Origin of the sequence: Nocardioides hankookensis (genome assembly GCF_042658885.1) — a bacterium.
Classification (GTDB): Bacteria; Actinomycetota; Actinomycetes; order Propionibacteriales; family Nocardioidaceae; genus Nocardioides; species Nocardioides hankookensis.
The window spans coordinates 565367-619864 of sequence record NZ_JBHSRJ010000001.1 but is presented as its reverse complement, the minus strand read 5'-3'; the positions used below and the strand labels follow the sequence as shown (position 1 = coordinate 619864).

The window sequence follows — 54498 nt, the reverse complement described above, 5'->3', positions numbered from 1 at the left end:
TGCTCGACGGGCTGCCGAAGCTCGGCATCACCGAGCTCGCGCCGGCCGACGGCGCGTTCTACGTGTACGCCGACGTCGGCCACCTCACGGACGACACGATGGCGTTCTGCCACCACCTGCTGACGACGGCCGGCGTCGCCCTCGCCCCCGGGATCGACTTCGACACGGTCGACGGCGGACGCTTCGTCCGGCTCAGCTTCGCCGGTCCCGGCAGCGAGATCGAGGAGGCGCTCGAGCGGTTGTCCACAGCCCTCGACCGCTGAGGTTTCTCCACAGGCGGAGAGCGGCGAGCCTTCCCCCACGAACGAAGGGGGACGACATGCTCACCGACACCACCGGCATCCGACACCTGGCTGGCCGGATGCGCGAGCGCGCGCAGGAGATCCGGGCCGAGGCGGCGCGGGTACGACGACGGGCCGACGAGGTGCCCTGGCAGGGCCGGTCCGCGGAGGCGATGCGCCGTCAGGTCGCGGTCCGGCTGGCGACGCTCGCCGCGACGGCCGATCTGCACGACGACGCAGCAGACGCGCTGCTCCGGCACGCGCGGGCGGTCGACGCGACCGCCGCCGTCGTCGGTGGGGCGGTCACGGCGGCCGCCCACGAGATCGGGAGCCTGCTGTGAGCGGCGCCGACATCACCGGGGTCACCGGCGGAGCCGGAGGGATCGAGGCGATGTACGCCGCCGTACGCGCGCTGGCCGACACGTTCGACCGCACCGGTGACGAGCTGCGCGGCTGGGCGGGAGACGGGCTCCGGGCGCTGGCCGACCCCGACCTCGCGTCGTCGGCGCCACTCTCCCCGCCGACCTTCGCGCTCGCCGAGGCCGCACTGCTGGCCGCCGTGACCGGGCCGACCGGCCTCCTCCCCGGGGTGCTGTCCTGGGAGACCGACGCGCGGCTGGTGCGGGCGGCCGTGGTCGGCCTCCAGGCGAGCGACGAGGCGACCCACCTCGCGGTCGAGGCCGTGGACTGGCGGCTCGGTCTCGTCGCCGGCGCGTCGTTGCGGTGCGCCGGTCCGGTCCTGGCCGGGGTGGTCGCCGCCCTGCCGCCCGACGCGCGGGCCCGGCTCGGCGGCGCCGCCCAGAGCTGGGTCGTCGGGCACCCGACCGTGGTCCAGCACGCGGTCAACGGCGGCGGTGGCGTGCTCACCGGGCTCGGCGGCGTGCCGGTCCCCGACAACCGCGCGGCCACCGCCCTGCTCGCGTCGGCGTACGACGACGGCGACCCGGTCACCACCCGACGACCCGATCTCGGCGTCGCCGCGGGACGGCACCAGCCCGACTCGGTCGAGGGCCTGGTAGGCCACCTCGCCGAGGTGGCGGCGCTGTCGCCGGACGTCGACTCCCCCGACAACGGCACCCTCGAGGTGCAGTCGCTCGATGCCGGCACCGACCACGCGCGCCACATCGTCTACCTGCCCGGCACCGACGACCTCGGCACGCTGCCCTGGACGCAGGACGACGACATCCGCGACCTGGGCTCCGACCTGCGTTCGGCGGCCGGCGAGCCCACGTCGTACCAGCGCGGCATCCTCGACGCGATGCACCAGGCCGGGATCGGACCGCACGAGCCGGTGCTGCTGGTCGGGCACTCCCTCGGCGGGATGGAAGCGGCCGCGCTGGCCAGCCGCGACACCGGCTTCGCGATCACCGACGTGGTGACGGCCGGGTCGCCGACGGCGCAGGTCGACGGCTTCCCCCACGGCGTGCACGTGCTCTCGCTCGAGCACCGCGGCGACGTCGTGCCCCTGCTCGACGGTGCCGACAACCCGGGCAGCGTCCAGCAGACGACGGTCACCTTCAGCACCGGCCACGACACGACGGTGGTCGGCGCGCACGGCTACGGGGACTACCGGGCCGGCGCCGCCGCCGTCGACGCGTCCGGCGACCCGTCGCTCGTCGCCGAGCGGGCAGGCCTGCGCGACCGCGGCTTCCTGGGCGGGTCCGCGGAGGTGAGCAGCCAGCGGTTCCAGGTGGTACGACGCTAGAGGATGTCGTGCACGAACTCGCCGAGCTGGACGAGGTTCCGGCACTCCACCATCGGCACCACGTCGCCGTACTTCGTCGCGGCGGAGTCGCCGGTGTCCCAGTGCCGGCGGTGCTCGGGGTTGAGCCACCAGGCGTGGCGCGCGGAGCCCGCCAGCCGCTTCAGGACGTCGAGGTTGAGGTCGCTGTAGTTGGAGCGGGCGTCACCGAGGATCAGCAGGGACGACTTCGGGCCGAGCGCGTCGGCGTGGTTCTCCTCGAACTTCGCGAGCGCGCGGCCGTAGTTGGTGCGCCCCCACAAGGCAGCGTGGGCGGTGCTGGCCGCGAGGTCGGTCAGCACGTCGGCGGGGTCGGCGCCTGGGACGAAGTGCTCGGTGACCTCGTGGACGTGGTCGATGAAGGTGAAGGCGCGGACCTTCTCGAACTGGTCGCGCAGCGCGTAGACCAGCAGCAGCGTGAACTGCGCGAAGTTGGCGACCGACCCGCTGACGTCGCAGAGCACGACGAGCTCGGTGCGGTGCGGCCGCTTCGGCCTGAGGTGCGTGGTCAGAGGCACGCCGCCGGTCGACATCGAGGCGCGGACCGTGCGCCGGAAGTCCAGCGGGCCGCGACGCTTGGCGTGGTGCTCCTGGGTGAGCCGGGTCGCCAGCCGGCGCGCGAGCGGGTAGATCTCGCGGCGCATCTGCTCCAGGTCCGAGCGTCGGGCCGCGGTGAAGTCGAGCCGGTCGATCGACGGCTTGATCGCCACGTTGGCGACGTGCTCCGGGCCCTTCTCCTCCGCGATCCGGCGCCGCGCGTCGGCCTCGACCATCGCGGTGAAGCCACCCATCCGCCGGCCGGCCTCGCGCCGGGCCTCGTCGTCGAGCCGGCCCTCACCCATCAGCGCCTGCACGATCCGGTCCACGAGCTCGGAGGGCGCGACCCGCTGCATCGCCGTGTACGCCGACCACGACGAGAGCCCCGGACCGCGCCCCGGCATCGCGCCGAAGCGCGCGATCATCTCGGCCGCGAGCTCCAGCATCGCCTGCTCGTCGCCCTCGGCGAGGGCGTCCGCGAGCTCGTCGCGGAAGGCCGCCAGCGCCGCTGCGTTGTCGCGCACCGCTCCGTCGGAGTCGTCGGCCTCGTCGCGCTGACCCGCGACCCCGTCGCCCACCATCCGCGGGAAGTAGACGTCGAAGAGCGCGTCGAAGGTCGGTCGTTGGGTCTGCTTCTTGACCAGCGTCGCGGCGTACCCCGCCTTGATCGTGGACCGGTCGTCCCAGGGCAGCGCGGAGAGCGCGGCGATCGCGTCCAGGTCCTCGGCGAGCGACACCGACAGCCCGGCGGCGCGCAGCGCCTCCAGGAAGGAGATGTGGCGTTCGACGAGACCCGACGTCATGAGCGGAGTCGCAGCTCCTTCACGGCCTTCGTCTGGTCGGACGCGTGCTTGAGCACGACGCCGAGGGTGTCGGCGATCGCCTTGTCGTCGAGCTCGCCGATCTCCAGCGCCACCAGCGTCCGCGCCCAGTCGACCGACTCGGCGATCGACGGCGCCTTCTTGAGCTCGAGCTCGCGCAGCCGGGTGATCGTCTCGACCAGGCGGACGGCGACCCGCTCCTCCAGGTCCGGCACCTGCGACGTGACGATCTCGCGCTCGCGCTCGGCGTCCGGGTAGTCGAGGTGCAGGTAGAGGCAGCGCCGCTTCACGGCCTCCGACAGCTCGCGGGTCGCGTTGGAGGTGAGCACCACGAAGGGGCGGCGTACGGCGGCCACGGTGCCGAGCTCGGGGATCGTGACCTGGAAGTCGGAGAGCACCTCGAGCAGCAGCCCCTCGACCTCGACGTCGGTCTTGTCGACCTCGTCGATGAGCAGCACCGTCGGCTCCTCGCGGCGGATCGCGGTCAGCAGCGGCCGGGTCAGCAGGAACTCGTCCGTGAAGATGTCATCGTGCGTCTCCGACCACGCCTGGTCGGAGCCCTGCGACGACTGGATGCGCAGCAGCTGCTTCTTGTAGTTCCACTCGTAGAGGGCGCGCGCCTCGTCGAGCCCCTCGTAGCACTGGAGCCGCACCAGCTCGGCGCCCGTCACGGTCGCCACCGCCTTGGCCAGCTCGGTCTTGCCGACACCGGCCGGCCCCTCCACGAGCAGCGGCTTCTCCAACGCACCGGCGAGGTACGCCGTGGTCGCGGTCGTCGGGTCGGCGAGGTAGCCCGCCTCCGCCAACCGGGTGGCGGCGTCGGCGGGCGAGGAGAACCAGGGGTTCGGCTGCGGCATGTTCCCCATCTTCGCGTACCCCCGGGCGGACATCGTCGTTTGACCGGATGGGAGGACCGCGCCCGCCCTGGGGGGACGGACGCGGGAGGCACCGACGAGGAGGTTCCGATGCCCCACCGGCTCCCACCGCCGTCCCGCACCATGCGGGCGGTCCTCCTCGCACTCCGAGCGGGCGCGCTGTCCCTCGCCGTGCTGGCCGGCCTCTGGGCCCCGCCGTACGACGGGGGCGGCGGCCCGTTCGCGGTCACCGCCGACCCGCCGTCAGGGGTGCAGCGGATGCTCGACCGCCACGACTGCTCGACGACCGGGTTCGCCGACGAGGTCCCGGCCTCGGCGCTGGTCCGCTCCCCTGACGGCCACCTGCGGCTGGTCGCCTACGACCGCGGGCTCTTCACCCTCGCGCGGGCGGGCAGCGTCGTGGCCGTCTGCCTGGACGAGCCGCCCCGGAGGGGCAAGCGCTAGAACGCTCCGTGGCGACCCTCGCCGGAGGCGAACCGCGCGGCGCCGTCCAGCGCGCCGGCCTCGAGCGAGGCCAGGCCGTGCCGGTACTCCGCGGCCAGCGCGTCCTCCTCGGACAGACCCTCCTGCTCGAGCACCGAGAGCCGGTCGTTGCGCAGGCAGGCCTGGGGCAGCGCGGCGAGGCTTCGGGCCAGCGCCTCCGCCTCGGCGCGGGCGTGCCCGGCCGGGACCACGCGGTTGACCAGGCCCATCCGCTCGGCCTCCCACGCGTCCACCGGGCGCCCGGAGAGGACCAGGTCCATCGCCCGGCTCGCGCCGATCAACCGCGGCAGGCGGACGGTGCCGCCGTCGATCAGCGGCACGCCCCAGCGCCGGCAGAAGACGCCGAGGATCGCGTCGCCGCCCGCCACCCGCAGGTCGCACCAGAGGGCGAGCTCGAGGCCGCCGGCCACGGCGTACCCGTCGATCGCGGCGATCACCGGCTTCGAGAGCCGCATCCGGGTCGGGCCCATCGGGCCGTCACCGTCCTCCTGCACCTGGTTGCCGCGCTCGGTCCCGATCGCCTTGAGGTCGGCGCCCGCGCAGAAGGTGCCCCCCTCGCCGTACAGGACGGCAACGCTCTGGGACTCGTCGGCGTCGAAGGCGCGGAAGGCCTCGGCCAAGGCCGCGGCGGTCGGCCCGTCCACGGCGTTGCGGGCCTCGGGACGGTCCACGACGACCGTCGTCACCGGACCGTCGACCTCGACCCGGACGGCCATCAGTCGGCCTCGAGCTCGGGGGCGCCCGCGCGGTGTCGCTGCGCGAGCTCCTGGTAGTACGGCGGGTTCTGCTCGACCCAGAACTCCGACGACGTGCCCTCGATCGGCTTCGTCGGTCGGGCCGGGATGCCAGCAGCGACCATGCCGCCCGGGATCTCGGTGCCGGGGGTGACGACCGAGCCGGCGGCGACCAGCGTGCGGGGCCCGATCCTCGCACCGTCGAGCAACGTCGAGCCGTTGCCGATCAGCGCCTGCTCGCCGACCTCGGCGCAGTGCACGACGCAGCCGTGACCGACGGTCGAGTTGCGCCCGACCACGAGGCTGGTGCCGGGAGCGGCGTGCAGGACCGAGTTGTCCTGGATGTTGGCGCCCTCGCCGACCACGATCGTGCAGATGTCGGCACGCAGCACCGCGCCGTACCAGATGCTCGCGCCCTTCTCGACGGTCACGTCGCCGATCAGGGTCGCGGTCGGGGCGACGAAGGCGTCTGGGTGGACGGTGGGGCGCTTGCCCTCGAACTCGAACAGCGGCATGGCGTCATTGTCGACCACCCGGAGAATGCTGAACGCCCCGGACCGGGATCCGGGGCGTTCGATGGCGGTGGCGGTGGGATTTGAACCCACGGTGGGTTTGACCCCACACAACATTTCGAGTGTTGCACCTTCGGCCGCTCGGACACGCCACCGCCGGAGAGATTACCGGAGGGTCTCCGCAGCACCGAATTCGCCCCGTCGCTCAGGGCCGCCACCCCGGGTCCCGACCCGTGGCGCCGGCGAGCCGGTCGAGGACGGGCGCGGAGCCGGGGACCGGCACGGGCGGGCCGAAGGGGCCGGCGCCGGCCTCGGGTGGCGGCGCGAAGCTCGTGGCGAAGCCCAGGCAGGCCAGCACGGCGGCCTCGTCGGGATCGTAGGGCTGGCCGGTCGCGCGGGCCAGGTCCCAGCCGTGCACGACGACCTCGTCGAGGGCGACCAGCGCCGCGATCTCGGCGGGCATCTCGATCGGGCCGGCCATCGTCAGCCCGTCGTACGCCGCGGGCTCGACCCAGGCCTCGGCCAGCCGGGCCAACGCCGCGGGGATCTCGTCCCGCCACCCGGGCGACAGCAGCGAGCCGTCGAAGGACGCCTGACTGCCTCCGGGGACGGGCTCCTTGGTCGCCGCGCAGGTGAACGCCAGCGCGAGCCCGCCGAGGTGCTCGAGGAGGTCGGCCACGGACAGACCGGGGCAGGGCGTCTGGTCGGCGAGCTGGTCGTCGCGGATGCCGTCGAGCACCGCGGAGACAGCCTTGGTCGCGGGAGCGAAGTCGAGGGTCGTCATGCGGGGGCAGACCGGCGTGCGCCGGCGAACTCATCGCCACGTTGACACGACAACAGCCGGCCGTAGGCTGGGCCCGTGGAGCCGCTGACCGATGCCGACGCCGAGCTCTGGGACGCCTGGCTGGCGGCCTCCGAGGCGTTGTCGCAGGTGAGCGCCGACGTCGCCGCCGCGACCGGGCTCTCGGAACCCGACGTCACCGTGTTGACACGTCTACAGGATGCGAACGGCGCGCGCCTGCGCCAGAGCGACCTGGCGGCGGCGACCGGGTGGCACCGCAGCAGGTTGTCGCATCACCTGAGACGGATGGCGGAGCGTGGACTCGTCAACCGGACCGAGGTGCCGGGCGGCGTCGAGGTCCGGCTGACGACGATGGGCCGCGCCGCGGCCGCCCGCGCCCGGCCGGTGCACGCGGACGCCGTACGACGTCACCTCGTGCAGGCCCTGCCGGCGCGCGACCGTCAGCGGCTGCTGTCGATCCTGACCCGGCTCACAGCCCCGGGATCGTGAGGACCGACGGGTGGGCCGCCGAGTTGTGGATGGTCAGCCCGGTCAGCGTGCTCGGCAGGTCGGGCACCGTCGGGAGCAGGTGCGGGACGTCGAAGGACTGGATCGCGATCCGGAGCCGGTGGCCCTTCGCGATCTTCGCGGCGGTCGGGAAGACCTCCACGTCGACCGGCGCGACCTGGCCGCTGGCGAGCGGCTTCTTCGACGCCTTCGTGAACGGGTGGAACGGCTGGAGCACCTCGCCGTCGAGGAACCGCGTGCGCGAGCGGTCCAGCGCGCGCTGGGAGACGACCTGCCACCCGCCGGTCAGCCGGCTGACGGTGCCGTCCGGCGCCACGTCGGACACCGAGACCGAGAGCATTCCGTCGCCACTGACGCTGGAGGTGAAGAGCCGCGCGTTGATCGGTCCGCGCAGGCGCAGCGCCTTCGTCAGCGGGTCGGTCTGGAAGACCACGCCCGTCTTGTCGTTGGGCGCGTTGTCGGTGAAGCACGGCAGGTCGGCGAGCGCCGCCTCCGGCAGGCCCGCGGTCCACTGGTTCGTCGAGCGGGTGCAGAGACCGGAGACCGGCACCGGCGGGACGTACGCCTTGCCGGCCACGACGGGACCCTGGGTCAGCTTGCCGATGCCGCCGCCCGCGGCGGCCGAGCCGGTCAGCCGGAAGCTCTCGGCGTGCTGCTTGCCCATCCAGTGCTGGGCCTTCGTCCAGTGCCCGCTGCCCTGCTCGTAGTAGGTGATCGGCGGGATGTCGGTGTCGAGGGTCTTGTCCTTGACGCCCCGCACGTAGCGGTCGAACCACCGCAGCTGGAGCTCGTTCAGCGTGCCATAGCCGGCCTTGTCGATGTCGGCGGCGGACGAGCCCTCGAGGTGGTCCCACGGGCCGATGATCATCTTGGTCGGGACGCCCCGGCCCTGGAGGTTCTCGAACAGCAGCGGCGTACCGCGCTGGAAGATGTCGAACTCGCCGCCGACCAGGAAGGTCGGCACGTTGACGCGGTTGATGACGCGGCCGGGTGAGCGGTCGCGGTAGAACTTCCCGTCGTACGCCGAGTCGCCGCCGGCCACGGCGTCCAGGAGCAGCGGCAGCGTGAAGGTGCCGACCGCGGAGAGGTGGTCGGCGAGGGCCGTCAGGCCGGACTGCGGGTCGGTCGCCGTGACGGCCGGCGGGATGACGCCGGTGCCGGTGACGAGACCGAGCCACAACGGGATGAACCCGACGTCGACCTGGCCGCCGGACGCGACCACGTCGCGGTAGACGTCGGCGGCAGGCACCTGCGGGAAGATCGCCTTGAGACCGGCCGGACGGGCGCCCGCGGCGAAGATCTGGCTCATGCCGAGGTACGACGGCCCGTTCATGCCGATCCGGCCGTTGCTCCACGGGCGCTTGCGCGAGTGAGCCCACTCGACGACCTCGCCGGCGTCCTTGTCCTCACGTCGGCTGAACGCGCCCCACACGCCCTCCGAGCTGCCGGTGCCGCGGGCGTCGACGGTCAGGTGGGCGTAGCCGCGCTGCACCAGGTAGTCCGGCGCCGAGCCGGTGAGGCCACCGCTGAAGCTCCCCGACGACTTGTTGTAGGCCGTGATCGTGACGATGACCGGGAACCGCTTGTCGACCGCGGTGCCGTCGGCCTTCGCCGGGAGCACGAGGTCGCCGCGGAGCACGGTGCCGTCGGACATCGGGATCGCGAGGTCGCTCTGGGTCACGGTGCCGGGGTAGACCGCCGGCCGCGCCTTCCAGTCGGCGGCGCGAGCGGCCGGGGCCGCCGCGGTCGCCGGCGCGATCGGCGACGCCAGCACGGCGCCGACGAGGAGGGGGGCGAGCAGGGCGGCCAGGATCCGGTTCACACAGGCAGAACGAGAACCTGTAACACCGGGTTACGGTCCGACGACCAGCACGTGCAGCGTCCTCGGCCCGTGGACGCCCTCCACGCGGTCGAGCTCGATGTCGCTGGTCGCCGACGGCCCGCTGATCCAGGTGTGCGCGCGGGCGGGGTCGAGCAGCGGCAGCGCGTCGGGCACGTCAGGCACGACCTGGTCGGCGCGCACGATGCAGACGTGCAGGTCGGGGACCAGCGAGATCGCGCGACGACCCTGGCCGTCACCGTGGTCAAGGATGATCGTGCCGGTCTCCGCGATGCCGACCCGGGCCTCGGTGACGACGACGTCGAAGCCGTCGAGCTCGTGGGCGGTGAACCCCGTGTCCTGCTCCCCGTGCGGCACGTCGACGGACAGCCCGGTCGGGACCACGACCCGCGCGCCGTCGGGCAGCGCCGCCGCCACCCGGTCGGCCAGCTCGGCCCGGGTGCACCGCTCGACGACCGCCTTGTAGTCCTCGACCCGCTCGACGAAGTGACCGACGACGTCGGTCAGCGGGGCGATCCGGGGCGCGGGCGGCACGGCGTACCCGGGCTCGACGCCGCTCAGCGCGGCGCGCACCCGGCCGAGGATGTCGTCGCGGGCGCTCACCGACGGCCCCCGTCGGTGCGCTGCCACCAGGTCCGGAAGGACTCGGCGGGGGCGGGCGGCAGGTCGCGGGCCGAGGTCCACTTCGACGCTCCGAACCGGCGGGCGATGCGGAGCCCGAGGCGGGTGAAGCGCTCACCGAACGCCAGCTTGCGGGAGTCGGACAGGGCGACCGCCGAGGCCTTGAAGGCGACCGCCTCGAGCTTGGGCGCGCCGCCGCGGTGGGCGTCGACGACCTGGGCGCGCAGGTCGACGAGCACCGACGGGATGTCGATGCGGACCGGGCAGGCCTCGAAGCAGGCGCCGCAGAGCGAGGAGGCGTACGGCAGCGAGTCCGTCTGCTCGTCATGGCCGGCGCCCTTGAGGAGCGGGTTGAGGATCGCGCCGATCGGACCCGGGTAGACCGACCCGTAGGCGTGCCCGCCGGTGCGCTCGTAGACCGGGCAGACGTTGAGGCAGGCCGAGCAGCGGATGCAGCGCAGCGCCTGGCGGCCGACCTCGTCGGCGAGCGCGTTGGTGCGACCGTTGTCGAGGAGCACGACGTGCACCTCCTGCGGCCCGTCGCCGGGCGTGATGCCCGACCAGGTCGAGGTGTAGGGGTTCATCCGCTCGCCCGTCGAGGAGCGAGGAAGCAGGCGCAGCAAGGGATCCAGGCCCTCCCACGTCGGCACGACCTTCTCGATGCCGACCACCGAGATCAGCACCTCGGGCAGGGTCAGGCACATCCGGCCGTTGCCCTCGGACTCCACGACGACCAGCGTCCCGGTCTCGGCGACGGCGAAGTTGGCACCGGAGACGCCGACCTTCGCACGCAGGAACTTCTCGCGCAGGTGGGCCCGCGCGGCCGCGGCGAGCACGGCCGGCTCGTCGGTCAGGTCTGCGGGTGCGGGCCGGCCCGCACCCGCCATCTTGGCCAGGAAGATCTCGCGGATCTCCGAGCGGTTGCGGTGGATCGCCGGCACCAGGATGTGCGACGGCAGGTCCTCCCCCAGCTGGACGATCAGCTCGGCGAGGTCGGTCTCCCAGGCGGCGATGCCCTCGGCCTCGAGCGCCTCGTTGAGGTTGATCTCCTGGGTGACCATCGACTTGACCTTGACGACCTCGTCGACGGCGTGCGCCTGGGCGATGGAGGCGACGATCGCGTTCGCCTCGGCGGCGTCGTTGGCCCAGTGCACGGTTGCGCCGTTGGCGGTCAGCGACTCCTCGAGCCGCTCGAGGTGGGTGGCCAGGTCGACCAGCGCCGACTCCTTGACCCCGGCTCCGGCCAGTCGCAGCTCCTCCCACGAGGAGTTGGCGTTCACCTCGTCCACGAGCCGGAGGCGCTTGGCGCGGATCGTGCCGGTGGCATGAGCCAGGTTGTGGCGCAGCTGGGCGTTGCCGAGAGCCTCGTGCGCCGCCTTGGGGAAGGCCGGCATGCCGACGAACGTGCTCCCACTCATTCGGTCGCCGCCAGGATCTCGGCCAGGTGCACGGTGCGTACGCCGGACTTCTCCCGCGTCATCAGGCCGCCGATGTGGGTCAGGCAGGAGTTGTCACCGGCGACGAGCACCTCGGCGCCGGTGTCGCGCACGTGGCGGACCTTGTCGGTGCCCATGGCGACCGAGGTGTCGGCGTTCTTCACCGCGAAGGTGCCACCGAAGCCGCAGCACTGGTCGGCGGCCGGCAGCTCCAGCAGGGTCAGTCCGCGGACCTGCTCGAGCAGTCGCATCGGCCGGTCCCCCACACCGAGCATCCGCAGGGAGTGGCAGGTGGGGTGGTAGGTCACGGTGTGCGGGTAGTAGGCGCCCACGTCGGTCACGCCGAGCACGTCGACCAGGAACTCGGACAGCTCGTAGACCTTGGGCGACGTCTCGGCCACGGCGTCCGCGAGGGCGGCGTCACCCGACCGCCTCGCGACGATCGAGTGCTGGTGCCTGGCGCAGCCGGCGCACGACCCGGACGGCGTGACGACCGCGTCGTACCCGGTGAAGGTGTCGACGAAGTTGCGGACGACGGGCACCGCCTCATCGAGGTAGCCGGTGTTGACCATCGGCTGCGCGCAGCAGGTCTGGCCGGCCGGGAACTCCACGTCGACGCCGAGGCGGCGCAGCAACGTCACCACCGCCTTGCCCGTGTCGGGGTAGAGCGTGTCGTTGATGCACGTGACCATCAACGCGACCCGCATGCTGCCCATCCTCACCCCAGACGGGATGCGGCCGCATCCCAGTCGAGCCCGACGCGGGGCTCGTAGCGGCGTACGTCGTGGGTGCGGCGGATCAGCGCGCGCATCGCGGCGAGGTCCGGCAGGTCCGCACCCAGCGCCCTCGCCTGCACCAGGCCGTTGCCCAGCGCGGCCGCCTCGGCCGGCCCGGCCAGCACCGGGACGCCGAGGGCGTCAGCGGTGAGCTGACAGAGCAGCGCGTTCTGGGAGCCGCCGCCGACGAGGTGCACGACGTCGACGTCGCGACCGGCCAGCGTCGCCGCGAGCCGGATGTTGCGGCGGTAGGCCAGGGCCAGGCTGTCCAGGAGCGTCCGGGTGATCGCGACCGGCGTGCGCGGGATCGGCTCGCCGGCCTCGCGGGCCAGCTCCTGGATCCGGGTCGGCATGTCTCCTGGGGTCAGGAGGCGCGGGTGGTTGATGTCGACGACGGTGCGCAGCGCCGGCGCGGTCTCGGCCCCGGCGAGCAGGGCGGGCAGCGTGACGTCGCTCAGCCGCTTGTCGGCCCAGGTGCGCACCGACTCGGAGAGCACCCACAGGCCCATCACGTTCTTGAGGAAGCGGATGGTGCCGTCGACGCCGGACTCGTTGGTGAAGTCGGCCTCGCGCGCCTCCGCCGACAGCACCGGGCCGTCGAGCTCCAGGCCGACCAGCGACCAGGTGCCGGAGGAGATGTAGGCGAAGCTGCCCTCCTCGGCGGGCACGCCGACGACCGCCGAAGCCGTGTCGTGGGAGCCGACCGAGATGACGGGTACGCCGGCAGCGCCGACGTACTCCGCCACCTCGTCCACCACCGGACCCACCACAGTGCCCGGCTCGCGCAGCGGGGGCAGGATCGACCAGGGCAGGCCGATCCGCTTGGCCAGGTCGAGTGACCACTCCCGCGTCCGCACGTCGTAGAGACCGGTCGTCGAGGCGTTGGTGCGCTCGGCACCCACCTCGCCGGTCAGCCAGTAGGTCAGCAGGTCGGGCAGGAGCAGCAGCCGCTCCGCCGACTCCAGCGTCGGCGTCCCCAGCTCGGACGCGAGCTGGTAGACGGTGTTGAACGACAGCTGCTGGAGCCCGGTGACGTCGTACAGCTCGGCGTCGGAGACGGTCTTCCGCACCTCGGTGGGTACGCCGTCGGTGCGGCTGTCCCGGTGGCTGCGCGGGTTGCCGAGCAGCTGTCCGTCGCGGTCGAGCAGGCCGTAGTCGACGGCCCACGAGTCGATGCCGATCCCATGCAGCGCGCCGGTGCGGGCCACCTCACGGACGCCGACGAGCACCTCGCGGTGGATGCCGAGCACGTCCCAGTAGAGCGATCCGCGCACCGGCACCGCGCCGTTGCCGAAGCGGTGCAGCTCCTCGAGGTGGAGGGTGCGGGCGCCGACGCGGCAGGCCATCACGCGGCCACTGGTGGCACCCAGGTCGACGGCTGCGACGCGGACCGGTTCACTCACGACGGGCCGACCTCGGTGTCGGTGGTTTCGAGGCTCGTCGCCAGCGCTCCTCGCACCTCAACCACCGGGACGGTGGTCGAGGCGTGAAGGCCGCCAGGCCTGAGCCTCGAAACCACCATCTGCGCAGACATCGTCATCGAAGGAACGCCGCCGCCACGCCCGCGTCGACGGGGATGTGCAGGCCGGTGGTGTGGCTGAGCTCGGCCGTGCAGAGGACGAAGACTGCGTTGGCGATGTTGGACGGCAGCACCTCGCGCTTGAGGATGGTGCGCTGCGCGTAGAACTTGCCGAGGTCCTGCTCCTCCACGCCGTAGACCGCGGCGCGGTTGGCGCCCCACCCGCTGGCGAAGATGCCGGAGCCCTGGACGACGCCGTCGGGGTTCACGCCGTTGACCTTGATGCCGTGCTCGCCGAGCTCGGCGGCGAGCAGCCGCACCTGGTGGGCCTGGTCGGCCTTCGCGGCGCCGTACGCGACGTTGTTGGGGCCGGCGAAGATCGAGTTCTTCGAGGAGATGTAGACGATGTCGCCGCCCATCCCCTGGTCGATCATCACCTTCGCGGTGGCCTGCGAGACCAGGAACGAGCCCTTGGCCATCACGTCGTGCTGGAGGTCCCAGTCCTTCTCGGTGGTGTCGAGGAGCGAGCGCGAGAGCGAGAGGCCGGCGTTGTTGACGACCAGGTCGACACCGCCGAAGGCGAGCACGGCCGCGTCGACCATGGCCTGCACGGCGCCGGCGTCCGAGACGTCGACCTGGACGCCGACGGCGACGTCCGTCGAGCCCAGCTCGGCAGCGGCCGCCTGGGCCTTCTCCAGCGAGAGGTCCGCGATGACGACGCAGGCGCCCTCGGCGGCCAGCTTCTCCGCGGTCGCCTTGCCGATGCCGGAGGCGGCGCCGGTCACGAGGGCGACGCGGGTGGCGAGCGGCTTCGGCATCGGCATCCGCCGGAGCTTGGCCTCCTCGAGAGCCCAGTACTCGATGCGGAACTTCTCCGACTCGTCGATCGGGGCGTACGTCGAGAGGCCCTCGGCGCCGCGCATCACGTTGATCGCGTTGATGTAGAACTCGCCGGCCACGCGGGCGGTCTGCTTGTTGGCGCCGTACGAGAACATGCCGACGCCGGGCACCAGGACGATCAGCGGGTCGGCGCCGCGCATCGCCGGGCTGTCCTTGGTCTTGTTGCGGTCGTAGTAGCCGGCGTAGTCGGCCCGGTAGGCCTCGTGCAGCTCGGCGACGCGCGCCTTGACCTTCTCGATCGGGGCGTCGGCCGGCAGGTCGAGCACCATCGGCTTGACCTTGGTGCGCAGGAAGTGGTCCGGGCACGACGTACCGAGCTCGGCGAGACGCGGGTGGTTGCGGCTGGCGAGGAAGTCGAGGACGACCTTGTCGTCGGTGAAGTGGCCGACCATCGGCCGGTCAGCCGAGGCGACCCCGCGCAGCGTGGGTGCGAGCTCGGCGGCGCGGGCGCGCCGCTTGGCCGGGCTGAGCGGCTCGTACTTCTTCACCCGGGCACCGAACGGCAGCTTCTTCGAGTTCGCCTTGATGTACTTCTCGGCGGTCCGGATGATCCAGAGCGAGTTCTTCTCGCACTTCTCGCTGGTGTCGCCCCATGCCGTGATGCCGTGGCCACCGAGGATGCAGCCGATCGCCTTCGGGTTCTGGGCCTTGATCTCGGCGATGTCGAGGCCGAGCTGGAAGCCGGGCCGGCGCCACGGGACCCACACGACCTTGTCGCCGTAGATCTCCTTGGTCAGCGACTCACCGTCGGCGGCGGTCGCGATCGCGATGCCGCTGTCGGGGTGCAGGTGGTCGACGTGCGCGGCGTCGACCAGGCCGTGCATCGCGGTGTCGATGGAGGGAGCGGCCCCGCCCTTGCCGTGGAGGCAGTAGTCGAACGCCGCGACCATCTCGTCCTCGCGGTCGATACCGGGGTAGACGTCGACCAGGGCGCGCATCCGGTCGAGCCGGAGGACCGCCAGACCACCCTCGGTCAGGGTGCCGAGGTCGCCGCCGGAGCCCTTGACCCACAGCAGCTCGACCGGGTCACCGGTGACCGGGTCGGTCTCCGTGCCCTTGGCCGAGGTGTTGCCGCCGGCGTAGTTGGTGTTCTTGGGGTCCGCTCCCAGTCGGTTGGACCGGGTGACCAGCTCCTGCGCGGTACTCATGTGCTCAGTTCCATCCTGCCTGCGTGCCGCCGACGCGGTCCGCTTCGATCTGCTGCTGGTAGCCGCTCTCGAGGTAGGCCCGCATCGGGTTGGCGGGCAGCCCCCGGCCCTCGCGCCAGGCGGCGAGGTCGGCGCGGACGTCGGTGTAGAAGGCGTCCATGAAGATCTCGTTGGCCAGCAGGACGTCGCCGTCCTCCTGCGCCTTCGTGAGTGCGTCGCGGTCCACGAGCAGCGCACGCGCCGTCATCTCCTGGACGTTGAGGACCGACCGGATCTGGCCCGGGATCTTGTCCTCGATGTTGTGGCACTGGTCGAGCATGTAGGCCACGTCGCTGTCGGGGCCGAACGCTCCGCCCCGGATGCACTCGAAGAGGATCCGGAAGAGCTGGTAGGGATCGGCCGCCCCGACGATCAGGTCGTCGTCGGCGTAGAAGCGGCTGTTGAAGTCGAAGGAGCCGAGCTTCCCGAGGCGGATCAGCTGCGCGACGATGAACTCGATGTTGGTGCCCGGCGCGTGGTGGCCGGTGTCGAGGCAGACGAAGGCACGCTCGCCGAGCGCGCTCACGTGGGCGTACGACGTACCCCAGTCCGGGACGTCGGTGTGGTAGAACGCCGGCTCGAAGAACTTGTACTCGAGCACCAGGCGCTGCTCCTGGCCGATCCGCTCGTAGATCGTCGCGAGGCTCTCGGCGAGCCGGTCCTGGCGGCCGCGGAGGTCACCCTGGCCCGGGTAGTTGGTGCCCTCGGCCAGCCAGATCTTCAGGTCGCGGGAGCCGGTGGCGTCCATGACGTCGATGCACGCGAGGTGGTGGTCGATCGCCTTCTGGCGCACGGCCTTGTCGGTGTGCGTCAGGGCGCCGAGCTTGTAGTCGTCGTCCTGGAAGGTGTTGGAGTTGATCGTGCCGAGCGCGACGCCGAGGTCCTCGGCGTACGAGCGCAGGGCGGCGAAGTCGTCGACCAGGTCCCACGGGATGTGCAGGGAGACGGTCGGCGCCAGGCCGGTGAACCGGTGCACCGTCGCCGCGTCGGCGATCTTCTCCTGCACGGTGCGCGGGGTGCCGGCGGTCCCGAACACCTTGAACCGCGTGCCGGAGTTGCCGTAGGCCCACGAGGGCACCTCGATCGCCTGGCTCGCGAGGAGCGGCGCGATCTCGCTGAAGGTCGTCATCTCACATCACTTCTTGTACGTCGGGAGGGAGCTGGTCCTCGAGGTGGAAGACCTCCTCGAGCTGCAGGAAGCCCTCGTCGGGGGCGAGGCCTTCGAGCTCCTCGAAGAACTCCGCCATCTCGGCCTGCCAGCGGGCGTTGACCTCGGTGCCGGCCATGCCGGCCTGCGCATCGGCCACCGAGACCGGGGTCTCGAAGTAGCCGATCAGCAGGCCGTCCGGCCGGAGGAAGAGCGAGTAGTTGTGCCACCCCGTGTCGTACAGCGCCCGGACCATCTCCGGCCAGACGGCGGCGTGCCGGGTCTTGTACTCCTCGATCCGGTCACGCTTGACCTGGAGCTGGAAGCAGACGCGCGGCATCGCCACACCTTTCAGGAAGGGGCTTGGTGGATCTGGGGCTTCGGTGGCCGAGCTTGTCGAGACCCCCGCACCCGACAGGTGCGTTGGCTGCGGGGGTCTCGATACGCCGGTCGCGAGCTCGCAAGCTCACTCGCGCGACTACTCGACCTTGCGGCTGGTCATCTCCCTGGGCGGAGCCCCGGGAGATGGCCGCTAAAAGTCAAAGTCGTCGATGTTGTCGGCGTTGAACGTGTACGGGTCGCCCAGCAGCACGGTCGCGTCCTTGTCGACGGTGAACTCGCCGAGCTTGCCGGCCTCGAAGGTGTCGCCCTCGTCGCCCTTGATGTCGCCGTCGACGAGCGCCTTGGCGGCGTACGCCGCGAGGTAGCCGAGGTCCTCGGGGTTCCACAGGGCGAACGCGGTGACGGTGCCGTCCTTGACGTACTCACGCATCTGGTTCGGGGTGCCGAGGCCGGTCAGCGCGACCTTGCCCTTGTACTCCGAGGTCGACAGGTAGCGGGCCGCGGCGGCGATGCCGACGGTGGTCGGCGAGATGATGCCCTTGAGGTCCGGGTGGGACTGGAGCAGCGCCGCGGTCTTGTCGAAGGACGTCTGGTCGTCGTCGTCGCCGTAGACGGTGTCGACGAGCTTGATGTTCGGGTGGTTGTCCGTGATGTCCTTGGTCATCAGGTCGATCCACGCGTTCTGGTTCGTCGCGTTGGCGGCGGCGGAGAGGATCGCGACCTCGCCGGCGTCACCGATCTGCTCGGCGATCAGGTCGACCTGCGCCTTGGCGATGCCCTCGGCGGTGGCCTGGTTGATGAAGAGGTCGCGGCAGTCGGGGTTGGTGTCCGAGTCGAACGTGACGATCTTCGTGCCGGCGTCGCTGGCCTCGTTGAGCGCGTCGCAGATGGCCTCGGGGTCGTTGGCCGACACGACGAGGGCGTTGACGCCCTGCTGCGCGGCGGTGTTGATGAACTGGACCTGCGCGTCGGGCGACGCGGTGTCGGGGCCGACCTCGTCGAAGGTGCCACCGAACTCGTCGACGGCCGCCTTGCCACCCTTGCTGCTGGTGTCGAAGTAGGGGTTGCCGAGGTTCTTCGGCAGGAACGTCACGGTGGTGTCGCCACCGCCGCCGCCGCCGCTCGCGCCGTCACTGCCGCCGTCGCTGTCGCTGCCGCAGGCGGTCAGCGCCAGGCTGGCGACGAGCGTCACCGCTGCCAGGGCGGAAAGCCGCCGGTTCCGGACCTTCATGGTGCTCACCTTTCGTTGGTGCTTTCAGTGGCAGCGGCCGCCTGTCGGCGCTGACCGTCTTCCGAGCTCGATCCCGAGATGGGGGTGCTGCTCCGGCGACGGCGGGACAGGAAGCCCTGCGCCCAGCCGAGCAGCGTCGTGGAGATCACCGAGAGCACCAGCAGCACCCCGATGACGATGTTGATCTTGTTGACCGTCTCGCCCTGGAGGCGCATGGCGCTGGAGATGACGCCGATGAGGACGACACCGGCGACGACGCCGTGCAGGGCGCCGCGGCCACCGAAGATCGAGACCCCGCCGAGCAGCACGGCCGCGATCACCTGGAGCTCCAGCCCGTTCGCGTTGTCGCCGCGGGCGCTGCCGAAGCGGAGCGTGAAGTAGAGGCCCGCGAACGCCGAGACCGCACCGGCCATGACGAAGAGCAGGAACTTGGTGCGCTCGACGTCGACGCCGCTGAAGTGGGCGGCCTCGTCGTTGAGCCCGATCTCGAAGACGCCGCGACCGAAGGTCGAGAAGTGCAGCATCCAGACGAAGAGGACGAGCAGGACCACGAACGGGATCAGGATCGTCGGGTACGACGAGCCGTCACCGAAGATCCGGTCCTTGGCGAGGTCGGTCCACTTCTCCGGGAACTCGGTGATCGCCTTGGTGCCGAGCAGGCCCTGCGCGATGCCGCGGTAGAGCGCGAGCGTGCCGATCGTGACGGCCAGGGACGGGAGCCCGACGTACGCGACCAGAAATCCGTTGAAGGCGCCGCAGAGCGCACCCACCACGATCGCCACCAGGGCGGCCGTCGGGATCGACCAGCCGGCGTCCGCGAGAACCCCGATCAGCGCGCTCGACAGGCCCATCACGCTCGCCACCGACAGGTCGATCTCGCCCGTGATGATCACCAGCGTCATCGGCAGCGCGATCAGCAGGATCGGCGCGATGTCGAGGAAGAGGTAGTAGAGCGTCAGCGGGCCGTCGAACGCTGGCACGTTGGCGTTGGAGTAGAAGTAGACGATCGCGAGCAGCGCGATCACCGCGAACTCGCGGGTCAGCAGCACCCGGCGCCACAGCGGCCTCGAGTACGCCGGGTAGGTGCGGGTCGCCCGCGCGTCCGGCCGGTCCACGGTTGCGGTGCTCATCGTGAGGACCTCGTCTCTTCACGTGCGGCCACGAGTCGTCGTTCTTGTCGGGCGGAGAGCACCCGGTCGAGGACGATCGCGCCGAGGATCAGGGCGCCGACCACGGCGCGCTGCCAGAAGTCGGAGATGCCGACCACGGGGAGCGCCCGGTTGATCGTCACCAGGAGGAAGGCGCCGATCGCGGCACCCCAGACGGTGCCGGAGCCGCCGAAGATCGCGACGCCGCCGATCACCGCGGCACCGACGGCCTGGAGCTCCATGCCGAGGCCGGCGTTGGAGCTGACCGTCCCGTAGCGGGCGGTGTAGACGACACCGGCGAGGCCAGCGAGGGCACCGCTGAGCACGAACGCCCCGATGATGCGCCGGTTGACCGGGAGGCCGTAGAGCACCGCGGCGTCCGGGTCGGAGCCGATCGCGTAGAGCTCGCGACCGCCGCGGGCGGTGTAGAGGTAGTAGCCGACCGCAGCGAGCACCACGAGCCCGACGATCGTGAGCACCGGGATGGTGAGGATCGTCTTGGTGCCGAGGGCGAGGAAGTCCTTGGGCATGTCGCCGGCATTGATCCGGTCGCTGCCGGCCCAGGTGAGGAAGATGCCGCGGTAGATGTAGAGCGTGCCGAGCGTGATCACCAGCGCCGGCACCTTGAAGATCGCCACCAGCAGGCCGTTGACCAGGCCGAGCACGGCGCCGAAGAGCATCCCGAGGACGACCACGGCGATGATCGGGAGGCCGGGGTGGTCGCTGAACAGCTTGCCGGTGAAGTACGCCGTCAGGCCGAGCGTCGAGCCGACCGAGAGGTCGACGTTGCGGGTGATGATCACGACCGTCTGACCCACCGCGAGGATCAGCAGCAGGCACGGCGTGAGGAGGAGGTCGCGCCAGCCGTCGCTGCTGAAGAGGAAGTTCGGGCTCTTGATCGTGGTCAGCGCGACGACGAGGACGAAGACGACCGCGACCGCGATCTCCCGGGAGCGGAGCAGCTCCCCGACGATCCGCTTGGTCGGCGAGACCGCACTGGGCTCGACCAGCAGCGTGTCGGTGGTGCTCATGCCGTGGCCTCCTCTTCGATGGCGTGGGCGGTGGTCGCGGTCGCGGCGTGCATGACCGCCTCGGGCGTGGCGTCCTCGCGGGAGAGCTCGGCGGTGATCCGGCCCTCGCAGACGACGAGGACGCGGTCGGCCATGCCGAGCACCTCGGGCAGCTCGGAGGAGATCATCAGGATCGCGAGGCCCTGGCCGGCCAGGTCGGAGAGCAGCCGGTGCACCTCGGCCTTGGTGCCGACGTCGATGCCGCGGGTGGGCTCGTCGATGATCAGCAGCTTCGGCTCGGTGGCCAGCCACTTGGCGAGCACGACCTTCTGCTGGTTGCCGCCGCTCATGGTGGAGGCGGTCATGTCGAGGGCGCTGGTCTTGACCTCGAGGCGTGCGGCCCACGGGCCGGCGGCGCGGTTCTCGTCGCGGTTGGTGAGGACTCCCGCGTGGGTCAGCCCGCGGCGGATGACCGCGGCGACGTTGCGGGCGACGGAGGCGTCGGTGACGAGGCCCTGCTTGCGGCGGTCCTCGGGCACGAACGCGATGCCGGCACGGATGGCGGCCCGGGGCGACCGGGCCGGGACCGGCTTGCCGGCGAGGCGCACCGCGCCCGCGTCGTACCTGTCGACGCCGAAGACGGCCCGAGCGATCTCGCTGCGGCCGGCACCGACGAGGCCGGCCAGGCCGACGATCTCGCCGGCCCGGACCGAGAAGGAGACGTCGTGGAAGGTGCCGAGGGAGGAGAGCCCCTCGACCTCGAGGACGACGTCGCCGATCTCGGCGGGCGTCTTGGGGAAGAGCTCGGCGACCTCGCGGCCGACCATCCGGGAGACGATCTCGTCGACGGAGGTGGCGGCGATCGCGTCGGTGGAGACGTAGTCGCCGTCGCGCATCACGGTGACCGTGTCGCAGAGCTCGAAGACCTCGTCGAAGCGGTGCGAGATGAAGACCAGGGCGCGACCCTGGTCGCGCAGCCCACGAGCAACGGCGAAGAGGCGCTCGACCTCGACGCCGGAGAGCGCGGCGGTCGGCTCGTCCATGATCAGCACGCTGGCGTCGAGCGAGATGGCTTTGGCGATCTCGATGATCTGCTGGTCGGCGATCGAGAGGCCGCGGGCCGGGCGGCGCGGGTCGATGTGCACGCCCAGGCCCTGGAACAGCCGCTCGGCCTCGGCGTACATGGCTGCCCGGTCGATGCGGCGACCGCGGCCGACGGGCTGGCGGCCCATGAAGATGTTCTCGGTGACCGAGAGGTCGGGGAAGAGCGTCGGCTCCTGGTAGATGACCGCGACGCCGGCCGCCTTGGAGTCGGCGGTGGAGCCGAAGTCGACGTCCTCGCCGTGCAGCCGGAACACGCCGGAGTCGCGGCGGTGCACGCCGGCGACGATCTTGACCAACGTCGACTTGCCGGCGCCGTTCTCGCCGACGAGGGCGTGGATCGAGCCGGGGGTGACGGCGATGCTGCCGGAGCGGAGGGCGACCACCGACCCGAACGACTTGGCCACGTCGCGCAGCTCGAGGGCGGGACCCTCGGGTGCGGTGCCGGGCATGGGGGCTCCTTCGCGACGTCGGTTGCAGGATTGAAAGGTTTCAAAACCCGATGCCGGAGACCGTAGGTGACTGCCATCACAGGCGTCAAGGGATTCCGGGAAATCTCCGCGTAACGGAGTGGACACGAAACCCTGTTCGCGGTGGCGGGCGAGCCCTAGGGTGTGCGTTGATCGTTTCAGCACAGCCGCCTCGACCGGAGGGAGGAGCCCCGTGCCGCACCGCGAGCCGGGCGCGCGCAGCGCCTCCGTGAAGGACGTCGCGGCCGCCGCCGGCGTCTCCCTCGGCACGGTCTCCAACGTGCTCAACCGGCCCGACCGGGTCAGCCCGGAGACGCGCGAGAAGGTGCAGCGCGCGATGGCCGACCTCGGCTTCGTGCGCAACGAGTCGGCACGCCAGCTCCGGGCCGGCAGCAGCCGCACCCTGGCCTACGTGATGCTCGACGCCGCGAACCCGTTCTTCACCGATGTCTCGGCGGGCATCGACACCGCGGCCGAGGCCGCGGGCCTGTCGCTGGTGCTCTGCAACAGCCGCAACTCCGCCGAGCGCGAGCAGTCCCACCTCGCGCTGCTCGAGCAGCAGCGGGTGCAGGGCGTGCTGGTCACCCCCGTCGACCCCGAGTCACCGGCGCTCGACGAGGTCGCCCGGCGCGGCACGCCCGTGGTGGTCGTCGACCGGACCCGCTCCGACCAGTCCTTCTGCTCGGTCGCCGTCGACGACGTCCTCGGCGGGCGGCTCGCCGTCGAGCACCTGGTCGACCGCGGCCACACGCGGGCGGCGTACGTCGGCGGCCCGGCCCACCTCGGCCAGGTCCGCGACCGGCTCCAGGGCGCCCGCGACGCCTGGGCCGCCGCCGGTCGGCCGGCCGACGCCCTGACCTGGATCGAGACCAGCGCGCTGACCGTCGCCGAGGGCCGCGAGGCCGGCGCCCGCCTGGCCGGCATCCCCGCCCGCCGACGCCCGGCGGCTGCCTTCTGCGCCAACGACCTGGTCGCCCTCGGCCTGCTCCAGCACGCGATCTCGTCGGGCGTCCGCGTCCCCGAGGAGCTGAGCATCGTCGGCTACGACGACATCGAGTTCGCGGCCGCCGCCGCCGTACCCCTCACCTCGGTGCGCCAGCCCCGCCAGCTGCTCGGCCAGACCGCCGCCGAGCTCGTGCTCGACGAGGCCTCCAACCCCGAGCACACCCACCGGCAGGTGCTCTTCACCCCGGAGCTGGTGGCCCGGGCCTCGACGCAGGGCTGAGGGTGGCTCGTCCTACCTGACCGGAGCGCTGTGAATGCGGTCGATCCGGAGCCCTTGCGTCAGGTACGACGCCGAGCCGGCCCCTACGACAGCTCAGCCAGCGTGTCCTCGACCCAGTCCGCGACGTACGCGTTGATGTGCGGCATGTGGTCGAGTCCGACGTGCTCGGCGGCGCCCTCGTCGACGGTGAAGATCCGCAGCTCGCGCTTCGGGCTGTTGACGGCCTGGTCGTAGGACTGGTGGGCGTAGTCGACCGAGATCTGGCGGTCGTTCTCGCCGTGCGCGATCAGGAAGGGGACGGTGATCTGGTCGACGACGCCGTTGAGGTTGACGCCCTCGGCGTACTCGATGAACTTCTCGACGTCGTCGAAGCCCCACACCCACAGGACGTGCTCCCAGTAGTGCGGGACCGGGTTCTCACCCTCGCGCTTGAGCCGCTTCTTCTGCACCTCGCCCCAGTTGTGGTTGGCGCCCCAGACGGCGATGAGCTTGATCCGCTTCTCGTACGCCGCGGCGCGCGGCACGTAGTAGCCGCCGAGCGACCAGCCGACGAGGCCGATCCGGTCGCTGTCGACGTCGGAGCGGGTCTCGAGCCAGTCGAGCTGCGCCGTCGCCCAGTCCTCGGACTCGATGCGGGACTTGAGGTCCTGGAAGCGCAGCGCCTCACCCGACCCGGGGTTGTCGATCATCAGCACCGAGACACCGCGGGCGCGCATCTCCTGCGCCCACCCCGACGTGTACATGTGCTCCTTGGTGGAGTCGAGGCCGTTCCACATGATCACGCACGGGACGGGCTCGCCGTCCTTGCTGGCGTTGGAGAAGTACGCCGGGAGCGTGGTGCCCTCGAAGGGGATCTCGACCCGGGTGGTCGCGGGGTCGGCGATCTCGAAGACCTTGGCGAAGGCGTCCAGCGCCTGCTGGTAGAACTCGCGGCGGCCGGGGTCGGTGTTCGACAGCATCCGCTCGGCCTGGCAGATGTAGAGCCCGGAGCGGTACCACTGCTGGCCCGCCGTACGCAGGTGCCCGGCGGCCTCGGAGGACCGGGCCTGGTCGGCGACCTGGTCGGCCACCGCCTTCCACGACTGCATGAAGATGCGGCTGCCCGAGTTCACGTCGGCCGCCTCGCGCGCGGGCCGGCAGGCGCGGTCGACCTCGTCGATCGCACCGCCGTTGTTCAGCGTCGCGCAGACGCCGAGGTTCCAGACGTACTTGGGGCCGGTGAAGTACTCGAACATGGTCGCCACTGTGCCGGGCGTCACTCGGCACCGGAACCCGCGAGCGGTGATGCGAGGTATCGGCGACGGCAGGTTCCGGGATCGCCGCGCGCGCCGTTCGATGGTCGGTATGACCGACCTCACCTTCCCGTCCGACTTCCTGTGGGGCGCCGCCGGCGCGGGCCACCAGATCGAGGGCGACAACACGACCAGCGACACCTGGTACGCCGAGCTGGTGACGCCCAGCGTCTTCCAGGAGCCGTCCGGCAGGGCCTGCGACAGCTGGAACCGGTGGCGCGAGGACATCGGCCTCGTGGTCGGAATGGGCCTGACGTCCTACCGCTTCTCGGTCGAGTGGGCACGCGTCGAGCCGGCCGAGGGGACCTGGGACGAGGCGGCGCTGGACCGCTACGAGGCGATGGTCGACGAGTGCGTCGCCCAGGGCCTGGCGCCGGTCGTCACGTTCAACCACTTCACCGCGCCGCACTGGTTCGCGTGCCGCGGCAGCTGGCTCGACCCCGAGGCGCCGGCGCTCTTCGCGCGCTACTGCGACAAGCTGATGGAGCGCTTCGGCGACCGGATCGCGTACGCCGTGACGCTCAACGAGCCCAACCTGCCGCACGTCCTCTCGTGGCTGAACCTCCCCGACTTCGTGCGCCAGGTCGAGCGCGCGACGCTCGAGGCCGCGAGCGAGAAGGCCGGCGTGCCGGCGTACCGGCTCGCCAACGTGGTGCTGCCGGAGGAGCTGGACGCGATGGAGGACGGCCTCGAGGCCGGCCACCTCGCGGCCAAGGCCGCGATCAAGGCGCGCCGACCCGACCTCCCGGTCGGGCTGTCGCTCGCGATCATGGACGACGTGGTCGACGGCGACGACCCGACCGTGCGTGACCGCAAGCGCGCGGAGTGCTACCAGCGCTGGCTCGACCTGGTGCGCGACGACGACTTCCTCGGGGTGCAGAACTACGAGCGGATGTCGTACGACGCGGACGGCGCGGTCGCCCCCGCCCCCGGGGTGCCGGTCAACGAGATGGGCACCGCGATCGAGCCGCTGTCGCTGGCCGGCGCCGTCCGCTACGCGCACGCCGGCACCGGCGTGCCGATCCTCGTCACCGAGCACGGCCTCAGCACGCCCGACGACACCCTGCGCGCCGCCTTCATCGAGCCGTCCCTCGCGGGCCTGCGCGCGGTGATGGACGAGGGCGTCCCGGTGCTCGGCTACATCCACTGGACGCTGCTCGACAACTTCGAGTGGGTCTTCGGCTACGCCCACCAGATCGGCCTGCACGAGGTGGACCGCGAGACGTTCGAGCGGACGCCCAAGCCGAGCGCGGGCGTGTACGCCGGGCTGGTGAAGTCGATCCGCGCGTGACACCGCGGATCCGGCCCCGTTGCCGGGTCGTCGTCGACAACGACTGGGCGGGCGATCCGGACGGCCTGGTCGCCCTCGCGCACCACCTGCTGTCGCCGGCCAACCGGGTCGACGCGATCACGAGCACCGGGCTGCACCCGATGTTCGCCTCGCCGCGGGCGACCCCGGCGGACGGCGCCGCCGTCGCCCGCGAGCTCGTCGACCTGCTCGGCCTGACCGTGCCGGTCCACGCCGGTGGAGCAGAGGCGATCGTCTCCGCTGCGCGCGCCGACGACGACCTGCCTCTGTACGTGGTCTGCGGCGGCCCGCTCACCAACGTCGCCGCAGCGATCGAGCTGGCCCCGGAGGTCGTCGGGCGGTTCCGGCTCGTGTGGGTCGGCGGCTCGGTCGCCGACGGCGTCGAGGAGTACAACCGCAACACCGACCCGGAGGCCGCGGCGGGCGTGTTCGCCCAAGCGGGCCTGGCGATCGACCAGTTCCCGGTCGAGACCTACCGGCAGTGCGCGGTCTCGGTGGCCGAGCTCGAGAGGTGGCTCGGCGGCTGCGGCGAGGTGGGCGCCTTCCTGTGGCGGCAGTTCGTCGAGCTGCCGCTGCCCGACTTCATCGAGGTCGGTGAGGTCTGGCCGCTCGGCGACAGCCCGCCCGTCCTGGTCACGGCGCTCGACGACGCGTCGAGCACCTGGACGTCACCGACGCCGGACCGCCGCGTGTTCACCACCGTCGACGCACGCCTGATCGTCGGCGACCTGCTGGCCAAGCTGCAGCGCTTCTCAGCGTGACGCTGGCAAGGTGAGCCCATGGACGATGCAAGTCTCAACGACCGGATGGCCGGGTTGACGCTCGAGCGGAAGGTCCGGCTGCTGACCGGCGCCTCGATGTTCACCCTGCGGGGCGACGACGAGATCGGGCTGGAGCCGATGGCGTTCTCCGACGGCCCGACCGGCGTGCGCGGGCTGCACTTCACCGACGGGCCGCTCACCGCGCTCTTCCCGAACGCGACCCTGCTGGCGTCGTCGTGGCGCACCGAGACCGCCGAGGAGGTGGGGCGGCTGCTCGCAGAGGAGGCCGAGCGGCAGCAGATCCACGTCGTCCTCGGCCCCACCGTCAACCTGCACCGCACCCCGCTCGGCGGACGGCTCTTCGAGGCGTACTCCGAGGATCCGCTGCTCACCGGCCGCCTCGCCGCGGCGTACGTCACCGGGATGCAGTCGCGCGGCATCGGCGCCTGCCCGAAGCACCTCGTCGCCAACGAGGCGGAGACCGAGCGGCACACCGTCGACAGCGTCGTGGACGAGCGGACCCTGCGCGAGCTCTACCTGCTGCCCTTCGAGATCGCCGTCGAGGACAGCGACCCGTGGACGCTGATGGCGGCCTACAACGACGTCAACGGCACCGCCGCGACCGAGCAGTCCACGGTCAACAACGCGATCCTCAAGGGCGAGTGGGGATGGCCCGGCCTGCTGATGTCGGACTGGTTCGCGACCAAGTCCGCGGGCCCGGCCGCCAACGGCGGGCTCGACCTGGTGATGCCGGGCCCGATGGGGCCGTGGGGTCCGGCGCTGGTCGCCGCCGTCGAGGCGGGCGAGGTCGACGAGTCCGTCATCGACGACCACCTGCGCCGGCTGCTGCTGCTCGCCGAGCGGGTCGGCGCCCTCGACGCTCCGCGAGGCTGGCGCACCGACCTCCCCGAGCCGGCCGACGACGTACGCCGTGAGCAGCTGACGCGGCTCGCCGCCCAGGGGATGACCGTCCTGGCCAACGACGGCGTGCTGCCGCTGGCCAGGGAAGCCTCGGTCGCGCTGATCGGCCGCCTGGCGCTGGAGACCACCTGCATGGGCGGCGGCTCGGCGTCGGTCCGGGCGCCGCACCAGGTGAGCATCGCCGACGGGCTGGCCGCGACCGGCGCAGGCGTCCGGGTCGTCGACGGCGTCGCCGTCCGGAACCGGGCTCGTGCGGGCGACTTCAGCATGCGGGTCCAGCTGTACGGCGCCTCCGGGGCCCTCATCTCCGACACGGTGTCGGGCGAGGCGAAGGTGGCGGTCGGCATGCCCGAGCAGGAGCTGCCCGAGCCGGCGACCCGGTTGGTGCTCTCGGCGACCGTGCCCGCCGGCGCGATGCGGGTCGGCGTGCTCGGCGTGGGGTCGGCGACCGTCACGATCGGCGGGGCGTCGTACGACGTGGAGCTCGCGTCGGAGTCCGACGACATCGGCGGCGACTTCCTGCGACCGCCCGGCTGGCAGACCGACGTGGTGCTCGACGAGCCGTCCGAGCTGGTCGCCGACGTGACGGTCGGCGCGCTCTCCCGCTTCGGCCTGGCCGCCGAGCCGACCCCACCGACCGACGACGACGCGATCGCGGCTGCGGTCGCCGCAGCGGCCGCCGCCGAGGTCGCGGTCGTCGTCGTCGGCCTGACCGAGGAGCAGGAGACCGAGGCGTTCGACAAGGCCACCCTCGCGCTGCCCGGCCGCCAGGACGAGCTGGTGTCGGCCGTCGCCGCCGCCGCGCGTCGGACGGTCGTGGTCGTCAACGCCGCCACGCCGGTGTTGATGCCGTGGCGCGACGAGGTGGACGCGATCCTGTGGGCCGGGCTGCCCGGGCAGGAGGGCGGCCACGCGGTCGCCGCCGCCCTGCTCGGCGACATCGAGCCCGCCGGGCGCCTGGTCACCTCCTTCCCGGCCGCCGACGGCGAGTCCCCGGCCTGGGACGTGGTGCCGACCGACGGCCGGCTGCCCTACGACGAGGGCGTCTTCGTCGGCTACCGGGGCTACGCGGCGCGGAAGGCTGCTCCGCCGGCGTACTGGTTCGGCGAGGGCCTGGGCTACGGCGAGTGGTCGTACGGCGAGGTCACGCTGGACGGCTCGGTCGTCAGCGTCGAGGTCACCAACACCTCCGCCCGCGACTCGCGCGAGGTCGTGCAGGTCTACCTCCAGCCTGCCGAGGACGACCAGCCGGTCCGGCTGGTCGGGTGGACCACCGTCGACGTCTTCTCCGGCTCCACGCAGGCGGTCGACGTCGCGATCGACGCACGCGCGATGCGCACCTGGGACGACGGCGTGTGGCGCCCGCTGACCTCCGGACGGCTGCTGGTCGCGCGCGGGCTGGGTGACATCCGCGGCGAGGTGGCGCTCTAGCCGACCCAGGCGCGCCGAACGACGCCGTCCTCGTGCTCGAGGTTGATCCGGTCCTCGCGGAAGTCCATGGTCAGCATGCCGCCCGGCTCGTAGGCACGCACCTGCCAGCCGTCTGCCTCGGCCAGGCTGGTGGCCTCGTCCAGCGGCCGGTCGGTCAGGTCCTCGACGGCGGTCATCCCTCCACCTTGCCACGCCACCGCACGACGTAGGTGTGGCCGTCGAGGGCGATCGGGTGGATCGTCGCGGCGTCGCGGGGCTCCGGCGCCGGCTGCGCGGCCGCCTGGGTCTGCGACGTGGTGGTCGCGTCGGTCATGGCCATGTTCGTCACCTTCCTGATCGGTGCGCCCAGCCTCGACCGCGCGGCCAGCAGCGAGGTGTCATCGACCTCTGAGCGCGCTGTGACCGGCGTACGGTGCCCGCATGGACCGCACCAGCGCACAGGAGTGGCTCGACCGGTACGTCGGGGCGTGGCTCAGCTACGACCCCGACGAGATCGGCGCCCTGTTCTCGGAGGACGTCGCCTACCGCTACCACGCGTACGACGAGCCGCTCGTCGGTCGCGATGCCGTCGTCGCGTCCTGGGTCGCCGACGGAGGCGAGGACGGCTCGTCGACGAGGGATGCACCCGGCACCTACGAGGCGTCCTACACGCCGGTCGCCGTCGACGGGGACGTCGTGGTCGCCCAGGGTGCGACGACGTACCGGAAGACGCCCGACGGGCCGGTCCACCAGGTCTACGACAACTGCTTCGTGATGCGGTTCGACGACGCGGGCAGGTGCCGCGAGTTCACGGAGTTCTACGTGCTGCGGCCCAGCTGAGGCGCTACCGGCGTGGGAGCATGGAGCCGTGGACCGCGATGCCAGCAAGAAGTACTGCTCCTTCTGCGGTGAGCAGGGCCGGCAGGGCGAGCCGCTGGTCGGCGGGCTCGGTGCCTTCATGTGCGGCGACTGCCTCGACCACCACAAGGCCATGGTCGACCGGGTGCGCAGCACCGGGACCGTCGGTCCGCCCCCGTGGGACTCGATGTCCGACGCCGACGTCCTCGGCAAGATGGTCCTGATCACCCAGACCGCGGCGCAGGTCGACGACTTCCTGCTCGACTGGGTGCGGCTGGCCCGGTCCCGCAAGCTGTCGTGGGCCGAGATCGGCAAGGCGCTCGGCATCTCCCGGCAGGCGGCGTGGGAGCGGTTCGCGCGGAGCGAGGCTGGTGCCGCCGTCGGGTCCGACCACCAGGCCGGCACCGCCTCGTAGGAGGCTGCTGAACAAGACGGGCGAACGCGAGCGGCGTCCGGTGCGTGCGGTGGCAAGGCTGCCGAGGGAAAGGCGTAGCGGGCTACGTCGACCGAGGCGGACAACGCCAACGGTCCACCGGTCGTCGCGTAGCCGCGCGGATTGATCAGCAGGCTCCTGGCGCGACGGATCGGGGCCGGCCGCGACGCACCCCCGTGACGTCGCCCGACCGGCCACCGGCCCCCCGTCAGGCAACCTTGTCAAACGTCAGGGTGTCCTGACAAGGACCGGGCGTGGGCGTGTCTCCGTCGATCAGGCGACGCTGCCGGTCAGGGTCCCGATGCCCTCGACCTCCATGGTGACGACGTCGCCGGGCTCCAGCGGCGGCGGCACCTGGGCGCCGGCGCGGCCCCAGAGCTCGGCGAGGCAGCCACCGCCGCCCGTCGTGCCCGAGGCCAGCAGGTCGCCGGGCAGCACCACGGAGTCGCGCGAGGCGTAGGCGATCATCTCGGCGAAGGTCCAGTGCATGTGCGACAGCCGGTCCTGGCCGACCGGCGTGCCGTTGACCGAGACCCGGCAGTCGAGGTCGAGGCTGCCGTCACTGCTGAGGGCGAGCTCGTCGGCGGTCACGATCCATGGGCCGATCGAGGTGGCGAAGTCCTTGCCCTTGGCCGGCCCGAGGCCGACCTGCATCTCGCGGGACTGGAGGTCGCGCGCCGACCAGTCGTTGACGATCGTGTAGCCGAAGACCGCGTCCGCCGCCTCGGCCTCGGTCAGGTCCGAACCCCCACGCCCGAGCACGACACCCACCTCGAGCTCGAAGTCCAGCGCGCGACACGTCACGGGTCGCGGGATGGCGGCGCCCGGACCGTAGAGCGCGTGCGGGTTGGTGAAGTAGAACGTCGGGGCGTCGTACCAGGCCTCCGGCACACCGCTGGCGTTGTCGACGCTGCGGCGCACGCCCTCGACGTGGCTCTCGAAGGTCACGAAGTCGCGCACGCTCGGCGGCTTGAAGGGCAGCAGCAGGTCGACCTCGCCGTACGCGAATCCCTTGCCCTGCTTGGCCTCTGCGCCGATCTCGAGCGCCCGCTCGAGTCCCAGCGGGATCAGCTCATCGAGCGGCATCGGCAGTGCGTACGCCGTGTCGCCGTCGACCACCGCGGCCCCCTGGCGGAGCGTTGCGAGCCTCATCGGGTGGCGTCCGCGATGCCCTTGTGGGACACGTGCGCCGTGAGACCGCCGTCGATCACGAGCTCGGCGCCGTTGTAGTACGCCGCGTCGTCGGACATCAGGAAGACGATCGTCGGCGCGATGTCGGCGACCTGCCCGACGCGGCCGAGCGGGATCTCGGCGAGCGCCGCGTCCTGGAATGCCGGCGAGGCGTCGGCCATCAGCGGGGTGTCGACGAGCCCGGGCATCACGGCGTTGACCCGGATGCCGCGCTCCCCCAGCTCCAGCGAGGCCGAGCGGGTGAGTCCGCGCAGGGCCCACTTGCTGGCGGTGTACGCCGCGGCCGCGTGACCGGACATCGCCGCCACCGAGCAGATGTTGACGATGCTGGCGCCCGCCCCCATGAGCGGCACCAGCGCCTGGATGCCCAGCATCGGCCCGGTCACGTTGATCGCGAACGTCTGGTCCCAGGTCTCGAGGGTGACGTGCGGCAGCCGCTCGCGGGCGGCCACGCCGGCGTTGTTGACCAGGCCGTGCACCGCGCCGTACGTCGACTCGAGGTCGGCGGCGAGCGCGGCCCAGCCTGCCGGGTCGGTGACGTCGAGGGTGCGACCGCCCTCGAACGGCACGACGTCGGTGGCGATCACCGTCGCACCGGCGGCGCGCAGGGCGACCACCTCGGCCTCCCCCTGCCCGCGGGCCGCGCCGGTGACGACGACGACCTTGTCAGTGAGGTCGGGCATCACACCGGCGGGGCGACGAAGAGGCCCTTGTCGGGGTCGTTGAAGGAGTCACGGGCGATGAACTCGCTCATCGGGTCCGCCGTCCCCCACAGGTCCTGGGTCATCGGGTCGGCGATGTCGTAGACCGAGGGGTGCCACTCGTCGGTGGTCAGCCGCTCGAGCTCGGTCGTGTACTCCATCGTGTTGCCCGACGGGTCGAGGAAGTAGGTGAAGGTGTTGTTGCCCGCGTGGTGGCGTCCCGGGCCCCAGATCTTCTTGATCCCGGCGCGCATCACGCGGCCGGTGCCGTACATGTACTCGTCGAGGCCGCGCATCTCGAAGGACACGTGGTGCACCGACGTGTGCGGGCCCCGCGCGATCGCCAGGCTGTGGTGCCAGTCGTTGCACCGCATGAAGTGCATCATCTCGCCCATGTGCTCGCCCCACAGCGTGTCCGAGAGCTTGAAGCCGAGCACGTTGGCGTACCAGTCGCGGGTGCGGTTGGGGTCGTTGGAGTTCATCACCGCGTGGGACAGGCGGACCGGGATGGCCTCCTTCTCCTCGATCTCGCGGTGCTGGCGGGTGGCGACGTCGCTGGACAGCTCGATGGTCCGGCCGTCCACGTCGAAGAAGCGGAAGCCGTAGCCGCCGCCGGCGGTCTGCAGCTCGCCGGGCTCGTTGACCAGCTGGACGCCGGCCGACGCGAGCTTCTGCGCGAACGCGTCCACGGCCGCGGCGTCGGTCATGCCGAAGGCGAGCATGTCGAGCCGCTTGTCGTCGGACTGGCGCAGCCGCACGATGTACTGCTCCGGCGAGCCCTCGGCGGCGAAGTACGACAGGTTGCCGTCCTTGCCCTCCTCGGTCAGGCCCCAGGTGTCCTTGTAGAAGCTGCGCTGGACCTCGAAGTCCGGCACCGCGAGGTCGACGTGGCGCAGGTGGGTGATGCCGTGCTCGTTGAGGTGACTCATTGCTGGTGATCTCCTTTGCTGTGGTGGTTTCGAGGCTTTCCCAGAACTGACAGAGGGCTCGCACCTCAACCACCGGGTTAGCCGAGGACGGACGCGCCGCCGTCGATGACGATGTTGGTGCCGCTGATCCACGAGGACTCGTCGGAGGCGAGGAACACCGCCGCGTTGACGACGTCCTCGGGCTGCCCGTGCCGGCCGAGCGGGATCCGGTCCAGCACGACGCGACGCATCCGCTCCGGCGGGTCGGCCAGCAGCGGCGCGGTGTTGGGGGTCTCGGTCATGCCGGGACTGATCACGTTGGCGCGGATGCCGTGCGGACCGCCCTCGACGACCAGCTGGAGGGTCAGGGAGATGACCCCGCCCTTGGCGGTCGAGTGCGCGTTCTGCGGCATGAACTCCACGCCCCGCAGCGCCGCGATCGAGCCGACGTTGATGATCGAGCCGCCGCCGTACGCCTTCAGGTGCGGCCACGCGGCGCGCACCGTGTAGTAGACGAGGTCGAGCTCGTTGCGCATCGTGAAGTCCCAGTCCTCGATGCTCAGCTCGTCGAGCGGCGCGAAGCGCTGGGTGGACGCGTTGTTGTAGAGGACGTCGATGCCGTCGTACGTCGCGACCGCGGCGTCGACCCAGTCTCGGGCGACTGCCGCGTCCCCGAGGTCGACGCCGCCGAACACGGTGATGTCGCCGCCCTCCGACCGCACCAGCTCCTCGGTGCGCGCGGCGCCGTCCTCGTCCAGGTCGCAGCCCACGACGCGGGCGCCCTCGGCCGCGAAGCGCCGCGCGGCCGCGACGCCCATGCCGCCACCGACGCCGGTGATCAGCGCGATCTTGCCGTCCAGGCGTGGTTTCGAGGCTCGCTCCGCTCGCACCTCAACCACCGATCCCGGTGGTTGAGGTGCGAGGCGCGCTAGCGCCGAGCCTGGAGACCATCTCGGCGGAGGTCCGGTCGAGCAGCTCGATGAGGTTGCCCTCGGGGTCGGCGACGTAGGCCATCTGCACGCCCGGCTCGGGCGAGGGTCGTGGCGACATCCGGTCGGTGGCACCGGCGGCGACCAGCGCGTCGTACGCCGCGTCCACGTCGGGGACGTCGAAGGCGATGTGGCCGTAGCCGCGCGTGAGGGCGGCCTCGACCGGGTTCGACGCCTGGAGTCCCGCCTGGTTGCCGGCCCGGCACAGCAGCTCGATCCGGTGCCCGTCCGCCGAGCGCAGCATCGCACCCCTGAAGTCGACGTGCTCGAGGGCGAACTCGAACTCGATCGCCAGGTCGAGGTTCTTGCAGTACCAGGCGCTCATCGCGTCGAGGTCGGCGACGTTGAGGCCGACGTGGTCCAGCTTCACGCGACCACCATCGTCCGGACGTTGGTGAACTCGCGGACCCCCTCGGCCGACAGCTCACGGCCGTAGCCGCTGCGGCCGATGCCGCCGAAGGGCAGGCGCGGGTCGGAGGCGACCATCGCGTTGACGAAGAGGGCACCGGACCGGACCCGGCGGCCGACCTCCAGCGCGTGCGACGGCTCGCCCCACACCGAGGCGCCCAGGCCGAACGTCGTCGCGTTGGCGAGCTCGACGGCGTGGTCGTCGTCGCGGGCGCGGGCGATCGCGGCGACCGGTCCGAAGGTCTCCTCGTCGAAGGCCGTCATGCCCGGCTCGACGTCGGCGAGCACGGTCGGCTCCACGTGCCAGCCGGGCCCGTCGATGGCGTGCCCGCCGGTCACGAGCCGCGCGCCCTGGGCGACCGACTCCTCGACCTGGCGCAGCAGGCCCGCGCGCAGGTCCTCGCGCGCCATCGGCGAGACCTCCAGGAGCGCCACGTGGGCGACGAAGTGCTCGAGGAACTCGTCGGCGACGTCCTCGTGCACCACGAAGCGCTTGGCGCACACGCAGCTCTGGCCGGTGTTGGTGAACCGCGCCTTGACCGCGGTCGCGGCGGCGAGCGGCACGTCGGCGTCGGCCAGCACCACGAAGGGGTCGGAGCCGCCGAGCTCGAGCACCGACTTCTTGATGGCAGCGCCTGCGATGGACGCGATCGACGAGCCGGCGCGCTCGCTGCCGGTCAGCGTCACGGCGGCGATCCGCGGGTCCTCGACGACGCGCTTCGAGACCGCGGGCACGTCCTCGGCCGCGACGACCAGCGAGCGGAAGAGGCCGGCAGGAGCACCTGCGTCGGCGAAGAGCTCCTCGATCGCCAGGGCACAGCCCGTGACGTCGGGGCTGTGCTTGAGCAGCGCCGCGTTGCCGGCGGCCAGGGCGGCGCAGGCGAAGCGGAGCACCTGCCAGAAGGGGAAGTTCCAGGGCATCACGGCGAAGACGACGCCGATCGGCTCGTAGGACAGCCACGACCGCGACGCCGACGACTCGATCTCGTGGTCGGCCAGCCAACCGGGGGCCAGGTCGGCGACGACCTCGCAGTTCCACGCGCACTTGTCGACCTCGCCGAGCGCCTCCGCGAGCGGCTTGCCCATCTCGGCCGTGATCAGCGCGGCGTACTCCTCGCGCCGTTCGGTCAGCAGCTTGCCGACGCCGCGGAGCAGGCCCAGCCGGTCGTCGAGCGAGGTCGCGGCCCAGACCTGCGAGGCGGCGTACGTCGCGGCCAGCGCCGCCTCGACACCGGCCTCGTCGTGGGCGTCGTACGACGCGAGCTCCTCGCCGGTCGCGGGGTTGCGGGTCACCACGACGGTCATGCGGACGCCTCCAGACGCGAGCGGCGGCGGGCCGGAGCCACGGGGGCCACGTTGTCCTCGGGCTCGGCGACCGCGTTGCGGATCGTGCCGAGACGCTCGATGGTCATCTCGACGACGTCGCCGACCTGGAGCGGCGGCGGGGTCAGCGAACCGGTGCGGCCCCACGACTCGGCGAGCGACCCGGTGGAACAGGTGCCCGAGGCGAGCACCTCGCCGGCCTTGACCCACGACGCGCGGGACGCGTGCGAGACCAGCTGCTCGAAGGACCAGCCCATGTGGCCGGACCGGTCGGCGCCGACCTGCTCGCCGTTGACCTTCACCGTCATCTCGAGGTCGAGGAAGCCGTCCTCGTCGCGGGCGTCGTCGAGCTCGTCGGCGGTGACGACCCAGGGGCCGATCGTGGTGGCGAAGTCCTTGCCCTTCGACGGGCCGAGCTTGAGCGACATCTCCTTGCCCTGGACGTCGCGCGCGGACCAGTCGTTCATCACGCAGTAGCCGCCGATGGCGGCCTTGGCCTGCTCCGGCGTCACGTCTCGTACGTCGCGGCAGACGATCGCGGCGACCTCGAGCTCGAAGTCGAGGCGCTCGGTGTCCGGCGGCATCGGGACGTCGTCGTACGCGCCGGTGACCGCGTGCGGCGCCATGAAGAGGAAGACCGGGGCGTCGTACCAGGCGTCCGGCGGGCCGGGGTTGCCGTGCCCGCGCTCCATGCCGTCGACGTGCGCCTCGAAGGTGAGGAAGTCGCGCATCGCGACCGGGTAGACCGGCGGCAGCAGCACGACCTCGTCGAGGGTCAGGCCGTCGCCGCCGGCGGCGACGTCGGCCTGGGAGTCCCGCCACTCGGGCGACTCGGCGAGCAGCTCGACGAGGTCGAAGCCGACGTCGAACGGGTGCACGCGGACGTGCTCACCCTGCCCGAGCACCAGCCCGACCCGCCGGACGCGCGGCTCGTCGTCGTGCCGACGGAAGGTGGCGAGACGCATGAGTGGTCAGCCGATCGTCTCGTAGAAGGCGCGCTCGCGGGTGGCGAGCACCGGGATGGCCTGCTCGAGCGCGAACTCCTTGAAGTGGTCCGAGGCCCAGTGTGCGTCCGCGGCCGCCTGGTCGTCGTAGACCTCGAAGAGGCGGAAGACGAGCGGCTCGGCCGGGTCCTGGAAGGCCTGGTAGATGCGGTTGCCGGGCTCCTCGCGGGAGAGCGGTCCGAGCTTCTCGATCGCGTCGAGCACGACACCCTCCTGGCCGGGCTCGGCGGTCCAGGTGGCGCTGACGACGTACGGCATGGGGTCTCCTCGGTACAGGGGTGAACGGGTCAGGCGTGTGACTGACGTCATCACGCTAGGCGCGGGTCCGACGGTCGGGGAAAGAGCCGACGTCGATGCCTGGCATCACCGCGATCGGGGTTCCGGGTGATGGCGGTCACGGGTTTCCTGTGACCGAACCCACAGGCGGTCCACCGCCCCTGAAACCCAGGAGTTGACGATGCAGCACCCCTTCTCCAAGCGCAGCCGAGCGGCCCTCGCCGTGCTGGCCGCCGGCAGCCTGCTGACGCTCGCCGCCTGCAGCAGCGATGGCACCCAGCCCGCCGCCGGCTCCGACGACGGGTCGGGCTCGGGCGACACCAAGACCCTCGTCTTCTCGCCGCTGGCGCTGAAGATCCCCGCGATGCAGCAGCTGTCCGACGGCATCAAGGCCTTTGCCGGCGAGCAGGGCTACGACGTCGTCGTGCAGGACCCCAACCTCGACCCGCAGAAGCAGGTCACCGACCTGCAGACCGCCATCGAGACCGGCAAGGCCGATGCGGTCTGGGCGATCATGGTCGCGCCCGAGGCTGCCGCCTCGCTGATCCCGGTCGCCCAGGACAAGGGCGTGCCGATGGTCGTCAACGGCACCCCCGAGGCCTACGGGCTCGACGGGATGCAGCCCGGCATCACCTTCTCCACGATCGACTACGCGGCCGAGGGTGAGGCCGCCGGCACGGAGCTCGGCAACTGCATCAACGAGAAGTACGACGGCAAGGCCAAGGTCCTCTTCGAGGAGGCCGCCCCCGGCACCGCCGGCAAGGAGGAGTACGAGGGCGCGGTCAAGAAGTTCCTCGCGCAGACCGCTCCGGACGCCGAGATCGTCCAGTCCATCGTGGTCAGCGACCGGCAGGCCGCCCAGACCGACGTGGGCAACGTGCTCCAGGGCAACCCCGACATCACCGCGGTCTTCGCCCAGAACGACGAGGGAGCGCTCGGCACCATCGGCGCCTACAAGGCCGCCGGCAAGGACATCCCCTGCATCACCGAGACCGGCGGCAACGACGAGACCCTCGCCGCCGTGAAGAGTGGCGACATCTACGCCGTGGTCGCGCTGCAGTTCGCGGACGACATGGCTCAGAACGTCGCGACGTTGACCGAGATGCTGAAGGACCCGAGCGCCGAGGGCCAGCAGCTGACCACCCCCCAGAAGGTCGTCAAGGCCGGAAGTTGAGCACCGTGACCCACTCCGTCTCGAACTCCGAGGCAACCGCGACCGGGGCCGGCACCACTGCCGGCCCCGGCTCGGCCCCTGCCTCCCCGTCCCCGGTCCAGGACATGCCGCGCACCGTGTCGCTCCTGGTCTTCTTCCGCGACCGCGGCATCTTCGTGCTGTGGGGGCTGCTGATCGTGGCCTTCGCGTTCTGGTGCTCGCCGTACTTCTTCAAGGTCGACAACGCGATCCTGGTGGCCAACGCCGCCGCGCTCACCGCGCTCTTCGCGGCGGGCGTCGGCATCGGCATCATGACCGGCGTCCTCGACCTCTCGCTGCCGGGTACGGCGGCGGTGGCCAGCTGTGTCTGCGGCTGGGTCCTGACCCACGGCCACGCGACCTGGCTCGGCCTCGCGGCCGGCCTCGGCACCGGTGTCCTGGTCGGCCTGGTCAACGGGCTGATCTCGATCCGCGGCTTCAACCCGATCATCGTCACCATCGGCACCCTCTCGGTGCTCTCGGGACTGGCCGCGGTCATCGCCGGCGGCTACACGTTCCCCGGCCTGACCCAGCTCGAGTTCATGGGCACGCACCGCTACCTCAAGGTCGGGGACTCGTTCTCCGGCATCCCGGCGCCGGTCTTCATCGTCGCCGCCGTCTTCATCATCGGCACGGTCTTCCTGACCCGCACCCGCGACGGCATCCGGCTGATGGCCGTCGGCGCCAACGCCGAGGCCGTACGACGTGCCGGCATCCACGCCGACCGCTACCGCGTCCTGGGCTTCGTGATCTCCGGCGTGCTCGGCGCCCTCGGTGGACTGGTCGCGACGGCCAACGTCACCGAGGCCAACCCCAACGCCAGCCCCGCGATCATCTTCACCGCGCTGACGGCCGTCGCCCTCGCGGGTGTCGCCCTCACCGGTGGCCGCGGCAGCCTGCCGCGCGTCCTGGTCGGCGCGCTGATCCTCGCCACGATCAGCAACGGCCTGACGATCCGCGGCATCCAGCCCTACTGGGCCACGGTCTGCACCGGCGCCCTGCTGCTCGGCTCGCTGGCCTTCGAGCGGGTGCTCCAGACCGCCGTGTCCGAGCGGCTGATGGCCGCGAACCTCTCCGTCCACCAGAAGAAGGTCTGACCATGCCTGCTCCTGCCCTCGAGCACCCCGCGCTCGAACTCAGCGGCATCGAGATGCACTACGGCTTCGTCCGGGCTCTCGACGGCATCGACATCCACGTCCACCCCGGCGAGGTCGTCGCCCTCCTCGGCGACAACGGCGCCGGCAAGTCGACGCTGCTCAAGGTGATGTCGGGCGCCCACAAGCCCTCCGGCGGCACCATCCGGGTGCGTGGCGAGGAGAAGTCCTTCCACGCCCCGAGCGACGCCGCCGACGCGGGCATCCAGATGGTCTACCAGGACCTGTCGCTGGTGGAGCCGCAGGACATCGCGATCAACCTCAACCTGGGTCAGGAGAAGCTGCGTCGCGGCCCCCTGGGCTGGCTCGGCTTCGTCGACCGCAAGGAGATGCGGCGCAGCTCGGAGAAGGAGCTGGACCGCCTCGGCGTCCGCACGGCCCCGATGACGCGCCCGGTCGAGATGCTCTCCGGCGGTCAGCGCCAGGTCGTGGCGCTTGCCCGCAGTGCGATCCGGGTCAACGGTGAGTCGCAGGGGATCCTCCTGCTCGACGAGCCCACCGCCGCGCTCGGCTACGAGCAGACCAAGAACGTCGAGGCGCTGATCCGCCGGATGGCCGACCAGGGCATCGCGATCGTCGTCGTCACCCACGACCTGCCGCTCTGCTACGAGGTCGCCGACCGGATCGTGATCCTCAACCGGGGCAAGAAGGTCGCCGACCTGCCCGCCGCCGGTGCCGACCGCGACCACGTCGTCGGCTGGATCACCGGCTCGCGCCCGTCGATGTTCTCGGACGCGGCGGTCTGAGCCGTGGCCCTGCACCCGTCGTACGTCGAGCGCTTCCCGCTGCTCGACGGCATCTCGTCCTTCGACCAGCTGATGTCCGACCCGGCGCTCGAGCAGCGCTTCCACGAGTTCATGCAGTGGCGCGACGCCGCGCCGCCGCCGGCCGTGGTCGCCGAGGACACGGTCGTCGAGGGGCCGCACGGCCCGGTGCCGGTGCGCGTCTACCGGCCCGATGGTGCCGACACGGACCTGCCCGCCCTGGTCTGGATGCACGGCGGCGCGTTCATGATGGGCGACCTCGACATGCCCGAGGCCGACCGCACGGCGCGTGAGGTCTGCGCCCGCGCGGGTGCGCTCGTCGTCAGCGTCGACTACCGGCTCGCGGTCGACGGGGTGCACTACCCCGTGCCGCTGGACGACGTCGTGGCCGTCGTACGCCGCCTGCGGGACGCGGCCGCGGACTGCGGCGTCGACCCGCACCGGATCGCGGTCGGCGGCGCCAGCGCCGGCGGCAACCTCGCGACCGGCGCCGTGCTCCGGCTCCGCGACGAGGACGGCTGGCAGCCCGCCGTCCTGGTCCCGGCGTACGGCGTCTTCCACCCGGTCCTGCCGCCGAGCACGTCCGAGATCGACGCACTGATGGCCGAGGTGCCCGACCTGCTCCGCTTCACCGACGAGCAGACCGCCGGCATCACCGCCAACTACGTGGCCGGCCCGCCCGAGTCCGCCGACGCCTACGCGATGCCGGCCGGGGCCGACCTCGCCGGCCTGTGCCGCACCGTGATGGTCGACGCCGAGCACGACGACCTCCGCCGCTCCGAGGAGCCCTTCCACGCCGCGCTGGTCGCGGCCGGGGTCGACGTCACGCGGCACGTGGTGCCCGGCGTCCTGCACGGCTTCCTCAACCTGCCCGCCGAGGTGGAGCCCGTCGGGCACGCCTTCCAGCTCATCGCCGACACCGTCCTCACCGCCCAGGAGCCCTCCCATGCCTGACTCCCCCGTCCACCGCGTCCTCATCGTCGGCGGCGGCATCACCGGCGGCGTGCTCGCTCTCGCCCTGCGCCAGCGCGACGTCGAGGTCGTGCTCGTCGACCTGCGCGAGTCGCTCGGCGGCGTCGGGCACGGCATCACGCTGCAGGGCAACGCGCTGAAGGCGTTCAACGCGGTCGGCATCTACGACCAGCTCGCCGAGCGGGGCTTCGCGTTCAACCACCTGCGGCTCAAGACCGCCGACGGCCACGTGATCGCGGAGATCCCGACTCCCCCGATGGGCGGGCCCGACCTGCCCGGCACGATGGGCGCCGTCCGCGGCGACATCGCCGACATCCTGGCGGTCGAGGTCGAGAAGGCGGGCGTCGACGTACGCCTCGGCACCACGCTGACCGCCTTCGACGACCACGGCGACTCCGTCACGGTGACGCTGTCGGACGGGTCGCAGGAGACCGTCGACCTGCTCGTCGGCGCCGACGGCATCCGCTCCAAGGTGCGCTCGATGATCGGCATCGACACCGAGCCGCACCACGTCGGCATGGGCATCTGGCGCACCGTCGCGAAGCGGCCGGCCGAGATGGACTGCTCGGAGATGTACTACGGCGGCCCGAAGTTCAAGGCCGGCTACACGCCCATCTCCGAGGACCTCTGCTACGCGTTCCTGCTCGAGGAGGACCTGGACCGGTCCTACCTCGGCGAGGGCCCGCGCGGCGCCGAGCTCAAGGAGCGCGGCCAGGGGTACGGCGGGATCTGGGGCCAGGTGCGCGACAGCCTCGCCGACGACGCGATCGTCAACTACCAGTGGATCGAGGCGATCTGCGTCGACTCCCCGTGGCACCGCGGCCGCACGATCATCATCGGCGACGCCGCCCACGCGTGCCCGCCGCTGATCGCGCAGGGCGCCGCGATGTGCGCCGAGGACGCGGTCATCCTGGCCGAGATGCTGACCTCCGGCTCGTCGGTCGACGACGTGCTGCCGGCCTTCATGGAGCGCCGCTTCCCGCGCGTGAAGATGGTGCTCGACAACAGCCTCACGCTCGCCGACTGGGAGATCCACCCGGAGACCGAGGGCGCCGACCCGGGCCGGATCATGGGCCAGACCCTGCACGCCCTGGTCGAGCCTGCGTGATGCTGCGGCAGGGTGAGCCCGGCTTCGAGGAGGCCCGGGTCGACCGGATCTTCAACCGGAGGCTGACCGACCGGCAGCCCGCCGCCGTCGTGCGCCCGGCGTCCGAGTCGGAGGTCGTGGACGCCGTACGGCTGGCGCGCTCGCGTGGGCGGCAGGTCGCCGTACGGTCCGGCGGGCACAGCTGGGCGCAGTGGTCGGTGCGCACCGATGCCCTGGTGATCGACCTGGGCGGGCTCCGGGAGATGGAGCTCGACGAGAAGACGGGGATCGTCCGGGTCTCTCCCTCGACGAAGGGCGGCGCCGAGCTGGCGCCCTACCTCGCCGAGTCCGGACGGTTCTTCCCCGGTGGGCACTGCCCCACCGTCGGTGTCGGCGGTTTCCTGCTCCAGGGCGGTCAGGGCTGGAACGCCCGCGGCTGGGGCTGGGCGGCGGAGTACGTCGTCGCCGTCGACGTGGTGACGGCGTCGGGGGAGCTGGTGCGCGCCGACGCGACCCAGAACTCCGACCTCTACTGGGCCGCCCGTGGTGCCGGCCCCGGCTTCCCCGGCGTGGTCACCCGCTTCCACCTCCAGACGATGCCCCTGCCCGCACACTTCGCGCACACCGTGCAGGGCTTCCACCTCGACGACTTCGACGAGGTGATGACGTGGCTGCACGACACGCACGCGTCCGTCGCCGACACGGTCGAGATCGTGGCGCTCACCAAGACCGACGTCGGCATCTCCCCCGACCCGATCCTGCTGGTCACCGCGCTGGCCATGGTCGAGTCTCGGGAGGAGGCCGACCACGCGCTGGCGCCGTTCCGGGCCAACCCCGCCCTCGACCGCGCGGTGTTGGTTGTCGACAACCAACCGACCACCCCCGAGGCCGAGCGCGCCCGCCAGCTCGAGGACAACCCCGAGGGCCACCGCTGGGCCGTCGACAACGCCTGGCTCACCGGCTCGGCGGCCGAGGTCGTGCCGGCCATGCGCCGTGCGTACACGACGCTGCCGAACGCCCAGGCCTTCACCATCTGGTTCTCGATGGCCCCGCTGCGCGAGCTGCCCGACATGGCGTTCTCGATGCAGTCCGAGATCTACCTGGCGTCGTACGTCCTCTGGGAGTCACCGGCGGACGACGAGCGCTGCATCTCCTGGCTGGCGGACGCGATGCGCGACCTCGAGCCCGTCACCGTCGGCCAGTACCTCGGCGACTCCGACCACACCCGCCGTCAGGTGAAGTTCATGTCGGACGACGCCTGGGACCGCCTCCAGAAGGTGTACGCCGAGCGCGACCCCGACCGCCTCTTCGTCGGCTACCTCGGCGACTCCGTCAACGCCAACCACTGGGCGTAGCTCCCGTCCTCGAGCACCCGGAGCACTCTCAGCATCACGTCGCGACCGATCCACCTGTCTAGAGAAGCCCGGACAGGCGCGCCGTCAGGTGGTTCGCTTGGCCGTCGGCCGTGGGGGCCGACCTCGCTGACCGAGAGGCCCTGGCATGCGCCGCCTGCTGACCGCTGCCCTGATCACCGCCGTGACGGCCGGCCTCACCGTGGCCGCCGTCCCGGCGTCGACCGCAGCGACGAAGACCGTCGACCGCGGGCCGACGACGACGTTGGTCGGCGCGAAGACCGGCCTTGCCGGGAGCCGCGACCTCGCGTACGCCGGCGGGCGCCTCTACGCGCTCGACGATGCGGCCGTGCGGGTGTTCGCCCCGGGTGCGTCCGGCAACGCGACCCCGCAGCGCACCATCGACCTCGACCTGCCCAGCGGCCAGCACTCGTGGTCGATCGCGGTCGGTGACGACGGCACGACGTACGTCCTGACGAGCAACGACGAGCTGACGTCGTCGACGATCTTCATCTATGCCGCCGGTGCGAGCGGTGCCGCCGGCCACGTCTCGGTCGTCAACGGCGTCCTCGGGCTGATGTCCCCCATCGACATCGCCGAGCGCGACGGCGGCTTCGCCGTCCTCGACAACGACTCCAACGCGATCTTCTTCTACAGCCAGTCGGGTGGGGGCGCGCCGGTCGAGGTCGGCGGCATCGACGCAGGCTCCGGCACCCAGACGCAGATCTTCGGACCGAGCACCATCGACACCGCCCCCGACGGCCGGCTGGTCGTCCGCGGCGCCGACTGGGTCTCGGTCTTCGCCGCGGACGCTGACGGCGACGTCGCGCCGACCCAGTACCTCCAGGGCGACCAGACGATGATCGGCGTGCCGCTGGGTGCCGGCCTCGACACCCGCGGCGACCTCTACCTCGCCACCGCCGACGCGTACGGCGCCGACCCCGGCCACGCCCGGGTGCTGCGCTTCGACCCCGGCGCTACCGGCAACGTCGCGCCCGTGGGGGTTCTCACCGGCGCCCGGACGGGCCTCGGCCTCCCCTACCTGGAGGTGCTGCCGTCGGGCAGCGTCGCGACGGCGACCTTCGAGACGGCGACGTACACCTTCGACGGGACGATCCGCTTCTTCCGCCCGATCGGCCCGTACGCCGCGCCCGGCGCGGCCAGGCTGGAGGTCACCGGCAAGAAGAGTGCCCCCCGACGCACGATCAGCTGGAAGGCCGCCCCGACCGACGCCGACGTCCCGGTCACGTCGTACGCCGTCAAGGTCACCTGCCGCGGCAAGGTCCGCCTCGACAGGACCCTGAAGGCCTCGGTCCGCCGGGCCGTCGTCAAGCTCGGTCCGGTTCGGAAGGGCTCGTGCACCGCGACGGTCCGGGCTCGCAACGAGGTCGGCCTCGGTACGGTCGCCAAGGCGAAGTTCGCCGTACGACGCTGAGCACGACGCGGGTCGTGCGCATCGAAACCGGCCCGCCGCGGGTACCCATCTCCCACACGTCGGAGAGGCGGGAACCGTGACCGAGTTCCAGAAGGGCGACAAGGTGACCTGGCAGAGCCACGGCGGCACGGCCGAGGGCACCGTCGAACGCAGGATCACCGAGGACACCGAGGCGGCCGGACGCACGGTGCGGGCGAGCGAGGAGGAGCCGCAGTACCTCGTGCGCAGCGACAAGAGCGGCGGCACAGCGGTGCACAAGCCGTCCGCACTGACGCATGTCCGAGGCTCAACGGGTACCGGGTCGTCATGAGGAAGCTGATCAGGTTGGCCGCGCTCTACGGCATCGGCAAGAAGGTCTTCCAGGAGGCGCGCAAGCCCGAGAACCAGGCGCGGCTCCGCGCCGCCGCCGACAAGATCAAGCAGCGGCAGGCCGCGCGCCGCTGAGTACTGGCGTACGGCGTTCTCCGCGGCCGAGGCTGGCTACTGTGCCGGTATGCCTATGGAGACAGCCACGATCACGGCGTGGACGTTCATGCAGGAGATCCCGATCCCGCCCGATGTCACGGCCCTGATGGTTCAAGGAGAGACGCCGGTCGCGGCGTTCAAGACCTTCCGCGACAGTGCGATCTTCACGACCAGACGACTCATCGTCCGCGACGCCCAGGGGATGACCGGCAAGAAGGTCGAGATCTACTCCCTGCCGTACAGCTCGATCAACATGTGGTCCTCGGAGAACGCAGGCGGGGTGCTCGACCACAACGCGGAGCTCGAGATGTGGACGCGCGCCGGGCACATCAAGATCAAGCTCGGCAAGGGCGCCGACGTACGACGCCTCGACTCGCTGATTGCCTGGGCGGTCCTGAAGTAGCCACGCCGAGTGGTCCTCTGGGGTCGTCCGACTCAGAGGTCCTCGCTGACGGGGAACGAGCACCCACCCTTGCCGGTACCGAGCCCGACGTCGAAGTCGGTGACGCGCAGACTGCCGTCGGCGGTGGTGTGGACGTCGACGTCGGCGTCGGGGGCGACGTACCTGCGGAGGACGCCGGGCGGCACCTCCAGGACGTCGGCTGACGACCCTCCCCACTGCAGCCTCTCCCGCGCACGGCCGGAACCGGGCCGAGGTCCGGGCTCCCAGCCGAACGGGTCGGGCAACACCCGCGTGGCGATCGCCTCGCCTCCCATGTCGCCGCTCAGGACCTCGCCGGTGCGGTTGTCGATCGTCATCGTGATCCACCACGCCTTGCCGGTGTCGGTCCACTTCCACCAGATGCGGTAGCTGACGTCGACCCGGGGCAGGAAGTCGGTCCGACACCGGCGGAGACGGTCGACGGCCTCGAGCGGCCGCTTCGTCGCATCCACCGCCCGTCCCCACCGCACCCACGCGCGCAGCACGGAGTCGACCTGCCGGTCACCGAACCGGGGCGCCGCGAGCTCCGCCTCGACCGTGTCCCGGAACCGTCGGAACGACGCCGGCGTCTCGCCGCATGCTCGCTGGATCGTGGCTCCGGCATGCTCGACACGTCTCCGCACGTGGCTCCGAGCCGGCTCGGAGTCACCTGTCACCGAGCTGGTGACGTCCTTCGCCGCCGCGTCGAGCCAGAGCCGGTCCGCCTGGCGGCGCTGCGTCCTACGACATGCCTCGGGCGGGTACGCCGTCGTCTCCGCGGGCTCCGCGAGCGCGTCGCCGCTTCCGCCTGCCTCGGTCGGCGCTGGCTCGCCCGGGCCCGACGACCCGTCGGAGGCAGTGCACCCCGGCGCCGACATCGTCGCGACGAAGAGCATCGCGACCAGCCACCGCGGAACCGGCCGACCGTCACCACCACCTCGGGAGGTGCTCCGAGACATGCCCCCACCATCCTCCGGCCGACCCCGGTTCCGCCAGCCCCGCGGAGGTCGGACGGCGGACGGCGGTCGGCCGCCGTCGCCGGATGACACACCAGACATCCGATCTCGGTGCCCGACGCTGCCTGCTGTGTCAGTCGACGCGGCCGGCCAGCTCCGCAGCCAGCTCGTCGAGCCGGTCGAAGAGCCACCGGTGGGCGGGGTCGGAGAGCCGGTCGGGGGCGAACCAGTAGCCCTCGGCGAGGATGACCTCGTCGAACGGCGGCTCGACCACGACCAGCGGGCCGGCGGGCCGGGCGTGGAGGTGGGCGAGCTTCTGGGGGATCATCGCCACGAGGTCGGTGCCGGCGATCACGAACGGCAGCGGCAGGAAGCCGGAGACCTGGAGCGCGATGTGGCGGTCGACGCCGATCTCGCCGAAGACCCGGTCGACGGGGGTGAGGACGCCGGGACCGAAGCTGGGTACGGCGTGCGGGAGCTCGGCGAGGTCCTGGATCGTCAGCGTGCCGTCGCGGAGGCGGGAGTTGTGGCGGTCCGCGATGAGCACCATCCGGTCCTTCCAGAGCGGCCGCGAGTCGCCCTGGAAGCCGAAGCCGAGCGGCGCGACGAGGGCGTCGATCTCGAGCAGCACGCGCTCCGACGTACGGGACTCGGGGCCGAGGTTCTCGATGGTGAGGCGTACGCCGGGGGCGGTGGTGCGGAGCAGCCGGACCAGCGGCTCGTGCAGCACCGCGATCGCGTAGTCGCTCATCGCCATCCGGAAGACCCGGTGGCTGGTGGCCGGGTCGAACTCGTCCTCGAGGTGCAGCGCCCGGCCGAGCAGGCGTACGGCGTGCTGGACCTCCGGCAGCAGGTCGCGGGCGAAGGGCGTGAGCTCGTAGTCGCGGCCCGCGCGGACCAGGAGCTCGTCGTCGAAGCGCCGGCGCAGACGGGCCAGGGAGGCGCTCATCGCGGGCTGGCTGAGCTCGAGGCGCTGGCCGGCCCTGGTGACGTTGCCCTCCTCGAGGAGGACCTTGAGGGAGAGGAGCAGGTTGAGGTCGGTACCGCCCAGCGTCATGTCACTCCTCTCGTGTGTCGGCGGTCACTCTGCCACTACAGTCTGTGAGGTGAGGGAGCGGTTGCGGGAGGTTGATGCCAACCTGTTGCTTTCGCTCCACGCTCTGCTCGAGGAGCGCAACCTCACGCACGCCGGTGAGCGGATGACGATGAGCCAGCCGGCCATGAGCGGGGCACTGGCGCGGTTGCGCAAGCACTTCGACGACGAGCTGCTGGTGCGCGTCGGGCGCGGGTTCGAGCTGTCGCCGCTGGCCGAGCAGCTGCGGCCCGAGGTCGCCGAGGCGATCGAGGCGGCCGAGGCGTTGCTGGGCAACCAGCGGGAGTTCGACCCGGCGTCGAGCAACCGGCGCTTCGCGGTGAGCATGTCGGAGTACGCCATGACGGTGCTCGCCGAGCCGCTCACCCGGCTGGTCGCCGAGCAGGCGCCGAAGTGCTCGGTCGCCCTGGACACGCTGGACGTCGGGCCGAGCCTGTTCGAGACCCAGCTGATGCGGCGCGACCTGATCATCGGACCGATGGGCTTCGAGTTCCCGGGGCGCAAGCAGCCCGTCTTCACCGACCACCTGGTCTGCGTGGTCGCGCGCGGCAACGAGCGACTGAAGGACGGCGCGCTCACCCTCGGCGACCTCCGCGAGATGCCGCACGCGGTGGCGGAGTTCGGCGCGGCCGGCGAGAAGAAGCGTCCGCTCGAGGTCGAGATGGAGACGCGCGGCATCGTCGACCGCACCGTGCTCGTGCAGGTGACCAGCCTGCTGACGCTGCCGTTCGCGGTCAGCGGCACGGAGATGTGCGCGTTCGTGCCGGCCCGCCTGGCCCGGCGCTGCCTCGACATCCTCGACCTCGAGATCGCGGCGACCGACCTCGACTCGGTACAGATCACGGAGGCCGCGCACTGGCACCTCCGGCGCGAGAACGAGCCGGCCGTCGTCTGGCTGCGCCGCCTGCTCTACGACGTCGCCGTCTCCGTCGAGGACGAGCTCGCCACCACCTGAGGCAGCGGCTGCGCCCGCAGCCCGACCCGGCTCGCCGTGAGGGCGAGCACCGACGCGGTGGCCATCACGATCGCGGGCACGAGGGCCGAGTCCTCGCCGCCGAGCCCCACCAGCGGCGAGACGACAGCGCCGAGGGTGAACTGGCTGAACCCGAGCACGGCGCTGCCGGACCCGGCCACCTCCCGCACGTGCGACATCGCGGCCGCCGCGGAGTTGCCCATCACGCCGCCGTTGGTCGTCACGGCGACGAAGATCGGGACCGGCAGCAGCCAGGTCGGCGCACCGACCGCCGCCAGCATGACGAAGCCCAGCGTCGCGGCCACCTGGACGCCGATGCAGGCTCCCACGATGCGACGCGGCTCGAACCGCTCCACCAGCCGGGCCGACACCCAGCCCGCCGAGATCAGCCCGACCGCGTTGACGCCGAACGCGACGCCGTACGCGACCGCCGAGAGGCCGACGACGTCCTGGTAGACGAACGGCGAGGCCGAGATGTAGGCCATCATCATCGCGAACGACAGCGCCAGCACCGCCACGGGCGGCCAGTAGCCGCGACTTCGGGCCACGGCGCGCAGACCGTCGGCGTACGACGTGGCGCCGGCCGTCCGCGCGGTCGGCGGGTGCGTCTCGGGGAGCACCAGGACCACGCCGACGAGCACCGCCGCACACAGGCCGGCGACGACCCAGAGCAGGCCGCGCCAGCCGAGCGGGTCGGCGAGCAGTCCGCCCACGAGCGGCGCCAGCACCGGGGCCACACCGCCGATCGTGAGCATCAGCGTGAACGCCTTCGCGGCGGCGCGTCCGGTGACGAGGTCGGCGATGATCGCGCGGCCGATCACCATCCCGCCGGCCCCGGCGACACCCTGGACGAACCGTCCGGCGACCAGCACCGCGAGGCTCGGCGCCAGCGCGCAGACCACACCCGCGGCGACGCAGACGGTGGCCGAGACGACGAGCGGCGTCCGACGCCCGTAGCGGTCGGACAGGGGACCCATCACCAGCTGCCCCACCGCGAGGCCGATCAGGAAGGCGGTCAGCGTCAGCTGCACCGCACTCGCCGGTACGCCGAGGTCGTCGCCGAGCTCGGGGAAGCCCGGCAGGTAGAGGTCGGTCGACACCGGCGCGACCGCGGCCAGCGACGCGAGCACGATCAGCGTCGGCCAGCGCACGGATGTCGACACCACTGGAGACTCCCAGCGGCGTACGGCGGCCGGAACGGGCCGATCGCGGATGCCAGTGATCGGCGGTGGTGATGCCCGCGGCCCTTGTGGCGGCCGTCACCGTGAGGCTGACTTGCTGTCATGAATTGGGAAGACGGCGCGTCGTACCTCGAGGAGATGGCTCCGGGCGTCCACGCCTTCGTGCAGCCCGACGGCGGCTGGATGGTGAACAACTGCGGGGTGGTCGTCGACGGGTCCGGTGACGCCGTGCTGGTCGACACCACGTCGACCGAGAAGCGCAACCGCGCGCTGCTCGCCGAGGTGGAGAAGGTGTCCGGAGGCGGGCCCCGGCTCGCGGTCAACACGCACAGCCACCCCGACCACACCTACGGCAACGGCTTCCTGCCGCCGACGACCACGATCATCGGCCACCACCTCTGCCGCGAGGGTGTCCTGCGCGCCGGCCTGGCCGCGACGAAGGAGCTGCCCGCCGACTACGGCGACCTGGTCGTCCGCCCGCCCGACGTGACCGTCGACAGCGACGTCACCCTGCACCTGGCGGACCGGTCGGTCGAGCTGAGGGTCCTCGGCCCGGCGCACACCTCCCACGACATCGGCGTCTGGCTGCCGGAGCAGAGGGCGCTCTTCGCCGGCGACCTCGCCTTCGCCGGCGGGCACCCGATCTTCCTCGACGGCTCGATGACGGGCTTCAAGGAGGCGACGCAGCGGATGCGTGCGCTGGCGCCCGAGGTGCTGCTACCCGGTCACGGGCCGGTACGCCGCGGCGAGGAGGTCGCTGAGCTGCTGGACCGCCAGGAGCAGTACGTCGACTGGATCGCCGCCATCGCGACGGAGTCCTATGCCGCGGGGCTGACGCCGCTCGAGGCGGCGCAGAAGGCCCTGCAGGACAGCCCGTACGCTGCCTGGCCCGAGAGCGAGCGGGTCGTGTGCAACCTGCACCGCGCCTACGCCGAGACCACCGACTACGACGCCGGCCACCCGCTCAACATCCCCCACCTGTGGCCCGAGATGGTCGCCCTCAACGGCGGACCGATCGTCAGCCACGCATGAGTGGACCGCTCCTGAGCGGGTTCAACCCGGACCCGAGCATCGTGCGCGTCGGCGACGCCTACTACCTGGTGACGTCGACGTTCGAGTACCTGCCCGGCCTGCCCGTCTACCGCAGCACCGACCTGCTCGCGTGGGAGCTCGTCGGGCACGTCATCACCCGGCCGGCGCAGGCCGAGCTGGAGGACGTGCCGACGCCGGGAGGCGTGTGGGCGCCGACGATCCGGCACCGTGACGGCGTCTTCCACGTGATCGTCACGATCATGATGGGCGGCCGTGGCTGCGTGGTCTACACGGCCACCGACCCGGCCGGGCCGTGGAGCGACGGCGTGACCGTCCCCGCCGTGACCGGCATCGACCCGGACCTCGCCTGGGACGACGACGGCGCGGCGTACGTCACCTTCGCCGACTTCCCACGCGAGCTCCAGCAGGTGCGCGTCGACCTGGCGACAGGCGAGGCGCTCGGTCCGGTGACGCCGGTGTGGGCGGGCAGCGGGCTCTACGCACCCGAGGGCCCGCACCTCTACCGGCGCGGTGACTGGTGGTACCTGCTGGCCGCCGAAGGCGGCACCGACCGCGGTCACGCCGTGACGGTCGCCCGGAGCACGTCGCCGGACGGGCCGTTCGAGAGCTCGCCGGACAACCCGGTCATCAGCGCCCGCAGCACCGGCAACCCGGTGCAGAACGTCGGCCACGCCGACCTCGTGACCACCGACGACGGCGACGCGATGGTGCTGCTCGGCGTCCGTCCGGTCGGGCTGGCGCAGGCCTTCTCGCCCTTGGGTCGGGAGACGTTCCTGGCCGACGTCGAGTGGGTGGACGGCTGGCCGACCGCGACGCTGCGCGACGTGCCCGCGTCCGACCCCGGCATCGACTGGATCGCCGTACGCCGCGTGCCGGAGGAGGTCGGCGTCCCCGTGGACGGCAGCGTCTCGATCACCGCCGACGGGCGTGGGATGGACGACCCGCGGCCGTGGTTCGTCGGACGCAGGCAGGCCCAGCTCGGCGCAACCTTCTCCGCCGTCGTCGATGCCTCTGCCGGCACCGGCGGCGTGGCCGCGCGACACGACGAGCAGCACTTCCTCACCGTCGACGCGTCCGGCAGCACGGTCACTGCCACCGCTGCCCTCGCCGGCTTCTCGCGCGCCTGGACGGCCGAGGTCGGCCCGGGCGAGCTGCGGCTCGGCCTGGACCTCGAGAGGGCATCGCGCGACTTCCGCGACGGCGACGTCGGTGGTGGCACGATCCGCCTCTGGGCGTCGGTCGACGACGTCCGGCAGGTGCTCGCCGAGGTGGACGGCCGCTACTGGAGCTTCGAGGTCGCCAAGTCCTTCACCGGCCGGGTCCTGGGGCTCTACGCCGCCGACGGCACGGTCGCGTTCAGTGGGATCGAGTACGACGGTCGGTAGTCGGAGGTTTCGAGGCTCGGCGCTAGCGCGCCTCGCACCTCAACCACCGATCCGGTGGTTGAGGTGCGAGCGGAGCGAGCCTCGAAACCACCCAGCGCGGTGGCAGAGTTGACCGCGTGACAGTCATCGGTGGGCCCGGCGCCGAGCTCGAGGACGAGCAGGTCGCCGACTTCGTGCGCACCGCGATCGACGGGCTCGACGTGGCCGGCAAGCGGGTCTGCCTGGTCATCCCGGACGCGACCCGCAGCTGCCCGCTGCCGCTGCTGGTGCGCGAGCTGCACGCGGCACTCGCGGGACGGGCGAGCGCGATGACGGCGCTCGTCGCGCTCGGCACCCACGCGGCGATGACCGACGATCAGCTCGAGGCGCACGTCGGCGCGGCGTACCCGGGCCTCGACGTGGTCAACCACGCCTGGTGGGACCCCGACACCTTCGTCTCGCTCGGCACCATCTCGTCCGAGCGCGTGAAGCAGCTCTCCGAGGGCAGGCTGGAGCAGGCCGTCGACGTGCGGATCAACCGCCTCGTCGTCGAGAGCGACGTGGTCATCGTGGTCGGGCCGGTCTTCCCGCACGAGGTGGTCGGCTTCTCGGGCGGCAACAAGTACTTCTTCCCCGGCGTCGCCGGCCCGGAGGTCATCGACCTCTCCCACTGGCTCGGCGCGCTGATCTCCAGCGCCGAGATCATCGGCACCCGCGGCACCACTCCCGTGCGCGCGCTGATCGACGAGGCCGCCGCGATGGTGCCCGCCGAGCGGCACGCCCTCGGCCTGGTCGTCACGTCGGGCACCGGCACCCTGCAGGCGATGGCCTTCGGCGACCCCCAGGAGGCGTGGGCGGCCTGCGCCGACGTCTCCGCGCAGGTGCACGTCCGCCACCTCGATCGACCGGTGCGACGGGTCGTCTCGCTGGTGCCGGAGAAGTACGACGACATGTGGACCGCCGCGAAGGGCTTCTACAAGGTCGAGCCCGTGGTGGCCGACGGCGGCCAGGTGATCCTCTACGCACCGCACATCACCGAGATCTCCGCGATGCACCCGGAGATCGAGGAGATCGGCTACCACTGCCGCGACTACTTCACCGCCCAGTGGGACCGCTTCTCCCACCTGCACTGGGGCGTGCTCGCGCACTCGACCCACCTCCGCGGCGCCGGCACCTACGACGCCGAGCACGGCGAGCGGCTGCGCGTCACCGTCACGCTGGCGACCGGCATCCCCGAGGACGTCGTACGAGCGGCCAACCTCGACCACCTCGATCCCGCTGACGTCGACCTGGCTGCCCTCGAGGCGGACCCGGACACGCTGGTCGTGCCGCAGGCGGGCGAGGTGCTCTTCAGGCTGCGGTGACCTGGGTGCGGGCACACTGAGCACGTGCCCGCCCTCGAGCTCCACCCCGACCGGCTGCTGCCCGCGGACCCGGCCACCCGGGCGATCGCCCGGCAGCTGTACGACGCGGTCCGCACCCTGCCGATCCTGTCGCCGCACGGCCACGTCGAGGCGTCGCTGCTGCTCGACGACCAGCCGTTCCGCGACCCGGCCAGCCTGCTGGTCACACCTGACCACTACGTGAAGCGGCTGCTGCACGCCAACGGCGTCGGGCTGGAGCGGCTCGGTGTCGGGGTCGACGAGCCGACGGCCGACCAGTCGCGCGAGGTCTGGCGCACCCTCTGCACGCACTGGCCGCTCTTCCGCGGGACGCCGGTCGCCTCCTGGTTCGAGGCCGAGCTCGTCGAGATCTTCGGCATCACCGAGCGGCCGAGCGAGGCCACCGCCGACGCGACCTACGACCAGGTGGCCGCATGCCTGGAGCAGCCGGAGTTCCGGCCGCGCGCGCTCTTCGACCGGTTCGGCATCGAGGTGCTCGCGACCACCGACGACCCCGCCGACGACCTCGCCGCCCACGCGGCGCTGGCCGCCGACCCGACCTTCGCGGGACGGGTGCTGCCGACCTTCCGGCCGGACCGCTACCTCGAGCCGGCACAGCCCGGG

Annotated in this window: 57 protein-coding genes and 1 tRNA gene (2 of these 58 only partly in view); 26 read left to right on the top strand and 32 right to left on the bottom strand. The window is 71.8% G+C overall.

Features of this window, described 5'->3' with window-relative positions; genetic code table 11:
* The 3 genes in view from ACFPYL_RS02885 to ACFPYL_RS02875 are tightly spaced (at most 56 nt apart) and all read left to right on the top strand, a layout consistent with a single transcriptional unit that may run on beyond the window.
* Nucleotides 1-263: the final stretch of a pyridoxal phosphate-dependent aminotransferase gene (locus tag ACFPYL_RS02885; RefSeq protein WP_379150133.1), read on the top strand. The gene continues 919 nt to the left of window position 1, outside the view; the window shows 263 of its 1182 coding nt (coding positions 920-1182); its start codon lies beyond the left edge, outside the window; its stop codon occupies nucleotides 261-263.
* Nucleotides 264-319: 56 nt separating this feature from the next.
* Nucleotides 320-622 carry a hypothetical protein gene (locus tag ACFPYL_RS02880; protein ID WP_379150131.1) on the top strand — a complete coding sequence of 101 codons (303 nt, stop codon included), beginning with the start codon at nucleotides 320-322 and terminating at the stop codon, nucleotides 620-622.
* Nucleotides 619-1986, top strand: a complete 1368-nt coding sequence (locus ACFPYL_RS02875; RefSeq protein WP_379150129.1) for a hypothetical protein — start codon at nucleotides 619-621, stop codon at nucleotides 1984-1986. Before ACFPYL_RS02880 ends, ACFPYL_RS02875 begins: the two co-directional genes overlap by 4 nt.
* On the opposite strand, the gene ACFPYL_RS02870 is transcribed toward ACFPYL_RS02875, so the two are convergent.
* Entirely contained in the window at nucleotides 1983-3362 is a 1380-nt protein-coding gene (locus ACFPYL_RS02870; RefSeq protein WP_379150128.1) for a vWA domain-containing protein, read from the bottom strand. The two genes, ACFPYL_RS02875 and ACFPYL_RS02870, sit on opposite strands and share 4 nt — an antisense overlap.
* Complete coding sequence (locus ACFPYL_RS02865) at nucleotides 3359-4237, bottom strand: AAA family ATPase (protein WP_379150126.1); 879 nt, start codon at nucleotides 4235-4237, stop codon at nucleotides 3359-3361. Before ACFPYL_RS02865 ends, ACFPYL_RS02870 begins: the two co-directional genes overlap by 4 nt.
* A gap of 108 nt (nucleotides 4238-4345) precedes the next feature.
* Here ACFPYL_RS02865 and ACFPYL_RS02860 point away from each other — a divergent pair, with 108 nt between their 5' ends.
* Complete coding sequence (locus ACFPYL_RS02860) at nucleotides 4346-4699, top strand: hypothetical protein (protein WP_379150124.1); 354 nt, start codon at nucleotides 4346-4348, stop codon at nucleotides 4697-4699.
* Here ACFPYL_RS02860 and ACFPYL_RS02855 read toward each other — a convergent pair.
* From ACFPYL_RS02855 to ACFPYL_RS02840, 4 genes are all read right to left on the bottom strand, one after another.
* The gene (locus tag ACFPYL_RS02855) at nucleotides 4696-5454 is read right to left on the bottom strand and encodes a crotonase/enoyl-CoA hydratase family protein (RefSeq protein ID WP_379150122.1); all 759 of its coding nucleotides are present in this window, start codon (nucleotides 5452-5454) and stop codon (nucleotides 4696-4698) included. The genes ACFPYL_RS02860 and ACFPYL_RS02855 overlap by 4 nt on opposite strands.
* On the bottom strand, nucleotides 5454-5987 hold the full coding sequence (locus ACFPYL_RS02850; RefSeq protein ID WP_379150120.1) for a gamma carbonic anhydrase family protein: 534 nt from the start codon (nucleotides 5985-5987) through the stop codon (nucleotides 5454-5456). Before ACFPYL_RS02850 ends, ACFPYL_RS02855 begins: the two co-directional genes overlap by 1 nt.
* Before the next feature lie 62 nt (nucleotides 5988-6049).
* Nucleotides 6050-6139: transfer RNA gene (locus tag ACFPYL_RS02845), tRNA-Ser, on the bottom strand.
* 50 nt (nucleotides 6140-6189) lie between these two features.
* Complete coding sequence (locus ACFPYL_RS02840; protein WP_379150118.1) at nucleotides 6190-6768, bottom strand: TIGR03086 family metal-binding protein; 579 nt, start codon at nucleotides 6766-6768, stop codon at nucleotides 6190-6192.
* 75 nt (nucleotides 6769-6843) lie between these two features.
* Between ACFPYL_RS02840 and ACFPYL_RS02835 the strand changes: the two genes are divergently transcribed.
* Complete coding sequence (locus ACFPYL_RS02835; RefSeq protein ID WP_379150116.1) at nucleotides 6844-7275, top strand: MarR family winged helix-turn-helix transcriptional regulator; 432 nt, start codon at nucleotides 6844-6846, stop codon at nucleotides 7273-7275.
* Here ACFPYL_RS02835 and ACFPYL_RS02830 read toward each other — a convergent pair.
* The 12 genes from ACFPYL_RS02830 to ACFPYL_RS02775 all read right to left on the bottom strand — a co-directional run bounded on the left by ACFPYL_RS02830 (nucleotide 7256) and on the right by ACFPYL_RS02775 (nucleotide 22003).
* Nucleotides 7256-9115, bottom strand: coding sequence for a CocE/NonD family hydrolase (locus ACFPYL_RS02830; protein ID WP_379150114.1), 1860 nt, complete (start codon nucleotides 9113-9115; stop codon nucleotides 7256-7258). The genes ACFPYL_RS02835 and ACFPYL_RS02830 overlap by 20 nt on opposite strands.
* 30 nt (nucleotides 9116-9145) lie before the next feature.
* Nucleotides 9146-9736: a LutC/YkgG family protein gene (locus tag ACFPYL_RS02825; protein WP_379150112.1), complete on the bottom strand. Its 591-nt coding sequence runs from the start codon at nucleotides 9734-9736 to the stop codon at nucleotides 9146-9148.
* Complete coding sequence (locus ACFPYL_RS02820; RefSeq protein ID WP_379150110.1) at nucleotides 9733-11148, bottom strand: lactate utilization protein B; 1416 nt, start codon at nucleotides 11146-11148, stop codon at nucleotides 9733-9735. The genes ACFPYL_RS02825 and ACFPYL_RS02820 overlap by 4 nt, the downstream gene beginning before the upstream one ends.
* Before the next feature lie 20 nt (nucleotides 11149-11168).
* Nucleotides 11169-11897 (bottom strand): (Fe-S)-binding protein, encoded by a 729-nt coding sequence (locus tag ACFPYL_RS02815; RefSeq protein ID WP_379150108.1) that lies wholly within the window; start codon nucleotides 11895-11897, stop codon nucleotides 11169-11171.
* An 11-nt stretch (nucleotides 11898-11908) separates the two neighbouring features.
* On the bottom strand, nucleotides 11909-13369 hold the full coding sequence (locus ACFPYL_RS02810) for a rhamnulokinase (protein WP_379150107.1): 1461 nt from the start codon (nucleotides 13367-13369) through the stop codon (nucleotides 11909-11911).
* Nucleotides 13370-13502: 133 nt separating this feature from the next.
* Nucleotides 13503-15533 carry a bifunctional aldolase/short-chain dehydrogenase gene (locus tag ACFPYL_RS02805; protein WP_379150105.1) on the bottom strand — a complete coding sequence of 677 codons (2031 nt, stop codon included), beginning with the start codon at nucleotides 15531-15533 and terminating at the stop codon, nucleotides 13503-13505.
* A gap of 4 nt (nucleotides 15534-15537) precedes the next feature.
* Nucleotides 15538-16701, bottom strand: a complete 1164-nt coding sequence (gene rhaI / locus ACFPYL_RS02800) for an L-rhamnose isomerase (protein WP_379150104.1) — start codon at nucleotides 16699-16701, stop codon at nucleotides 15538-15540.
* A 1-nt stretch (nucleotide 16702) separates the two neighbouring features.
* Nucleotides 16703-17059 carry an L-rhamnose mutarotase gene (locus tag ACFPYL_RS02795; protein WP_379150102.1) on the bottom strand — a complete coding sequence of 119 codons (357 nt, stop codon included), beginning with the start codon at nucleotides 17057-17059 and terminating at the stop codon, nucleotides 16703-16705.
* 192 nt (nucleotides 17060-17251) lie between these two features.
* The gene (gene rhaS / locus ACFPYL_RS02790) at nucleotides 17252-18292 is read right to left on the bottom strand and encodes a rhamnose ABC transporter substrate-binding protein (protein ID WP_379150101.1); all 1041 of its coding nucleotides are present in this window, start codon (nucleotides 18290-18292) and stop codon (nucleotides 17252-17254) included.
* A 5-nt stretch (nucleotides 18293-18297) separates the two neighbouring features.
* Nucleotides 18298-19422 (bottom strand): ABC transporter permease, encoded by a 1125-nt coding sequence (locus ACFPYL_RS02785; protein WP_379150099.1) that lies wholly within the window; start codon nucleotides 19420-19422, stop codon nucleotides 18298-18300.
* Nucleotides 19419-20471 (bottom strand): ABC transporter permease, encoded by a 1053-nt coding sequence (locus tag ACFPYL_RS02780; RefSeq protein WP_379150097.1) that lies wholly within the window; start codon nucleotides 20469-20471, stop codon nucleotides 19419-19421. The genes ACFPYL_RS02785 and ACFPYL_RS02780 overlap by 4 nt, the downstream gene beginning before the upstream one ends.
* Nucleotides 20468-22003, bottom strand: a complete 1536-nt coding sequence (locus ACFPYL_RS02775; RefSeq protein WP_379150095.1) for a sugar ABC transporter ATP-binding protein — start codon at nucleotides 22001-22003, stop codon at nucleotides 20468-20470. The genes ACFPYL_RS02780 and ACFPYL_RS02775 overlap by 4 nt, the downstream gene beginning before the upstream one ends.
* A 211-nt stretch (nucleotides 22004-22214) precedes the next feature.
* Here ACFPYL_RS02775 and ACFPYL_RS02770 point away from each other — a divergent pair, with 211 nt between their 5' ends.
* Entirely contained in the window at nucleotides 22215-23246 is a 1032-nt protein-coding gene (locus ACFPYL_RS02770) for a LacI family DNA-binding transcriptional regulator (RefSeq protein WP_379150093.1), read from the top strand.
* Nucleotides 23247-23329: 83 nt separating this feature from the next.
* On the opposite strand, the gene ACFPYL_RS02765 is transcribed toward ACFPYL_RS02770, so the two are convergent.
* The gene (locus ACFPYL_RS02765; RefSeq protein ID WP_379150092.1) at nucleotides 23330-24481 is read right to left on the bottom strand and encodes an alpha/beta hydrolase family protein; all 1152 of its coding nucleotides are present in this window, start codon (nucleotides 24479-24481) and stop codon (nucleotides 23330-23332) included.
* A gap of 109 nt (nucleotides 24482-24590) precedes the next feature.
* On the opposite strand from ACFPYL_RS02765, the gene ACFPYL_RS02760 reads away from it, so the two are divergent.
* From ACFPYL_RS02760 to ACFPYL_RS02750, 3 genes are read left to right on the top strand one after another with little or no spacing between them, the layout of a single operon-like run.
* Nucleotides 24591-25829 carry a glycoside hydrolase family 1 protein gene (locus tag ACFPYL_RS02760; protein ID WP_379150090.1) on the top strand — a complete coding sequence of 413 codons (1239 nt, stop codon included), beginning with the start codon at nucleotides 24591-24593 and terminating at the stop codon, nucleotides 25827-25829.
* Complete coding sequence (locus tag ACFPYL_RS02755) at nucleotides 25826-26608, top strand: nucleoside hydrolase (protein WP_379150088.1); 783 nt, start codon at nucleotides 25826-25828, stop codon at nucleotides 26606-26608. The genes ACFPYL_RS02760 and ACFPYL_RS02755 overlap by 4 nt, the downstream gene beginning before the upstream one ends.
* Nucleotides 26609-26626: 18 nt before the next feature.
* On the top strand, nucleotides 26627-28960 hold the full coding sequence (locus tag ACFPYL_RS02750) for a glycoside hydrolase family 3 protein (RefSeq protein ID WP_379150086.1): 2334 nt from the start codon (nucleotides 26627-26629) through the stop codon (nucleotides 28958-28960).
* On the opposite strand, the gene ACFPYL_RS02745 is transcribed toward ACFPYL_RS02750, so the two are convergent.
* Complete coding sequence (locus ACFPYL_RS02745) at nucleotides 28957-29136, bottom strand: hypothetical protein (protein ID WP_379150084.1); 180 nt, start codon at nucleotides 29134-29136, stop codon at nucleotides 28957-28959. The genes ACFPYL_RS02750 and ACFPYL_RS02745 overlap by 4 nt on opposite strands.
* The gene (locus ACFPYL_RS02740) at nucleotides 29133-29279 is read right to left on the bottom strand and encodes a hypothetical protein (RefSeq protein WP_379150082.1); all 147 of its coding nucleotides are present in this window, start codon (nucleotides 29277-29279) and stop codon (nucleotides 29133-29135) included. The genes ACFPYL_RS02745 and ACFPYL_RS02740 overlap by 4 nt, the downstream gene beginning before the upstream one ends.
* Before the next feature lie 101 nt (nucleotides 29280-29380).
* Between ACFPYL_RS02740 and ACFPYL_RS02735 the strand changes: the two genes are divergently transcribed.
* On the top strand, nucleotides 29381-29779 hold the full coding sequence (locus ACFPYL_RS02735) for a nuclear transport factor 2 family protein (RefSeq protein WP_379150080.1): 399 nt from the start codon (nucleotides 29381-29383) through the stop codon (nucleotides 29777-29779).
* A gap of 28 nt (nucleotides 29780-29807) precedes the next feature.
* On the top strand, nucleotides 29808-30212 hold the full coding sequence (locus ACFPYL_RS02730; RefSeq protein ID WP_379150078.1) for a ClpX C4-type zinc finger protein: 405 nt from the start codon (nucleotides 29808-29810) through the stop codon (nucleotides 30210-30212).
* A gap of 291 nt (nucleotides 30213-30503) precedes the next feature.
* On the opposite strand, the gene ACFPYL_RS02725 is transcribed toward ACFPYL_RS02730, so the two are convergent.
* The 8 genes from ACFPYL_RS02725 to ACFPYL_RS02690 all read right to left on the bottom strand — a co-directional run bounded on the left by ACFPYL_RS02725 (nucleotide 30504) and on the right by ACFPYL_RS02690 (nucleotide 37012).
* Nucleotides 30504-31382, bottom strand: coding sequence for a fumarylacetoacetate hydrolase family protein (locus ACFPYL_RS02725; RefSeq protein WP_379150076.1), 879 nt, complete (start codon nucleotides 31380-31382; stop codon nucleotides 30504-30506).
* The gene (locus tag ACFPYL_RS02720) at nucleotides 31379-32104 is read right to left on the bottom strand and encodes an SDR family NAD(P)-dependent oxidoreductase (RefSeq protein ID WP_379150074.1); all 726 of its coding nucleotides are present in this window, start codon (nucleotides 32102-32104) and stop codon (nucleotides 31379-31381) included. Before ACFPYL_RS02720 ends, ACFPYL_RS02725 begins: the two co-directional genes overlap by 4 nt.
* Entirely contained in the window at nucleotides 32104-33051 is a 948-nt protein-coding gene (locus tag ACFPYL_RS02715; protein WP_379150072.1) for a VOC family protein, read from the bottom strand. The genes ACFPYL_RS02720 and ACFPYL_RS02715 overlap by 1 nt, the downstream gene beginning before the upstream one ends.
* Before the next feature lie 77 nt (nucleotides 33052-33128).
* Entirely contained in the window at nucleotides 33129-33920 is a 792-nt protein-coding gene (locus ACFPYL_RS02710) for an SDR family NAD(P)-dependent oxidoreductase (protein WP_379150070.1), read from the bottom strand.
* Nucleotide 33921: 1 nt separating this feature from the next.
* Nucleotides 33922-34389 (bottom strand): VOC family protein, encoded by a 468-nt coding sequence (locus tag ACFPYL_RS02705; protein ID WP_379150068.1) that lies wholly within the window; start codon nucleotides 34387-34389, stop codon nucleotides 33922-33924.
* Nucleotides 34386-35732 carry an NAD-dependent succinate-semialdehyde dehydrogenase gene (locus ACFPYL_RS02700; protein WP_379150066.1) on the bottom strand — a complete coding sequence of 449 codons (1347 nt, stop codon included), beginning with the start codon at nucleotides 35730-35732 and terminating at the stop codon, nucleotides 34386-34388. The genes ACFPYL_RS02705 and ACFPYL_RS02700 overlap by 4 nt, the downstream gene beginning before the upstream one ends.
* Nucleotides 35729-36715: a fumarylacetoacetate hydrolase family protein gene (locus ACFPYL_RS02695; RefSeq protein WP_379150064.1), complete on the bottom strand. Its 987-nt coding sequence runs from the start codon at nucleotides 36713-36715 to the stop codon at nucleotides 35729-35731. Before ACFPYL_RS02695 ends, ACFPYL_RS02700 begins: the two co-directional genes overlap by 4 nt.
* A gap of 6 nt (nucleotides 36716-36721) precedes the next feature.
* Nucleotides 36722-37012: a putative quinol monooxygenase gene (locus ACFPYL_RS02690; protein ID WP_379150062.1), complete on the bottom strand. Its 291-nt coding sequence runs from the start codon at nucleotides 37010-37012 to the stop codon at nucleotides 36722-36724.
* Nucleotides 37013-37211: 199 nt separating this feature from the next.
* Between ACFPYL_RS02690 and ACFPYL_RS02685 the strand changes: the two genes are divergently transcribed.
* The 10 genes from ACFPYL_RS02685 to ACFPYL_RS02640 all read left to right on the top strand — a co-directional run bounded on the left by ACFPYL_RS02685 (nucleotide 37212) and on the right by ACFPYL_RS02640 (nucleotide 45854).
* Nucleotides 37212-38204 carry a sugar ABC transporter substrate-binding protein gene (locus ACFPYL_RS02685; protein WP_379150060.1) on the top strand — a complete coding sequence of 331 codons (993 nt, stop codon included), beginning with the start codon at nucleotides 37212-37214 and terminating at the stop codon, nucleotides 38202-38204.
* A 5-nt stretch (nucleotides 38205-38209) separates the two neighbouring features.
* Nucleotides 38210-39319, top strand: coding sequence for an ABC transporter permease (locus ACFPYL_RS02680; protein WP_379150058.1), 1110 nt, complete (start codon nucleotides 38210-38212; stop codon nucleotides 39317-39319).
* A gap of 2 nt (nucleotides 39320-39321) precedes the next feature.
* Nucleotides 39322-40122: an ATP-binding cassette domain-containing protein gene (locus ACFPYL_RS02675; RefSeq protein WP_379150056.1), complete on the top strand. Its 801-nt coding sequence runs from the start codon at nucleotides 39322-39324 to the stop codon at nucleotides 40120-40122.
* Nucleotides 40123-40125: 3 nt separating this feature from the next.
* Nucleotides 40126-41094 carry an alpha/beta hydrolase gene (locus ACFPYL_RS02670; protein ID WP_379150054.1) on the top strand — a complete coding sequence of 323 codons (969 nt, stop codon included), beginning with the start codon at nucleotides 40126-40128 and terminating at the stop codon, nucleotides 41092-41094.
* Nucleotides 41087-42220 (top strand): FAD-dependent monooxygenase, encoded by a 1134-nt coding sequence (locus tag ACFPYL_RS02665; protein ID WP_379150052.1) that lies wholly within the window; start codon nucleotides 41087-41089, stop codon nucleotides 42218-42220. The genes ACFPYL_RS02670 and ACFPYL_RS02665 overlap by 8 nt, the downstream gene beginning before the upstream one ends.
* The gene (locus ACFPYL_RS02660; protein WP_379150050.1) at nucleotides 42220-43554 is read left to right on the top strand and encodes an FAD-binding oxidoreductase; all 1335 of its coding nucleotides are present in this window, start codon (nucleotides 42220-42222) and stop codon (nucleotides 43552-43554) included. Before ACFPYL_RS02665 ends, ACFPYL_RS02660 begins: the two co-directional genes overlap by 1 nt.
* 145 nt (nucleotides 43555-43699) lie before the next feature.
* Entirely contained in the window at nucleotides 43700-44986 is a 1287-nt protein-coding gene (locus ACFPYL_RS02655; protein WP_379150048.1) for a hypothetical protein, read from the top strand.
* A 76-nt stretch (nucleotides 44987-45062) separates the two neighbouring features.
* A complete protein-coding gene (locus tag ACFPYL_RS02650; protein WP_379150046.1) occupies nucleotides 45063-45296 on the top strand; it encodes a hypervirulence associated TUDOR domain-containing protein in 234 nt (77 codons plus the stop codon).
* Nucleotides 45293-45430 (top strand): hypothetical protein, encoded by a 138-nt coding sequence (locus tag ACFPYL_RS02645; RefSeq protein WP_379150044.1) that lies wholly within the window; start codon nucleotides 45293-45295, stop codon nucleotides 45428-45430. The genes ACFPYL_RS02650 and ACFPYL_RS02645 overlap by 4 nt, the downstream gene beginning before the upstream one ends.
* 49 nt (nucleotides 45431-45479) lie before the next feature.
* A complete protein-coding gene (locus tag ACFPYL_RS02640) occupies nucleotides 45480-45854 on the top strand; it encodes a PH domain-containing protein (protein WP_379150042.1) in 375 nt (124 codons plus the stop codon).
* 32 nt (nucleotides 45855-45886) lie between these two features.
* Here the strand turns inward: ACFPYL_RS02640 and ACFPYL_RS02635 are convergent, their stop codons facing one another.
* Together ACFPYL_RS02635 and ACFPYL_RS02630 are read right to left on the bottom strand one after the other, a co-directional pair.
* Nucleotides 45887-46831: a hypothetical protein gene (locus tag ACFPYL_RS02635; RefSeq protein ID WP_379150040.1), complete on the bottom strand. Its 945-nt coding sequence runs from the start codon at nucleotides 46829-46831 to the stop codon at nucleotides 45887-45889.
* 130 nt (nucleotides 46832-46961) lie between these two features.
* Nucleotides 46962-47885, bottom strand: a complete 924-nt coding sequence (locus tag ACFPYL_RS02630; protein WP_379150038.1) for a LysR family transcriptional regulator — start codon at nucleotides 47883-47885, stop codon at nucleotides 46962-46964.
* A gap of 85 nt (nucleotides 47886-47970) precedes the next feature.
* Here ACFPYL_RS02630 and ACFPYL_RS02625 point away from each other — a divergent pair, with 85 nt between their 5' ends.
* On the top strand, nucleotides 47971-48876 hold the full coding sequence (locus ACFPYL_RS02625) for a LysR family transcriptional regulator (protein ID WP_379150037.1): 906 nt from the start codon (nucleotides 47971-47973) through the stop codon (nucleotides 48874-48876).
* Here ACFPYL_RS02625 and ACFPYL_RS02620 read toward each other — a convergent pair.
* The gene (locus tag ACFPYL_RS02620; protein WP_379150035.1) at nucleotides 48831-50057 is read right to left on the bottom strand and encodes a multidrug effflux MFS transporter; all 1227 of its coding nucleotides are present in this window, start codon (nucleotides 50055-50057) and stop codon (nucleotides 48831-48833) included. The two genes, ACFPYL_RS02625 and ACFPYL_RS02620, sit on opposite strands and share 46 nt — an antisense overlap.
* A gap of 120 nt (nucleotides 50058-50177) precedes the next feature.
* Between ACFPYL_RS02620 and ACFPYL_RS02615 the strand changes: the two genes are divergently transcribed.
* The 4 genes from ACFPYL_RS02615 to uxaC form a co-directional block, all read left to right on the top strand.
* Entirely contained in the window at nucleotides 50178-51107 is a 930-nt protein-coding gene (locus tag ACFPYL_RS02615; protein WP_379150033.1) for an MBL fold metallo-hydrolase, read from the top strand.
* Nucleotides 51104-52513, top strand: coding sequence for a glycoside hydrolase family 43 protein (locus ACFPYL_RS02610; protein WP_379150031.1), 1410 nt, complete (start codon nucleotides 51104-51106; stop codon nucleotides 52511-52513). Before ACFPYL_RS02615 ends, ACFPYL_RS02610 begins: the two co-directional genes overlap by 4 nt.
* Before the next feature lie 116 nt (nucleotides 52514-52629).
* The gene (locus tag ACFPYL_RS02605; RefSeq protein ID WP_379150029.1) at nucleotides 52630-53856 is read left to right on the top strand and encodes a lactate racemase domain-containing protein; all 1227 of its coding nucleotides are present in this window, start codon (nucleotides 52630-52632) and stop codon (nucleotides 53854-53856) included.
* A 24-nt stretch (nucleotides 53857-53880) separates the two neighbouring features.
* Nucleotides 53881-54498, top strand: partial view of a glucuronate isomerase gene (uxaC, locus tag ACFPYL_RS02600; RefSeq protein ID WP_379150027.1) — the start only. 777 nt of this gene lie beyond the right edge of the window; 618 of the gene's 1395 nt are visible here — the first part of the coding sequence; its start codon is at nucleotides 53881-53883; its stop codon lies off the right edge, out of view.

Excerpts from the sequence above, each read along its gene's own strand:
- ACFPYL_RS02880 (WP_379150131.1), top strand. The coding sequence starts at position 320 with ATGCTCACCGACACCACCGGCATCCGACACCTGGCTGGCCGGATGCGC.
- ACFPYL_RS02870 (WP_379150128.1), bottom strand. The coding sequence starts at position 3,362 with ATGACGTCGGGTCTCGTCGAACGCCACATCTCCTTCCTGGAGGCGCTG.
- ACFPYL_RS02865 (WP_379150126.1), bottom strand. The coding sequence starts at position 4,237 with ATGCCGCAGCCGAACCCCTGGTTCTCCTCGCCCGCCGACGCCGCCACC.
- ACFPYL_RS02860 (WP_379150124.1), top strand. The coding sequence starts at position 4,346 with ATGCCCCACCGGCTCCCACCGCCGTCCCGCACCATGCGGGCGGTCCTC.
- ACFPYL_RS02855 (WP_379150122.1), bottom strand. The coding sequence starts at position 5,454 with ATGGCCGTCCGGGTCGAGGTCGACGGTCCGGTGACGACGGTCGTCGTG.
- ACFPYL_RS02850 (WP_379150120.1), bottom strand. The coding sequence starts at position 5,987 with ATGCCGCTGTTCGAGTTCGAGGGCAAGCGCCCCACCGTCCACCCAGAC.
- ACFPYL_RS02840 (WP_379150118.1), bottom strand. The coding sequence starts at position 6,768 with ATGACGACCCTCGACTTCGCTCCCGCGACCAAGGCTGTCTCCGCGGTG.
- ACFPYL_RS02820 (WP_379150110.1), bottom strand. The coding sequence starts at position 11,148 with ATGCCGGCCTTCCCCAAGGCGGCGCACGAGGCTCTCGGCAACGCCCAG.
- ACFPYL_RS02815 (WP_379150108.1), bottom strand. The coding sequence starts at position 11,897 with ATGCGGGTCGCGTTGATGGTCACGTGCATCAACGACACGCTCTACCCC.
- ACFPYL_RS02805 (WP_379150105.1), bottom strand. The coding sequence starts at position 15,533 with ATGAGTACCGCGCAGGAGCTGGTCACCCGGTCCAACCGACTGGGAGCG.
- rhaI (WP_379150104.1), bottom strand. The coding sequence starts at position 16,701 with ATGACGACCTTCAGCGAGATCGCGCCGCTCCTCGCGAGCCAGGCGATC.
- ACFPYL_RS02795 (WP_379150102.1), bottom strand. The coding sequence starts at position 17,059 with ATGCCGCGCGTCTGCTTCCAGCTCCAGGTCAAGCGTGACCGGATCGAG.
- rhaS (WP_379150101.1), bottom strand. The coding sequence starts at position 18,292 with ATGAAGGTCCGGAACCGGCGGCTTTCCGCCCTGGCAGCGGTGACGCTC.
- ACFPYL_RS02785 (WP_379150099.1), bottom strand. The coding sequence starts at position 19,422 with ATGAGCACCGCAACCGTGGACCGGCCGGACGCGCGGGCGACCCGCACC.
- ACFPYL_RS02780 (WP_379150097.1), bottom strand. The coding sequence starts at position 20,471 with ATGAGCACCACCGACACGCTGCTGGTCGAGCCCAGTGCGGTCTCGCCG.
- ACFPYL_RS02775 (WP_379150095.1), bottom strand. The coding sequence starts at position 22,003 with ATGCCCGGCACCGCACCCGAGGGTCCCGCCCTCGAGCTGCGCGACGTG.
- ACFPYL_RS02765 (WP_379150092.1), bottom strand. The coding sequence starts at position 24,481 with ATGTTCGAGTACTTCACCGGCCCCAAGTACGTCTGGAACCTCGGCGTC.
- ACFPYL_RS02760 (WP_379150090.1), top strand. The coding sequence starts at position 24,591 with ATGACCGACCTCACCTTCCCGTCCGACTTCCTGTGGGGCGCCGCCGGC.
- ACFPYL_RS02750 (WP_379150086.1), top strand. The coding sequence starts at position 26,627 with ATGGACGATGCAAGTCTCAACGACCGGATGGCCGGGTTGACGCTCGAG.
- ACFPYL_RS02745 (WP_379150084.1), bottom strand. The coding sequence starts at position 29,136 with ATGACCGCCGTCGAGGACCTGACCGACCGGCCGCTGGACGAGGCCACC.
- ACFPYL_RS02740 (WP_379150082.1), bottom strand. The coding sequence starts at position 29,279 with ATGGCCATGACCGACGCGACCACCACGTCGCAGACCCAGGCGGCCGCG.
- ACFPYL_RS02735 (WP_379150080.1), top strand. The coding sequence starts at position 29,381 with ATGGACCGCACCAGCGCACAGGAGTGGCTCGACCGGTACGTCGGGGCG.
- ACFPYL_RS02725 (WP_379150076.1), bottom strand. The coding sequence starts at position 31,382 with ATGAGGCTCGCAACGCTCCGCCAGGGGGCCGCGGTGGTCGACGGCGAC.
- ACFPYL_RS02720 (WP_379150074.1), bottom strand. The coding sequence starts at position 32,104 with ATGCCCGACCTCACTGACAAGGTCGTCGTCGTCACCGGCGCGGCCCGC.
- ACFPYL_RS02715 (WP_379150072.1), bottom strand. The coding sequence starts at position 33,051 with ATGAGTCACCTCAACGAGCACGGCATCACCCACCTGCGCCACGTCGAC.
- ACFPYL_RS02700 (WP_379150066.1), bottom strand. The coding sequence starts at position 35,732 with ATGACCGTCGTGGTGACCCGCAACCCCGCGACCGGCGAGGAGCTCGCG.
- ACFPYL_RS02695 (WP_379150064.1), bottom strand. The coding sequence starts at position 36,715 with ATGCGTCTCGCCACCTTCCGTCGGCACGACGACGAGCCGCGCGTCCGG.
- ACFPYL_RS02690 (WP_379150062.1), bottom strand. The coding sequence starts at position 37,012 with ATGCCGTACGTCGTCAGCGCCACCTGGACCGCCGAGCCCGGCCAGGAG.
- ACFPYL_RS02685 (WP_379150060.1), top strand. The coding sequence starts at position 37,212 with ATGCAGCACCCCTTCTCCAAGCGCAGCCGAGCGGCCCTCGCCGTGCTG.
- ACFPYL_RS02675 (WP_379150056.1), top strand. The coding sequence starts at position 39,322 with ATGCCTGCTCCTGCCCTCGAGCACCCCGCGCTCGAACTCAGCGGCATC.
- ACFPYL_RS02665 (WP_379150052.1), top strand. The coding sequence starts at position 41,087 with ATGCCTGACTCCCCCGTCCACCGCGTCCTCATCGTCGGCGGCGGCATC.
- ACFPYL_RS02660 (WP_379150050.1), top strand. The coding sequence starts at position 42,220 with ATGCTGCGGCAGGGTGAGCCCGGCTTCGAGGAGGCCCGGGTCGACCGG.
- ACFPYL_RS02655 (WP_379150048.1), top strand. The coding sequence starts at position 43,700 with ATGCGCCGCCTGCTGACCGCTGCCCTGATCACCGCCGTGACGGCCGGC.
- ACFPYL_RS02645 (WP_379150044.1), top strand. The coding sequence starts at position 45,293 with ATGAGGAAGCTGATCAGGTTGGCCGCGCTCTACGGCATCGGCAAGAAG.
- ACFPYL_RS02640 (WP_379150042.1), top strand. The coding sequence starts at position 45,480 with ATGCCTATGGAGACAGCCACGATCACGGCGTGGACGTTCATGCAGGAG.
- ACFPYL_RS02635 (WP_379150040.1), bottom strand. The coding sequence starts at position 46,831 with ATGTCTCGGAGCACCTCCCGAGGTGGTGGTGACGGTCGGCCGGTTCCG.
- ACFPYL_RS02630 (WP_379150038.1), bottom strand. The coding sequence starts at position 47,885 with ATGACGCTGGGCGGTACCGACCTCAACCTGCTCCTCTCCCTCAAGGTC.
- ACFPYL_RS02615 (WP_379150033.1), top strand. The coding sequence starts at position 50,178 with ATGAATTGGGAAGACGGCGCGTCGTACCTCGAGGAGATGGCTCCGGGC.
- ACFPYL_RS02610 (WP_379150031.1), top strand. The coding sequence starts at position 51,104 with ATGAGTGGACCGCTCCTGAGCGGGTTCAACCCGGACCCGAGCATCGTG.